The following is a 57,671-nucleotide window of genomic DNA, read 5'->3' as shown; positions in this document are numbered from 1 at the left end:
CGTCGGCGGGCTCATGGTCTGGAACCGGAGCCCAGGACGCGCGGCTGCCGTTCTCGCCGCGGGCGCGGTGCTCGCCTCGACGCCTGCCGATGCGGCCGCCGACGTGACGCTCACGGTGCTCACCGACCTCGTTGACGTCGAGCAGTTGCTCGCCGGCCCCGATGGCCTGCTCGCCGGATGGCGCGCCAACGGCGTCGCCGACCCTGTGCTCGTCGTGCACGGCACCGTGTCGCCGGTGGCTGTGGCGGCTCTCGGCGCCCGGCTCGCCGATGAGGGCGTCGCCGTCGTCGACGCTCCCCTCAGCGGTGGAGTCGCCGGCGCCGAGTCCGGCGCATTGAGTGTGATGGTCGGTGGTGACGTCGAGGCCGTGGAGCGTGCGTGGCCCGTGCTGCGGTTGGTGGGTTCGACCGTCATCCACCTCGGGCCGCTCGGATCGGGTTCCCTCGCCAAGGCGTGCAACCAGGTGGTCGTGGCCGCCACGGTGACCGCGATCTCCGAGGCGTTGGTGCTCGCGGATGCCGCCGGCATCGAACGCGCTGACCTCTTGCGGCTGCTGGATGGTGGACTCGCGTCATCCGAGGTTCTTCGGCAGAAGCGCGACCGTTGGCTCACGGGTGACTTCGAGGGCGGGGGAAGCGCCGTCAACCAGCTGAAGGACCTGCGGTTCGTCGCGGAGGCGTCGTGGTCGCACGGCATGACGTTGCCGCTGGCGACCACGCTGAAGCAGGTCTTCGAACGCGTGGTCGACGACGGCGACGGCGCGCTCGATCACGCGGCCGTCGAGCTCACGCTCGCACGGCACGCTTCCACTCTGGATGCCGCCGCAACCGATTCCACGGCAACCGGCTGAAGGACAGCATGCTCGACGATCTCGACGTGACCGATGCACATCACCACCTATGCGCCCTGAGCCGCGCTTCCTACCCGTGGCTCGAGGGGCCGCGGGTCGAGCGCTACCACGGTGACGACTTTCCACTGCGCAGGGACTACCTCCTCGCGGACTACCGTGCTGACGCCGAGGAGCTCCACCCGCTCGGCGCGCGGCTCACCGGATCGGTGCACGTCGAGAACGGGGCCGCCGATCCCCGGTGGGAGAGTTCGTGGATCGACGGCGTCATCGCCGAGAACCACCTGCCGAGCGTGCAGGTCGTGAAAGTCGACCTGGCGGCGGCGGATGCGCGGCACCAGCTAGCGGCGCACGCCGCCCTGCCCTCGGTGCGTGGGGTCCGCGACATCCTGAACTGGCATGCCGACCCGGTGCTCACGCACCGCGACCGCAACCACCTCATGGAAGATCCGGCCTGGCTGGACGGGTTCTCGGCGTTGGCCGAGCACGGACTCTCCTTCGATCTGCAGGTCTTTCCGCATCAGCTCGCGGAGGCGGCAGCGCTCGCGGCGTCGCATCCTGCCGTGCCAATCACGGTCGATCATGCCGCGATGCCGATCGAGCGCGATGCGGACGCACTGGATCGATGGAAGGTCGAGCTCGGCCGGGTAGCCGCCTGCCCGAACACGACGGTCAAGATCTCGGCACTGGGAACGAACGACCACCACTGGAGCCTCGACAGCATCCGCCGTATCGTGCTCGACACCATCGACGTGTTCGGGCCCTCCCGCAGCATGATCGGGAGCAACTTTCCGGTCGATGGCCTGTACTCGAGCTTCGGGGCGCTCTACGGAGCGTTCGATGCGATCACAGCGCACTTCACGCAGGCAGAACGAGTCGATCTGTTCGGCGGCACGGCTCGCCGGTTCTATCGCATCTGAGTGGTGCGGAACTTCCTCCCGAATCACTCCAGCGAGAACACGAAGTCCCGCACCCGCGCTGCCATGTCATCCGGCACCTCCGCCACGGTGAAGTGCCCGCCCGCGGGAAGGCGGTCGATGACGCGCAGGTCGCGGTAGTGCCGGCGGGCGAGCGATTCGGGATAGGTCGCCTCATGGCGCTGGATGAAGACCGCCGCGGGAACCGAGGTCGGGGGAATCGGGTCGGGAGTGTCTGCGCCCTCGTAGTACGGCCGGAATGACGAGCCGATCGACTGGGTGACCCAGTAGATCATCGCCTCGGTGAGGATGCGCTCGCGCGAGATGCGTCTCTCGACGGCACGCGGGTCGCCCGGCGGGGTATCGCTCCATTCCACGAGCTTCTCCGCGATCCAGGCGAGTAACCCCGCAGGCGAGTCGTTGAGGGCTACTGCGAGCGTGTCGGGCCGCGTCGACTGCACGTGCCCGTACGCGCCCGACGTCTCGTGGAACTCGGCGATGCCGTCGAAGAAGGCGCGCTCGGCGGCATCCGTCAGAGCCGTACGCTCGTCGTGCGTGGGGAAGTGCGCGTGCGTCACGACGATCGCCGCCACCTGCGCGGGATAGCGCGCCGCGATGAGGTCGCTCACGTTCGCCGTGACGTCTTCGCCGTACGTGATGTAGCGCTCATAACCGAGCACCTCGGTCATGAGGCGGTGCATCGTCTCGGCGAGGCGCTTCTCGGTGATCGGGCCGTCGGCGTACGGGGTCGAGAAGGCGAAGCCCGGCAGGCTCGCGACCACGACGTGGAAGTCGGGCAGGCGGTCGGCGAAGTCGAGCTGCAGGGCGAAGGTATGCGGCCAGCCGTGCATGACGAGCAGGGCGGGGGCGTCCTCGCGATCGGAGCGCTGGTGCACGAAGTGCACGGCGGCATCGCCGATCTGCGCGATGAACTGCGGATGCGTGTTGAGCCACGCCTCACGGGCGCGCCAGTCCCACGCGGCCCACGCATCCACGAGCTCGCGGAGGTAGGCGGCCGTCATGCCGGATGCCGGGGTGCGTGGTGAGTCGGGCATCAGGCGCGACCGCGCCAGCCGATGCCGCAGGTCGTCGATCACGTCGTCGGGTACGTGGATCGTGAAGGACTGTGCCGCCACCATGACCCTGACGCTACGCCGCCCCTCCGACACGTGGGTGGCGGCAGCGACTGAACGCCGGGACGCTCTGGCGCTCCTGCCGCATCCCTCCTACAGTCGGGGATGGACACCGCGGATCGAAGGGGAAACCGATGACCACCATCACGACGCCGATCATCGAAGAGCGTGCCGAGCAGCCGTACGTGGGCATCCGGTCCAGCGTGCGGATGGGGGAGATCGCCGGCACCATTCCCCCGCTCATGGGAGAGGTCTTCGCGTTCCTCGCCGAACGCGGCATCGAGCCCACGGACGCCCCGTTCTGGCGCTACCTCGTGATCGACATGGCGCGGGAACTCGTGATCGACGTGGGAGTACCGGTCGCTACGGCGGCGCAGGGTGAGGGGCGGATCATCGCGGACGTGCTGCCCGCCGGGCGTTACGCGACCACCGAATGGCGCGGCAGCTACGACGGGCTGATGGATGCCACGGGCCAGCTGCTCGCCTGGGGCGACAGCCAGGGCGTGAGCTGGGACAAGCAGCCCGACGGCGACACCGGAGAGGCCTGGGCCGGTCGCATCGAGGTCTATTTCACGGACCCCGATGAACTGCCCGACCCGAATGACTGGGTGACGCAGCTCGCGTTCAAGCTCGCCGACTAGGTACCGGAGCTCGCCGAACAGGTTCCGGATGCGGTCGGATTGTTCTCGAATCGTGGCACGGCGGTCGCGTAATCGGCCGCGATCAGCCGCTAGCGTCTGCGCTGTGCCCTCACGGGTCTATCGTTCGAGCGCGATCTGGAGTCGATCATGAAGCTGCGCCACCTGCTCATGCCGCTGTGCGCGACCGCTGTGGCTGTCGCGCTGTCTGGGTGCTCCGGCGCGCCGAGCCCGGCGAGCACGGAGGACCAGCCGGGCGGTGCCGAAGGGGGCCGACCGACTCCCGCCAACATCGCGGACCCGATCGCGTTCCAGCCGCTCGCGGGCGTCACGGGCATCGTCGTGCGACCCGACCACCTCGACCTCAACGATCACGACGGAGCGACGGTTCTGCAGCTGCCGTATGACACGGATGCCGCTCGGTTCGTCGCCGTGCTCACGGCCGTTCTCGGGGCGGAACCCACTGTGACCGAGCACGAGGGGGGCATGGAATCGTGGCCGACCACCCGGTACGACTGGGAGGGCGTGCAGGTACTCGACGACCATGAGGAGAAGGGTCCGATCGACCTCAACCTGAACATCCGGTTCAGTCGGCCGGCCGTCGGCGATGACGTCGTCGTCTCGACGATCCAGGGCTTTCAGGCCGGAGACGACCCAGAGGAGTTCGCCGACGAACTCGGCGAGGACTGGGACGACGATGTCGTGCTCTTCGCCGCAGAAACCGGCCCCGAGGTGGCCCCTCGGGAGTTCGACGACTACCCGAACGCGTGGTCGGTGACCGTGACGGACTCGGACGACGCCCCGGCCGACGCCGACTACGCGAGCGCCATCTTCGCGCCGTGGAACTTCGGCGTCGGGCACGTCTGACTCGGGCAGGTGAGGACTGACCTTCCGTTGGCGGTCGAACTCCGCGACGAGCGGTACGACTAGCTCCCGGATGCCGCGGTCGGGCCGCTCCCGCCCGACGCGGCGGTACCGCCACCGGCGCAGAGGTGCCCGCGCACCCAGTCGGCGGCATCCGTCTGCGCGAGCTCGCCTGAGAGCACCAGCCGGGAGAACTCGATGGCGTCCTCCGTCAGCCGGCCGTCGGCCGTGTCGGGGGCATCGCGTCCCACGTGGATCGACGCCCAGCGCGTGAGCCGGCCGCCGAGCCGGGAGGTCACGGCGACCATGCCCGCGAAGTGGCGCGCCTGACCGGAGGTGTCGTCGTCGACGCGTCGACGAAAGCCGCGACCCTTCAGCAGGTTGCGGCCGCCGGTCGCCGCGTCGGGCACCCAGAGGATGCCGCGCCGTACGCCGGCTGCCCGGCCGAGCTCCTTGAGGAATCTGCGATCGGAGTGCCCGCGCTGCGCAAGGCGCTCGATGGACTCGGCTAGGGCGGTACAGGCATCCATCCGTTCAGCCTATGTGGGACCCACGACCGGGATGCCGTACGCTTCCGCTGCGTTCGCCATGCGGGAATCGTAGGTGAGCACGCCCTCGAGGTCGTCGCCGAGCTCAAGGGCGGAAGCAAGGTGGATGGCATCCCGAGTTCGCAGGGTCGCGGGCGCGAGTCGGCCGGCTGCGTCGAAGGTGTCACGAGCGGGGGAGACAAGGGAGACGCTCTCGAGCACGACACGCGCCTGCGTGGCGAGCCCCGGCGCGCCCCGACGCACCGCCCGCATGAGTTCCGTGCGGGTCAGGTCGCTCGTGATCAGGATGCGAGGAGAGGCGACCAGCCATCGCCGAAGCGCAGCAGACTCCGTCTCGGTGACGAGAAGCTTCACAAGAGCGGACGTGTCGACGTACCAGGCCACTACACGTCCTCTTCGTCCCTCATCTGCGCAAGCACTGCAGAGAGAGGGCTGCCGGTGGCCGCAGGAGGAAGCTCGGTGAGGTCCCGAAGGGGGGCGCGAAGACGGCCCGCAGTCTCCAGTTCGGCCAGCCGAGACCTGCCGATCGGGCTCAACCGAGCGACCGGGCGACCGCGATCCGTGATGGTCAGGTTCGCGCCCGCCTCGGCTCGAGCAACAACGGCGGATGCGTTCTGCTTGAGAGAGCGTATGCCGACGCTCTCGGTAGCTTCGGCGGCATCGTCGGAGGATTCGGCCATGTTCTACATAGTAGAACATCGACTGATTCGTCGGAAAGGGCCAACCCGAACTGCGGACGCTGGCCGGATGCTGCGCGTGACGCGAAAACGGCCACCGCCAGCGCGAGGCTGTCGGTGGCCGGTGCCATCGCCGGTCAAGGGATGCCCGGCGAGGGCGGATGCCGCTGGGTCAGCGGGCGACGCCGCGGCGACGCGTGACGGCGACGTAGATGGCGAGCACGATGATCGCGCCGATGATGGAGCCGATGATGCCGGCGGGCTGGAAGAAGCCGTCCATCGGGTCGTGCTGGAAGATCAGGAATCCGAGGAATCCGCCGACGAACGATCCGATGATCCCCAGCAGGATCGTCATGAGAATGCCCATCTCCTGCTTGCCGGGAATGACGGCGCGGGCGATGAAACCGGCGATCAGGCCGATGATGATGATGCTGATGATGAGACCGATCATGGCCTTCTCCTTTGTTCAGCGGACGCGGTGCGCCCGACCGGGTGGCGCCGTCGGCGCATCCGGATTCGGTTGGGGAGTTCCCACTTCACCACCCCTGCGGGTGTGCCGTCACACCCCTGGGGGTGTAATCCTGAATCCATGCCCTCTCCTCGTGCGACCCGAGCCGTGACGGTCGCGCTGATCGATGACTACGACATCGTGCTCACCGGTCTGGCGCACCTGTTCGACAACTACCGCGACCGCGTCGTCGTGGCCGAGATCGACGCGCGCACCGCGATGGAGGATCCGGTGGACGTCGTGCTGTACGACTCGTTCGCCCAGCCGGAGTCGGACCACGACGAGATCGCCGGGCTGGTGGCCAATCCGCGGGCGCGGCATGTCGTGGTCTACACCTGGAACTTCCATCCCGACCTCATCGAGTCTGCTCGGCAGCTGGGCGTGCACGGGTACCTGTCGAAGACGCTCACCGCGGCAGAGCTCGTCGCCGCCATCGAGGCGGTGAACGCGGGCGAGATGGTGTTCAGCGACCCCGGCCGCCGCGCCCCGAGCGCACCCGGCCTCGACTGGCCGGGACGCCTCGAGGGCATCACCGATCGCGAGTCCGAGATCCTCGCGCTCATCACCCAGGGCAAGAGCAATGCGGATGTCGCCCGCCTCACTTACCTCAGCCCCAACACGGTGAAGTCCTACATCCGCTCGGTCTACCGCAAGATCGGGGTTACCACGCGCACGCAGGCGGTGCTCTACGGCGTCAGCCACGGCTTCGCCCCAGATACCCGCCGCATCGAGCACTGGCTGGGAGGGCCGTGACCCTCGTGCGCATTGGCACGAGCGGCGCCGGCAGGATGCCGCTGACGCGGTAGACGCGCTCGCCGCGGTCTTACTTGTAGAAGATCGAGACGCCGCCATGGTGCGAGCACGCCCCCTGGTGGTGCTCGGCGAAGGAATAGGTGCCGTCATTGCAGAGCGCGGTCGCGCCACCGCCGTCGGGAACAGCGGGAGCGGGTGCCGGCGCAGGAGCCGGAACCGGCGCAGGATCGGGAACCGGCGCAGGTGCGGGGACGGGCGCAGGTGCAGGAGCCGGCGCCGGGGCAGGCGCCGGCGCCGGAGGGACGGTGGGAGCGGGGGCCGGCAGGGCGAACGGAGAGGTGACCGCCTTCTGATCCGGGCACGTCGCGAGCACCCGCGTCATCGCATCTTGCTCGGCTGCCGTGACCCAGAGCCCGTACCTCGCCTTGACGGAGACCTGATGGGCGACGTACTCGCACCGGAACGACTTCGACGGTGGCAGCCAGGTCGCGGCATCCCCGTCGCTCTTCTTGGCGTTCGTCGGTCCGTCGACGGCGAAGAGGTTCATCGGGTCGTTCGCAAGCGAGATGCGCTGCGCCTGGCTGAGCTGCTGCGCGCCGGTCTCCCACGCGTTCATGAGCGCGACGACATGGTCGATCTGCACCGCCGTCGACGTGGTGTTGCCGCGCACGAACGCGATCGTGGTGCCGGTGTACGGGTCGTGCAGCGTGCCGCTCAGAACCCTGCATCCTGCAGGGCGGTCGATGTCGGCCAGGTCGCGGGCCAGCACGTCGTTGCGGGTGTCGCATCCGTTTCGATCCACGTCGAGCCAGGCGATGCCGAAGTCGTCGGTGCGGTCGTACCCCGTCTTCGGCGCGCGGCCCTTGACCGGAAGGGTGGCGAGAAGGCTCAGCGCGGACCGGTTGCTCGTCGCGGCGTCGTTCTCGATGACGACGGATGCCGCATCACTCGCCGCCTGCACCGTCGACGGATCGAGCTCCGGGTCGGCGGTCGGAGTGGGCGTGGGTGTGGCTGTCGATGGTGCGGTGACAGAAGCCGTCGGTGTCGGCGTCGAGGCGGCGTCGGGACTCGCTGACGTCGATGGGCCGACGAGCGCGGAGCCCACGATCACCGCGACGACAGCGGCGCCCGACGCGATGGCGCCCGCCTTTCGAGAGGCCAGCATCGCCCAGCTGCGCCGGCCGGTGATCGCCACGTAGATGCCCGTCAGCAGTGCGGCGAGTCCGACGACGATCAGCACGCCGCCGATCCCACTCGTGAATGCCGACACGACGACGAACGGCGCGAGAAGCGCTGGAACGACCCAGAAGGAGCGAGGGATGCGTCGCTTCGACGATCGCCCCGCCGAAGCGGTGACGCGGGGCTTCAGCGTGGGCATCGACGCGTTCCTTCCTTCATGACTGCTCACAGAGTAAGGATGCCGCGGCGCCTCCGTCGGCAGCGCAACGGCCCCCAGAAAGGAAGGCACGCGAGGGGGTGCTCGTTTGCTCGGTGGCCGTGACGGCATCCGTGCCGAGGCGTAGCGTGGCATCAGGCCGGACACCGTGACGAGACCGGCCGTTTCGCCACGATCCGACCTGTCATCACCCCGACAGGAAAGGACATCATGGCTACCTACGACGTGGCAGACCGTTCGGCGATCGTCACGGGAGCGGGCAGCGGCATCGGCCGCAGCGTCGCCCTCACCCTCGCGGCCAGCGGAGCCGCCGTTCTCGTGAACGATCTGAACGCCGAGTCTGCCGAGCGCGTGGTGCGCGAGATCACGGATGCAGGGGGGCGAGCAGCCGCATCCGTCGGCGATGTGACCGACCAGGGCTGGGTCGAGTCATCGATCGGCGCGGCGAACGACCTGGCGCCGCTGCGTATCGCCGTGAACAACGCCGGCATCGGCGGAGCGTCGGCGCTCACCGGCGACTACCCGCTGGACTCGTGGGCGCGGGTGATCGACATCAACCTGAGCTCGCTGTTCTACGGAATGCGCGCGCAGCTGCCGGCGATCGTGGCCAACGGTGGGGGATCGATCGTGAACGTCGCATCGATCCTCGGAAGTGTCGGCTTCGCGAACTCGGTCGCATACGTAACGGCCAAGCACGGCGTTCTCGGACTGACGAAGAACGCGGCGATCGAGTACGCGGCCCAGGGCGTGCGCGTGAACTCGGTCGGGCCCGGCTTCATCAAGACCCCGCTGATCGACGCGAACCTCGACGCCGATGCCCAGGCCTACCTGGTGGGCCTGCACCCGCTCGGGCGTCTGGGTGAGGCGGACGAGGTGGCCGCGCTGGTCGCGTTCCTCGCGAGCGATGCCGCGAGCTTCATCACGGGCAGCTATCACCTCGTCGACGGAGGGTACACCGCGCGGTAGCGGCACGCGCCACCCGGCATCCCACACGGGCCGACTTGCCACTTCTTGCGGCTTCGGGCGCCTCGGAACCCGCAAGAAGTGGCAAGTCGACCCGCTCGTATTGCACTGGCGCGCGCGGCGCGCAAGCCCGGTGCGGGACTGCCGCCGCGGCCACAGACTGGCGGCATCCGCCTCACCGGCGGCGACGGATGGAGATTCTCATGGCAGATCTGGGTGGCCTCGGCGATAAGGCGAAGGACTTCGCGAACAGCGACCAGGGCGAGAAGGCCAGCGACTCGGCGCTCGACAAGGCCGGCGACGCCGCCGACTCGGCGACCGGCGGCAAGTTCAGCGACAAGATCGACGCCGGCGAGAAGGCGGCCGACGACAAGGTCGGCGAGTAGCAGCGCCCACTGTGCGGGATGCGCCGGGCCTCCGGGCGCGGCGCATCCCCTGTGGGTGCATTCCGTGGATGGGCCCCGACTGCAGACGTGCAGGACCGGGCAGGCTCAGACGCCTTGCAGGAGGCGGTCGGCGGCCACCGTCGCGCCGCGCCTCAGGAAGGCGCGGCCCTCATCGCGTGCGGCATTCTCGGGGGCAGGACATACTCGGGAGATGGTGCAACGTCGGTTCGACAGGGTTACCCACGCTGGGGAGTCCGTGACCGTTCAACAGGGCTCCGTCGAAGCAGGCGGGCGACGACCGGGCAAGCCACTCGCCAGCGGAGCCCGGATGTTCTGGGCATACACCCTGCACACGGTCGGAGCCATCTTTGGAGCGTGTGCGGCCGGCTACACCCTCTGGCAGGTTCCGCAGATGATCGCCAGCCATACCGCGTTCATCGACGCGGGCCAGGACTACAGCGCCCGGGTGAGCCTGGCATGGGACGAGTCGTTTCTGTTGGTCGCCGTCGCGGCAGCGGCGTTCGGCGTGCTGATCGCAGGGTCCGGCCTGCCGGTGCTGCGTGGTTACCGTCGCAGCCCGATCGCCTACCTCCTGGTGGGCGTGGCCATCGCGGGAGTCGTCGTATCGGCGATCGGGTACTCCCTCCTGCAGAGCGAGAACGTCGGCTCCTGATCGCCGGCACCCGCGCGAACGGGTTCCTACTCCCGGCTCAGTTTCCGGATGCTTCGGTCAAGCTTCGGGAATGACCATCGCGAAGCGCTCCTCGCGCGCTTCGTCGGGGTCGGGTCCGCTGCGAACGCCCGTGTCGAGCGCGTCGATGCTCGCCAGCTCGTCGGCGCTCAACTCGAAGTCGAACACGTCGAAGTTCTCGGCGATGCGCTTCGGATTCACCGACTTCGGGATAGCGGAGCGGCCCTGCTGCAGGTGCCAGCGCAGCATCACCTGGGCCGGCGACTTCGCATGCGCCTGCGCGATGGCGGCGATCGTCGGGTCGTCCATCACGCTCTTGCGGTCTTCGCCCCAACCGGGATAGAAGGTGATGCCGCCGATCGGGGACCAGGCCTGCGTGAGGATGCCGCTGGCAGCATCCGCTCGCTGCACGTCGGGCTGGCTGAAGTAGGGGTGCAACTCGATCTGGTTGACGGCGGGAACGACCTCCGTCTCGGCGAGCAGTCGCTCGAGGTGGTGGGGCATGAAGTTGCTGACGCCGATGGCGCGCACCCGGCCGTCACGGAGCAGCCGCTCGAGCGCCGTGTAGGCGGCGATCGTGTTGTCGAAGCGATCGGGCGCGGGCTGGTGCAGGATGAGCAAGTCGAGCGTCTCGACCCCGAGCTTGCCGGTGGCCTTCTCCCACGCGTGCAGGGTCTCGTCGTACCCGTAGTCGCTCACCCAGACCTTCGTCTCGATGAACACCTCGGAGCGATCGAGCCCCGAGCGGCGGATGCCTTCGCCGACCCCCCGCTCGTTGCCGTAGGCGGCCGCCGTGTCGATGTGGCGGTATCCGGTGGCGAGAGCGGCCTGCACCGCCGCGGTGGTCTCTTCGGGTGGGGACTGGAAGACGCCGAGTCCGAGAGCGGGCATCGTGATGCCGTTGTTGAGTGTGAGTTCCATGACCATGTCGTCAACGCTAGGCGCGGGTGTCTCTACGGTCGAGGGGGCTGGATGGAAGGCCGAGGGGGTGTAAGGGCGCCGGCCCGGAACCGTCAGCTGCGCTCGGGGTTCGCCCCTGACTGCACAGAGCGAGGCGGATGCGTCAGGTGGTCTTGCGGCGGCGTGGCGCCGCCGAGCGCGGGGGTGCGGAGCGCATGTGGTCGCGCAGTCGGCCCAGCACATCCGCGAGGGCATCGACATCCGCGGAGGTCAAGGGCGCCAGCAGCAGGTCGTGGAGCACGGCGATGTGCCCGGCCAGAACCTTGGCCAGCAGGTCCCTGCCCTCCTGCGTGATGGTGACGGTCGTGCTGCGCTCGTCGTCGAGGGAAGGGGCGCGCGTGACCAGTCCGCGCTGCTCGAGCAGTTGCGCCTGGTAGGTGAGACCGCTGCGAGAGTAGACCACGCCGTCGGCGAGATCCGTCATGCGGTGGCTGCCCGAGTGAGCGTTGCCCAGACGCCCCAGAAGCTGGAACTGCACGTAGCTGAGGTCGCCGGCGTCGCGCAGTTGCTGCTCGACGGCATGCCGCAAGAGGCTGCTCACCTCGATGAGCGAGAAATAGGCGTCCAGCTCCGTCGGGCTGAGGTCGCGCGGTGAGGAGGCCATGCCGCGAGCCTATCCGTTACTACGAACTCAAAACACTTGCTACGAACTCGAAGCAGTGTTACCGTGCTCCTGATGCTTCACATTCGAAGCATCAGGAGGAGGAAGATCATGAAGGCAGTACGTTTCCACGAGTTCGGCAGCCCCGACGTTCTGCAGTACGAGAACGCGCCGCAGCCCGTCGCGGGGGAGGGTCAGGTTCTTATCCGTGTGGCCGGCTCGGCCTACAACCCGGCCGACGCAGGCATCCGAGCAGGCTCCCTGCCCTTCGGAGTGACCCTGCCGCACGTTCCCGGGTACGACGTGTCGGGCAGGATCGAGGCGGTCGGCGATGATGTCTCGGCCTTCCAGCCCGGCGATGCCGTGATCGGGTTCCTGCCGATGGGTGAAGACGGATCCGCGGCCGAGTACGTCGTAGCCCCTGCGGACGCGCTCGCCATCGCCCCGGCGAGCATCCCGCTGGCCGACGCTGCCGCTCTGCCATCGGTCGCGCTGACGGCATGGCAGGCGCTGTTCGACGTTGCCGCGCTCGAGGCCGGCCAGCGGCTGCTCATCACGGGTGCGGGCGGGGCGGTCGGGGCATACGCCGTTCAGCTCGCCGCGCGGGCGGGAGCCCACGTGATCGCGACTGCGAGCCCGCGCAGCCGGGAGACCGTGCAGGCGGCCGGTGCGTCGCAGGTCATCGACCACACGAATGCCAGCGTTCTCGATGCGGTGACGGAGCCCGTCGACGTGCTGCTGAACCTGGCGCCGCTCAGCCCCGAGGAATTCGCCGAGCTCGTCGCCGTGGTGCGCGACGGCGGCATCGTCGTGGCCACGACCGCGTGGATGACGACGCCCGGCGACGAGGAGCGCGGCGTGCGAACGGCCGATGTGTTCGCGCGACCCGACGTCGACGAGCTGACCCGGCTGGTCTCCCTCGTCGACAGCGGTGAACTCACCGTCGAGGTCGCTGAGCGGGTCTCGCTGAACGGCCTTGCCGCCATCCACGCACGGGCAGCGGCCGGCGAGGTCGTCGGCAAGGTGATCGCCGTTCCGGATGCCGCCTGAGCAATCAACCCGCGAGGAGCCCCTGCGACCGGGGCATACGACTGAGGGATGCGTCGCCCGATGGGGCCGCGCATCCCTCAGCCGTGTGAGATCAGGAGCCGTGCGGCCTCAGCCGAACGTGCGATGCAACCAGCCGGCGACGGGCCGCTGCTGTTCGCCCTGCTGGGCGGCGAGCACGATGAGCACGCCGGTGACTGCCGGCAGCACCCACTGTGCGACCTTCTGCTTGCGTTGTGCGGCCGCGAGCTGCTTCGAGGTGCCGCTTCCGGGCTCGGTCACGCCTTCGGCATCCTCGTCGAAGTGCTTGGCGATGGTGCCGCCGAGAATCGCGGAGTAGAGGGTCGCGGCGCCGGCCACCCCGGTGAGCGCGAGCTTCACCGCGGTGTTGATCTGCGTGCCCTCATCGTTGACGAGGCGAGCCTTGTTTCCGAGGATCAGGCCGACGCCTCCGACGCCGTGGGCCGCGAGGGCCGCCAGTTGCACGGGAGCCCAGCGCCCCCATCCGATGGACGAGATCTTGAGCTTCTGGCTCGCCGGCTCGGCTTGGGCGGCCGCGCCGTTGAGGCCGACGGCACCCATGAGGGATCCGCCGAACCACGCCGCGAGGCCGAGGTCGTGCAGGGAGCGTACGAGCGTGTTGCGTTCCGACATGGGTGTCTCCGATCGAGGTGGTCCGCTCAGGCTACGTACGGCAGCGCCACCCGCATCATGGGCTTGACATCCCTGGGCGAGGGGAGCCGGATGGGCGAGGCGTCACCGACCGCGTCGACGGAGGCGCCGCATCCGCCCGTGGCCGGAGGGTTGTCGCGCGAGTGTGGCGGATGCGAGCGGCCGGCGGCAGCCGGGGGTTACAGCAGCGACTTCGCGTCGGAGAGGCCCTGCTCGACAGTGGAGAACCGCGGCTCCCACGCCAGCTCGTCCCGTGCGCGCTGCGCCGAGACCTGCAGGTCGATTCGCGTCATGAACTCGCCCGCGTACGGTGCCGCGGCGCGCAGCACCCCGACCGGCACGCGCAGTGGTGCCGGCAGGCGCAGCACGCGCGAGGCCGTCTCGACGTACTCGCGCCAGCTCACGCGCTCCTCGGATGCGGTGTTGTAGGCAGTACCGGCCCGGCCCCGGTCGAGGGCGGCGACAGCTGCGGAGGCGGCGTCGGCGTGGTGCACGAAGGGAATGGCGCCGTCCCACGACGTCACGGGCAGCATCCGTCGACGCAGGCTCGTGGCGACCGTGCGCACGTCCTCGCCGTAGAAGATGCCGTAGCGCAGTGCGATGCCCTCGAGACCGGATGCCGTGAAGACCTGCTGCTCGGCCGAGACGAGCGCCGCGAACGTCGGGTCGGCGCCCGTGCCCTCGGGAACGCCGAAGGGCACGCTCTCGTCGACGGGCGCGGGGTGGTGGCTGCGGAAGCCGTAGCCGAGCACGATCGACTGGGTGATCATCCGGGTGGCACCGACGAGGTGGGCGGACTCGATGAGGTGCGCGGTGCCTTTCTCGCGAAGCACGTTGGTCGCCGTCATCGATCCGTAGAACAGGGGCGGTTTGCTGAGCGCGGTGAGCTGATGCATGACCGCGTCGGCTCGCTGGCCGGTGAGGCTCGCGAGCAGCGCATCACGGTCGAGCACGTCGGCGACGACGGCATCCGCTCCCATGCTCCGCAGCCGCTCGGCCCGCTCGGGGCTGCGGGTGATGCCGAGCACCCCGTGGCCCGCGGCGAGCAGCTGCGGCGCGAGCTGTCGGCCCAGGGCGCCGGATGCGCCGGCGAGCAGCACTCTCATGAGGATCCCTTCACGCGCGTGGCACGGGCGGCGGAGATGCGGTCACAATGCCTGACGCGCTCTTCGCGCGTGCCGCGAATGCCGGGCTCGCCGCAATCGCCGCGAGCATCGAACGGTCGCGGGGTCGCGCCGATCACCAGGTCGCCGGATGCCACGCTCCCAACGTAGGCGCTGTCTCATCGCGCGCAACAGTGCTCGCGGGATATCGCGACGAGGGGCGACGCTCATGCGGTCGCGGTTCGTGGTCGGCTCTCGTACGGCGTCGCCGACTCCTCCACAGCCCCGGCGACCTCGCACAGGACATCCCCGTGCTGTTGGACGAGCGGCGGGCGGTCGTAGCGTTTGGGCACGACCCGAGGGAGCATCCGATGGAAGAAGAATCCGCGCAAACCATAGCCTGGCTCGACCAGGAAGACGAGCGTACCGCCCAGATCATCCGCAAGCATGGCGTCTTCATCCAGTACGTCTCGGGAGACATTGCCAAGTCGAGGCCCTCGTTCGCGTACACGACCGGCCTGTTCGGCATCGGCCACCCCGAGTTGCTCGTGTTCCACGTGCCGACTGCCGTCGCCAGTGGATTGCTGAACGACGTCGCGGGGCGCGTGCGGGCCGGCCGTGACCTCGTGCCGGGGGAGGTGCTCGAATTCGATGAGTGGGCGCACCGCGTCACGGTCGAGGAGGTGCCCAACCCGGCAGAGATCGTGTTCGCGGCCAACCGATTCGCTGATCGCCCTGACGAACTGTCCGTGCCGGTGTACCAGCTCACGTACGACGACCTCAACGGGCGGTTTCCGTGGGAGTCGGGCTATCTCAATCCCGAGTGGTACCAACCGCGGCCGGGCACGTTCCGCGCGTGACGGGGCCGGGAAACCGCAGCCGCAGTTCGGGAAGCAGTTCGGACGGCCGACGGATGACTATTTCAAGGGTCGTCCGACGACGGCGCTGATGATGCGCGCGATCGCCCAGCCGACCGCGCTCAGCAACGGTGCGCTCACAATGATGATGGCGACGGGATTCGGCCGGAACTTCACCCCGTTCGGACCGCCGACGTAGGCGCCGATCGGCAGCACGTAACCCCCACCCCCGCCTCCGCTGCCTTCGCCCTGGCCCTCCGGTGCCGAGCCGTGTTCAGGGAATTCGCCGGAGCCTGCGCCCCCGCCGAAGCCGAAGATGATCAATGCCGCCGGTACGACCTCCTGGCCGGCCACCGTGATGCCCGGGCCGAACGCCATCTTGGTTCCCCATGACGGAACGGACTCCGCCAGGTCGTGCAGGGGGTTTGCGGGCTTGAAGCTCTCTGGCATTTCGACTCCAATCGCCAGCCGTCGCAGCTCGATCAGGGAGGTCAGGCGCACCAGTGCGCGAGACGCTGACACCCACGATAGAGCCCAGCGCTCATCGCGAACAGAGGCGAAACGAAACTCAGGCCACGACCGACAGTTCGACCCGGGCTTGCCTGAAGAAGGGCATGCGGCCCTAGGCTGACGGCGTGAGCGAGGCATCGCAGGTCGAAGCGCCCGGTGGGCGACGCGTGCATTGGCTCGAGTTGTTCTTCGACCTCGTCATGGTCGCCTACATCGGTCAGGTCGCCCAAGTGATGCACGGCGATCCGGGGTGGGGCGACGCTCTCATCTTCTTCGTGCTCTGGGCGCCGGCGTGGTGGGCGTGGGTGAACATGACCCTCACCCTCAACCTGTTCGGGGCGCGTGTCTCAGGGGCGCTCTGGGCCGCCGTCACGGTCGGGATGCTCGCCGTCGGCGTCATGGCGGCCGCGGTGCCCGAGGCCCTCACCGAGAGGGCATGGGCGTTCGCGGTGGGGAACGCCACCCTCCGGCTGATCTGGATGGTGCCGTGGGCGGTGAAGAGGCGCACCATCGGGATGCCGTGGTGGCGCCCGATCGCGTACAGCGGACTCCCCGCCGCGCTCTGGCTCGTCTCCGCGGTCGTTCCGCAGCCCGCGCAATACGTGCTGTGGGCGGTCGCGATCGCCGTCGAGGTGGTGCTGCTGGCGTCGCTCGGGAGTCAGGCGAGGTGGTTGCAGCGCTCCCTCGACGTCGATCACCTGCTCGAACGGGTGAGCCTGCTTATCGTCATCGTCTTCGGGGAGTCGATCCTTGCGACGATCGCGGAGCTCGACGCGCACTGGTCGCTTGAATCAGGCGTGACGGCGGTTCTCGCCTTCCTCGCCATCTCGCTGCTCGCCTGGGTGTTCTTCCACTACGCATCCGGTTCTGCGGAATCCGGCCTGCGCCGGCTCCAGTCGGCCGGCCGCATCGGGGCGCTGCGCGACGCGGTGATGTATCTGCCCTTCGTGCTCATCTCGGGCATCGCCCTGTTCGCGAGCGGACTCGGCTCGGCGGTCGCCGAAGCCGGACACCGCCTCGCTCCCGGTGCGGCAGTCTGCATCGCAGCCGGAATCGTGCTGTTCTATCTCGCGAGCATCGGCGAGTCCGTGCGCTACGGGGTTCCCTGGCGTGAGGTCGCGACGTGGGGGATCGCCGGCATCGTGCTTCCCTGGGCGATCGTGCCCCTTGCCCGCGTGGTGCATGCGGAGGTCGTACTCGCCGCCGTCGTCGTGCTTCTCGCGGTGATGATCGCCCTCGCCGAGGCGAATGTCCGTCGCATGGCCGCCGCTCGAGAAGGTGCGACTTCCGCGGCATGAGGGGAGCGCATCCGCAGCGCCCGCCGTCGCCGTCGCCGTCCGCGGAGCCGGCTCAGCCGACGGCGGCGGGCGCGACGTTGAAGTTGTCGCGGAAGAGGTTGCCCGGGTCGACCTGGGCCTTGAGCGCCCGCAGCCGCTCGAGGGATCCGTTGGGAAAGGCCTCGACGAGCCGGGCTTCCGAGGTGTCCGTCTCGAAGCTGAGGTAGAGCCCCGAGAAGTGCGGCTCGAGTTCGGCCCACGCTCGATTGATCCGTTCGCGGTCTTGCCCGATCGCGACGACCGAGAAGTTGGCGTCGCGCCCGGCGAAGGCCGTCGCATCCGCCGGCACGTCGCCGACAGCGCCGCCGAGTGCGCGGATCTGGAAGAAGTAGACCGCGCCGCTCGCCATCAGCCGCGCGGCCGCAGCCGCGAACTCGGGTGTGATCGATCGCAACAGTCCGGATCGGGCGGCCGGGTCGCCCTGGCCGTCGTGCGGGTCGGTGCTCGCGTTGGCCATGACCGCTGCGTAGGGGAGGATACGCGCGTCGGACTGCACGAGTTGCCCGGTGTCGGCGAACGGCTGCAGGCGCGCGAGCACGGTCTCGGGGTCGTCGGAGTCGACGGCCACCATCACCTGCGCGAGCGCCGCTCCGCCCGGTCGAGGCGCGCCCATGAGCATGAACGACGTCGTGTCGCGCGGCGCCCGTTCCAGAGCGGTGCCCCAGTCAACGAGGAACTCCGCCGTGTCATCGACCTGGATGCCGAGGGTCGCGAACCCGATATCGCCCACCTCGTCGACCTCGAACTCGAACGCGACGACGACCCCGAGGTTGCCTCCGGCACCACGGATGCCCCAGAACAGCTCAGCGTTCTCGTCGACGGATGCGCGCACGAGCGAGCCGTCGGCCGTCACGACCTCGGCGGCACGCAGGTGATCGATCGTGAGGCCGTGCTCGCGCACGAGCCAACCGACCCCGCCCGCCGTCGCGAGCCCACCGACGCCGACGCCGCCGTAGTCGCCCGACGAGAGCGCCCAGCCGTGCGGCTGCAGGGCGGCCGCCACGTCCATCCAGCGCGCACCGGGGCCGATGCGCACCAAGCGGCGCTGCTCGTCGAGCACGGTGATCTCGTTGAGGGCTCCCACGTCGATCACGACGCCGCCGTCGTTCGTGGAGCGTCCGCTGATGCCGTGTCCGCCGCTGCGCACCGACAGCGGCACGTGAGTGTGCGCGCGTGCGTAGGCCACGGCATCCGTCACCTCGGCGACCGTCGCCGGCCGCAGCACGAGCCCCGGCTCGCCCCCGCGCATGTAGGTGGAGCGCACCGTCGCGTACGCCCGGTCGCCCGGTTCGATGGCGGATGCGGCGAGCGAGGCCGGCACGGCGTCGTAGTCGATGCCGCTGCGGCGCCGGGCGAGTGCGGCGTTCGACCGGGTCGGCGCGGCGGACGTTCCGCGCCGGGCGCGTTCGGAGGCAACCTCGGCGCGCACGACCGGGATGACCTCGTCGGCGAACACCTGCAGGGCGCGCGGGTCATCGCCCATGAGAATGAAGGTCGACACGCCCTCGTCGAGGGCGAATCCGGTGAGCTGGTCGACCATGCGCTCCGGTTCGGTGAGACCACCGATGTTGAGCAGGCGCCGGATCTCGCTGGGTGCGCGGCCTGCGGCATCCGCGGCATCGTCGATGGTCGCGTTTCCACGGGCGAGGTCGCCGGGCTGCAGGTAGGGGAGCGATGGCAGCCAGCCGTCGGCCTTGCGGCCGATGAGGCGCAGCATGCGGGGCTTGAGCGCGCCGAGCCAGATGGCCACGTCGTGAGCGGGCGCGGGCCCGCGCTTGGCGCCGTGCACGTGATGGAAGCGGCCGTCGACGCGCAGCGGAGCGCGCTCGCCGGTGTTCCAGATGCCGCGGATGATGTCGATGGCCTCGCTCAGCGCGTCGACGCCCTGACCCGCAGTGAGCTTGGTCTGGCCCATCGCCTCGATCGCGTCCCAGAAGCCGCCCGCGCCCAGACCGAGCTCGATGCGCCCGCCGGTGAGCAGGTCGAGGCTCGCCACCGACCGCGCGAGCACTGCGGGCTGGCGCAGCGGCAGGTTGAGCACGTTGCCCGAGAGACGGATGCGCTCGGTCGCCGCGCCGACGTAGGAGAGCAGCGTCCACGTGTCGAGGAACGCGGGCTGGTACGGGTGGTCCTGAAAGGTCGCGAGGTCGTAGCCGAGGCGCTCGCTCAGTTGCGCGAGCGCGACGGGCGCCTCGGGCGACGCGCTGGTCGGCGTGATGAACGTTCCGAATTGGAGGGCGTGACCATAGTCGGGCATGCCTTGAGTCTGCTCTGCGTGGGGCGCCCGCTGCAAACGCGGAGTGAGTGGCTTACGATGGGTAAGTGACCACGACTCCGACCACCTCGCTGCGCGGCTTCACCCGCATCTCCGACGACCAGTGCGGCCGGTTCACCTCGGCGGTCGAGCTCGTCGGCCGCCGCTGGAGCTCCGGCATCCTGCTGGCTATCGCCCGCGGCGCCACCCGGTTCTCCCAGATCGCGGGCAGTGTCACCGGCCTCTCCGATCGGATGCTGGCGCAGCGCCTGCGCGAACTCGAGACCGCCCAGCTCATCGAGCGCGAGGTCATCCCGTCGACGCCCGTTCAGGTGCGCTACCACCTCACCCAACGCGGCACGGAACTGATGAGCTCGCTGCGGCCGCTCGTCGCTTGGGCGCACAGGTGGGAGCCGGAGGCCGGCGAGGAGTTGGTCGGGTAGGGGTGTGGTTGCTGTCGCCTGGACAATTCCGACCGCGGCGACACTGTGGTCGTGAAGCATCCCGGTCGCGTGACCGGGATGGGAAGGCCGGAAGCTCTCGCACTTCTGGCTAGAAAGCTGGCTAGGATGAGCACATGTCGGAACCGATGAACATCCTCGATGCGAGGAACAACCTCTCGAAGATCGTCGCCGCGGCCTCCGCCGGTACCGACACCGTCATCGCCAAGCGGGGGCGTCCGGTCGCTCGAGTCACGAGGGTTCTCAGCAGTGACGAACTGACGGCGGCCGGGCTGGTCGACTGGCTGATCGAGAATCCGCTGGCGGCGTCGGCCCCTCGAACCTCGGAGCAACTCGACGAGCAGATAGGGACCGAGCGCGGAGGGTGGGAGTGATCTACCTCGACTCCTGCATCGTGATCTACGCGGCCGAGGATCGCGGGGTTCGCGGTGATCGAGTGCGACGGCGACTCCGCGAGGCCGGTGGCGAAATCGTCGCCATCAGTCCCCTCGTGATCCTCGAGAGCGTGGTCGGGCCGATCCGTGAGGGCGACCTCGCGTTGCGCGATCGCTACGATCAGCTGTTCGAGCGGTTCCGGCTGCTCGACCTCGATGAAGCGGCCCATCGCCGGGCGGCCGAACTCCGTGCCCGAACCGGCATCCGAACGCCCGACGCGCTCCACCTCGCGGCGGCGCAGTTGAACGGATGCTCCGCCCTCTGGACGAACGATCGCCGACTCGGCGCGGCGTCGCACGGTCTGGCGGTCGACGTCGTCAACAGCTGACGACGGGGCGTGGTATCGCCTCCCCTTGGCGTCACATGGTCGGAAATGTCGGAGTGTCCGACCTGATGTGTAAAGTGTCCAACGTTCACGAGTGGCAGCTGTCGGTACCTGGCCGGCTGCCCGGCAACCCTCCTCTCTCGAGCGGGGTGCCCCAGGGGAAGAACGGGCCCGCGGCATCCGCTTCGGGCAAGTCGAGGGAGGCTCATGCCTCCGTGGAAGGAGCCATCATGGCTGCCGATGATGTTTTCGACCGTCCCGACGATCCGATTTCGCCTGAGCGATCGCCCGCATTCCGCGAGGCCGCCAAGAAGTGGGGCGACATGCCCGAGAGCCGCCGCCGGGACTGGTGCAAGGTGCAACTCGACTTCCCACCGATCTGGTTCGGCGTCGTGCCGATGATCTCCACGGCGCACGCGGTGCAGCGCGGCAGCTATAGCAACATCACCCACTGGGTCGAGGTCGCCCGGAGCTTCGAAGCAATCGGCTTCAGCCCCGACGAGTACTACCTGCTGCGCCTCTGCCTCGACAACATGAATGTCATCGACGCCGAATTGGCGCGCGAGGGCGGCTCGGATCTCATCGTCGAGACCCATGGAAACCGCGGTGGGCCACGTAGGTTTCGACTGATCCCCGAGGGTTGGATGCTGTGGCCGGAACTCGTGCGGTCAGGCATGACGGCGCTTCGGGCGACGCGACTGATCATCGACCGCGGGCGCCAGGTGATCCCTGACGGCATGCTCATCAATCGCGATGGAACCGTGTTGATGAGCACTGGCGACTGAGCGTCCGCGATGAGCAGCCTCTTCAACTACTACGCGCGCGTGCTCGATCGAACGGATGCCTCGCCCGTCATCGTGCATGCACCGCACGGCGGTCGGGCCATTCCGGCCGAGCACCGGGGCGCATTCACAATCGGGGACGCCGAGCTGTCGGCCGAGCTCGATGCCATGACCGACCACTTCACAGATGAGCTCGCGGCATCCGTTGACGGCGTGAGTCATGTCATCAACCGACTGTCGCGGTTCGTCGTCGACGTCGAGCGCTTTCCCGACGAGAGCGAGGAGATGAACGCCGTCGGCATGGGCGTTCTCTACACGCATGGCTCGCGTCGGCAGCGCATCCGCAGCGTGTCGACCGCTGAGCGGGACACGCTGCTCGACTTCTTCGGCGCATATTCAGCCGCGGTAACCGACCTCACCGACCGCGCCCTCGAGCGTCACGGCCGCGTGGTCATCATCGATGTGCACTCGTTCCCGCAGCATCCGTTGCCGTACGAGTTGCATGCCGATGAGCGGCGACCCGAGCTCTGCCTAGGCTTCGATGCGGCGCACGCGCCGGCTGAGACCATCGCGGCGGTGCGGGATGCGTTCGACGGCTGGGATGTCGGGGCGAACGAGCCCTTCCACGGCGCCTACGTGCCGCTGAAGCACTATCAGCGCGACGCCCGGGTGCAGGCCGTGATGCTCGAGATTCGTCGTGACCGATATATGGATGAGGGGTCCGGCCGACGCGGTCGCGCCGCCTTTGACGGGTTGCGGCGGAGCATCCAGGCGTTGGTGAATGAGGTGACGGGGTCTGCGGCTGAGCCCGGGCGGACAAGCAACCGGATCACCACCGATGCGTCGATCACCAGGGACTCATCCGTGGGCACGTGGGACTCGGCGCTCCTCGGCGTCGACGTGATCGGGAAGGGTGTAGATCTCCAGCTCGGTGGAGAGCCGAGCGCGGTGGGAGCAGTAGTCAAGTGCGCGGGACTCCTCTGACCGCTTCAGGCTGAGTGGGCTGCCACAGCGCCTATGCTCGCTCGGAACTCCGGCGCTTCTGACGCTGTCGTGAACTCGACCACTTCGATCGCCTGTTGCTCCAATGCTTGGAGCACCTCGGCAGGCGTGACTCGAAAGAACTCGCGCCGGACATTGACTTTATTCACCCGCTGTTCGGCGAATCGATTGTGCAGGTAGTTTTCGACACCGACCGCGTCGGTCGCGAAGAACAACGCGTGGACATCGAAACGGAACGGCACGGATGCGTCTCCAAGCTCGTTGATTCGATCCATGGGTTCGAGTCGGCGCGTCATGCCGATCTTCACCATGTTCTCGCCGAAGGCGCCGAGATTGGAGATGACGTAGACATGACCCGCGCGAATGTTTGCCGCCCGATAGTCGACATCCTCGATGGCGCGATCGACGTCGGCGAGTTGCGCTTGGATACGTTCGACACCGGCGACGTCACCATTGGCTTCGAGTGCAGCGAGCGTGGCAACGTAGTGAGCACGCTCTTTCGCAAGCCTCTCTTTCTCCTGCCGCAGCTCGGCTTCCGCCCTTTGCTGCTCTCGCAATTCTGCACGACGCTCGCGCTCGAGTTCACGCTCGCGTTGAACCGCAAGGAGGTGAGAATTGGCGAGTTCAAGTTCCTTCAACCGGAGGCGATGGTATTCATCGGTGATCCGCAACTCGATCATGCGGCCGCCGTTCGCGATCTGCTCCGCCGCTTTCGTGAGGCGCGTCTGGGCAGATCGAAGGTTGCCAGCCTTTGTCGTCTTGACCGCGTTCTCGGCTTCTGCGTTATAAGCGCGAAGTAGCACTTTGGTCATGTCGTTCAAGAACTTCTTGCCCTGCGCTTGCGAGTTGTTGAAGAGAAAACTGCCCGCCGTCGTCACCGCATGCTTGTCTCGAACCAAGTTCTTGATTTGAGAGCGAACCGACTCAAGCTCTGTAGCAAGCGAGGCCGACGATTGAGCAGGATGCGCGTAGTCGAACAACCCGACTTCTTGCAGGGTAATTATGTCGGCGACATCCACACGTTCGCGGTTGAGGGCATCCAGCTGAGCCTGGGCCGATGTCAGAAGCCCCTGTACCTGAAATAAGCGACTCTCAATGGCATCGAGGCTTTTTCTTGCCGCCGCTTGCTCATCGGCGATGGCCGTGGAGACATGCGCTCGCTCAGAAGCGAGCTGGCCTTCGATCTCGGCCCTGTAGGAGTCGGCTTCGGCAAAGGCGCGAAGTCCATGCTTATCGATGACAGCTTGTAGCTCAACCACCTTTGCGGTGAGCTCGGCCGCCAGAGAGCGAGCTTCGGCCTTTCCCAACCTCTCGATGGGCTTCGATCTCTCTGGCGTTGGTTCTCTGTGCGGGGGAGTGCGCTCATCGGTCCACTTTTCGCCGTCCCACCACCGCGTGCCTCCAGGCCGCTCTCTATCCGGATACCACCCCGCAGGGGTGGCATTCGCGCTTTTCGGGCGGACTTGATGCGTCCACTGGTTACCATCCCAATATCGCAACGTCGTGGGATCTTCAGGGTTCTCATACCAGCCGGCGACAACGCTCATGGTGTCAACACTCCTCGATCTACCTGCAGATGCTAGCCAAGGCCAGCGAGTCGAGGTAAGACTCCGTACTGGGTAAGCGTCGGCTGCCCGAAGTTGATCAGGGGATCGACCGTGAAGTCAGTTCCGTCCGCTCGCGGGATTCGAAGCTGCCCAATGAAACCGTCTCGGTAGTCGACGTGTTTCAGATGCTCACGAACGATCTCGGCGAATGCGGCTTGTCCGTTTCGAACGACGACAAGTCTGTTGTCGTCGAGAGCGACATCGCTCTGGCGCAGATCCCACAGGATCTCAGCACCATCCGTCTGAGCCGATCGCTCGCCAGCGCATGCTCGATCCCGATCTGGCTCCTCAGCTGCTCGAGGGCAGACCGGATTCGCGCCATCGGCACGCCAGCACGCTTGAACGCGCGTACGATCCATGCCTCGGCGAGTCCTACGAAGGGGACGGTATAACCACGTCCCTGGCGATCAAGCGTTACAAACGGAGGCTTTCGGTTGCCTGCCATCGTCACGTAGCCGGTCGCCCACCGGTTGAAGGTCGACTGGGCGGTGCTGAGCAGCGTGGACGCCTCGTTCTGGGGGTAGATGGGGATGAGAAGCACCTCGTCCACGGTGGCTCTCCTCCCGGTCAGACACAGACTAGCGAAGCTGCCATACGGTGCTCGGCAGCCACTCCCGCGCTCCACATCGATTGTAGAAGTCAGGGGCGACAGACGATGGGCTGAGTGAGCGCCAACAACCGCCCCCACGCACACACCGCATCCCGCGCAGCTGCTCCTCATACGCGCGATACAGTCTCCCCCCCAGCCACCCGCGAGTGGTGCGACGTCCCCCGAGGGCTACCCAAGGTCTAGCGTCAGTCTCTGCTAGCAGCCCGAACGCCCGAGGTCCTCTTCGGGCGCACAGCGAGTGCGATGGCGTGCGCAATCGCCTCCGGGTCCTCGTGCTCCCAAAAACGAAGGGCAGTCCAACTCGCCTCACGCAGAGCCTCGTCAGTTTCGCGGTCACGTTGCATGTTCCGCTGTAGCTTCGGTACCCAGTAGTCCGCGTTGCGCTTGGGCAGCGTCGCGTGCCGTGGGCACCCGTGCCAGAAGCATCCATCGATGAAGATCGCAACCCTCTGCTTCGTGAATACGATGTCGGCTCGACGTCGCCCGCCGATGGGTGCGAAGTCGACGCGATAGCGCAGACCCATGGCGTGGATGCGGCGCCGTACGGCGAGCTCCGGCGATGTGTCCCGCCCGCGGTTCGCGAGCATCGACCGCCGGGACCCCTCGCTACTCGCCCAGGACATACAGGGCACGGTAGTCGCCTCACCGCTGAAAGTCCGCGGGCACCGCTACTTTGGTGGAGACGGGTCAAGGAGCGAGGGGGAACTGGGGATGTCGAAGACGACTGAGGAGTGGACTCCTGATGCTGCGCTCGTGCGCGAGATCGACGAGCAGTTCGAGAGCGCAATCGCCGCGTACTCCGCAAAGCCCACGCTGATCACCGAGCATGCGAATCACGAGGAATCCATTCGGACAGGCGGATACGCGAACCGCACACTTTTAGAGCTCGTTCAGAACGCCGCCGACGCCATGGCGGGTAGCGCGCCGGATGTCGGGCCCGGGCGCGTGGAGATCGTGCTGGACCCCACCACGAGCGTTCTGTACTGCGCGAACTCCGGACGGCCGTTCTCCAAGAGCGGCCTCACCGCCATCACCCACGCTCATCTCAGTGGCAAGCGAGGAGATGAGATCGGTCGTTTCGGACTCGGATTCAAGTCTGTGCTGGCAGTCACCGATTCGCCGCAAGTTCTGAGCCGTTCGGTGTCGTTCGAGTTCAACTCCGTCAAGGCGCAGTCAGCGATCAAGGGGATCGGTTCCGCCGACCGGCGGCTCCCAGCACTCCGAACGGCCACCCTGATCGATGCGAATCGACTTTTCGACGAGGATCCGATCGCGGGCAATCTCGCTGAATGGGCGACCACCATCGTGCGTCTGCCGGGCGTGGAGGATACCGCGAGAATCCGTCGAGAGATGGAGACGTTCACGTCCGAGTTCCTCCTGTTCGTCAGTGCAGTTCGGGAGGTCAGGCTCGCCGTCCTCGGAGATCGAGGATTCGCGACCAGTCACGTGTCAAAGGATCTCGGGGACGGCCGATTCAAGATCGAGCGCCCCGACGGAGCGGGCGACGAATGGCTCATCAATGACCGGATGCATGCGCCCAGCCCGGCAGCTCGACGAGAGGTAGGCGAAGCGGTCTCCCGCAACGAGATCAAAGTCAGCATCGCGATGCCCGTCAGACCCCGCCGAGCCAATCCGGAGGCAGGGGACACCGGTACTCAGATCGGCCAATTCTGGAGCTACTTCCCTCTGCAGGACCGAACATCTGCCACCGCCTTCTTCAACGCACCGTGGAGCGTCAACGACGACCGCACCACTCTGTTGCGCAACGGCTATAACCGTGAGATTCTCGCGACCCTCGCTGACATGTTCGTCGAGCTGCTTCCACGAATCAGCAGCGATCAGGATCCCGCTGCCCATCTCGACTACCTCCCGGCTCGAGGTCGGGAAGCGATCTACTTCGGCGACGAAGTCCTATGCGCACTTGTGCCGCCGCTGGCCGTCGCAGCGGCGCTGATACCCGACGGCAGCGGTGCGCTGCAAAGTCCGGAAGAGCTCAGGCCCCTCGATCTGACATGCGAGTGGAAGATTCCCGAGATTGCCCACGAAGCGTGGATCGCTTCGCCGAACACCAAGAACGATGTGCCGCACTGGCGCTGCTACAGCTCCACCCAGCGGGTCGCGCGACTTCGGCAGTTGTTCGCGGTGAGCGTGAGCGCAGACCGGTTCGACGAGGACAGCCGCGATATGAAGCGCGCGCTCGAGCTCGTACCCAAGCGCGGCATCCAGTCCTGGCTCCGCGAATGGGCAGAGGGGGACGATATCGAATCGGCGGCCAACGCAGTCAAAGTCGTCATGGCGAACCGTGGGGCGGAGGAAGCGGAAAAGGCTCGCGTCATACCGACGATGGACGGACTACGGGCGCTCGCAGACCGATCGCTCGTCTTCCTCTCGAAAGCCGATGACCTGGAGATCGAAGGTGCGGTATTCGTCGCTCCCAAGTTCCTCGAGTATCCGGGCATGGAACGAATCCTTCGCTCCGCCGGATTCCGCGATCTCGACCCCATCGCCATCCTCAACGCCCGCCTCGCGAAACTGACGACCGATCACGGCGCCGAGCAGCAGGCGAAGTTCTGGGATGCTGTGCTAGGCGTCAGCACCCGTGACGCAGTGAGCGCTGTTCGCGCAACGCCGACTGCGCAGGTCTTGGTGCCGACGCAGGATGGCGCTTGGAACTCGCCCCAGCAGGTTCTCGACCTGGACGGTGAATTGCCCGGCGCCGACGGTGGAGTGCTCCTCGATCGACAGAGGTGCGTTCCCGCGCTCGCCCACGAGATCGGAGTCGTCAACTCCCCGCAGCGCGACTATGACTTCGAGGACGAGACTGCTGCTGGCGAGTATCGGGATTGGATTGTCGCGGACCTGAACAGCAGACTCACCCCCGGTGAACGCCCGATCGAGCAGATATCGCTCCACCCGAGCGAAGGCAGCTCTGCCGGCCCATTCTCGGTCCTGATGATCCTTCAGGCCTCAGGCGCAACGGACCAGATCCGCGAGAGCTGGACGCGCGGTCTGCTGGAGTTCGGCGACGCCCCCTGGGACTGCGAGGACACCGCCACCGGAGTCTCATACCGCGTGAAATCGCCGGTTCGATGGGCAGTCGACCGAGCGGGATTGCTTCGGACGTCCCGCGGTTTCCGACCGATCGCCCACGTTGTCGCCCCCTCGCTCGTCGAGTATCGGGATCTGTTGCCGCTCTACGAGGGGCCACGCAGCATCGTTGACACCCTCCGCCTGCCCCAAGACGTGTCGACGATCGCGCCTGAAGTCCTCCGCGACGCGCTCGCGATCGAACTGTTGCCGCCCCAGCTCACGGATTCGGTTCTGGTCCGCTTCATCCTCGAATCCGCTCCTCTTGCTTACCCCGATGGCCATCCCCCACGTGTGCCTGCTCGTGTCGGACGCGTGATCGAATCACGTGCGACGGGGACCGTATACATCGCGGTGGACGAGGAGCAACGCGATTACCTGGCGCAGCACCAACGCCCCTACTTGCGGGCCAGCGACCTTGACGCCGAGCGGCTCGTCGATGAAGTCGGATGCAAGCGATTCGAGGACTCGTTCGCCTTTTCGATGCGAATCGATGGCCAGCAGGACCCGGAGAGGCTGCTCGACGTCTTCACCGGACTCCGAGGGTGGCCCAGCAAGGAAGACCTGGGAAGTGCGACGTTCTCCCGCGCTGAGTCCATCGCGAAATGGGTCACAACCGAGGACGGCGTGGAAACCCAGTCGCTCGACTCATACCGAGACGGCGTGGACTTCGTCGTGGCGACCGGCATCCCGGAGCGAGAATCGTTGCGACTCATCAGCGAAGCATTCGATCTCGGTCTCAATAACGCAGAGATAGAGCGAGTGCTCGAGGTCGGCCTCGCTCAACACCTGGAACTGATCCGGCAGGAGGCGCTGTCGGCAACGACGAACGCAGATCGCCTCGAGGTCTACTTCGGTGCGGACGATCTGCGAGAAAAGCTCCCCAAGGGGCTCTGGCAGGGGTTGGAGGCGCAGGGCCTCGTATCCAAGAGCACATCCGCTGCTGAGCTCTGCCTGTCGGTCTATGGAAAAGACGCCATCCGGGAACTGGCCGATCTTTTCCGGCGAGAAGGATTCCCCGACGTTCCGACGCAGTGGGCAGGAGGCGCGGCGACCATCACCTGGCTGCGAAAGATGGGTTTCGGATCGGAATTCGCCGGACAGCGAACGCAGCGCCAGGCCGCAGAGTTCGTCGTACCGGGTGCAACTGTGCTGCCGGAGCTGCACGACTATCAGTCGCGCATCAGCTCTCAGCTTCGCGCCACGCTGCTCGAGGTCGACGACGCAGATCGTCGCGCCAAAGCCATGGTGGAACTGCCCACAGGCGCCGGTAAGACACGCGTCGCGACGCAAACCCTCCTTCAGCTCTTCATCGACGGCGAGCTGACGGGACCGGTCCTCTGGATCGCTCAATCCCAAGAACTCTGCGAGCAGGCCGTGCAGACCTTCAGTGAGGTTTGGCGCGGTCTCTGCACGGAGCAGCAGATCGACGTACCTCTCACGCTCGGACGGCTCTGGGAGGGCAATGACGTCCAAGAGCCTGACACCGCTCACAGCGTCATCGTCGCAACCGACGCAAAGCTCGAAGTGCTGCTCGGGAGCGCCGAGTACGACTGGCTCAGTCGGCCGGCAGCGGTCGTCATCGACGAAGGCCACGTAGCCGGAACATCGACTCGTTATACACGGATACTCTCGTGGCTCGGAGTGGACGGGCGAAGGTTCGAACGGCCGCTAATAGGTCTGTCCGCGACACCGTTCAAGGGAACCTCCGTGCAGGCGACGGACCAGCTCGCAGCGCGCTTCGGCCGACGGAAACTCGCTGCGTTCGAGGACAATCCGTACCAGGAGCTCGTCATGCGGGGCGTTCTCGCTCGGGTGAAGCATACGGTGCTTCAAGGCGCAGTCGTCCGGCTCTCGGACGACGAGGCGCGAGAGGCGAAGCGCACCAATCGCGTCAGCGGTCAGATTCTGGACCGGGTCGCAGCCGATCACGCCCGCATGGGCATCCTGGTCGACAGCATCATGGAACTGGAGATCGAGCGAGCGCGGTCGGTCCTCGTATTCACACCGAACGTCCTCTCTGCGCAGGTCCTCGCCGCAACGCTCCGGTATCGAGGACTCGAGGCCGCCTCCGTGAGCGGTCAGACCGGTCGGCAGGAACGACGCGACGTGATCAAGCGCTTCAAAGACGGCGAGATTCAGGTGCTCGCCAACTGTGACCTACTGACACAGGGCTTCGACGCGCCAGGCGTCACCGCGCTCTACATCGCTCGTCCCACGTTCAGTCCTAACGCCTACATCCAGATGGCCGGCCGCGGTCTGCGCGGGCCGAGGAACGGCGGGAAGGACGAGTGTCTCATCGTGGATATGGAGGACAACTTCGGTAGCACAGACATCAACAACCTCCTCGGCTTCCGCGAGTACGAAGAGCTGTGGCAGGAGCAGCAGTCGTGATCCTCAACCCTGACCTCCAGGACGTCGAACGCACCGCGCAGAGCGACGCCGAACGCAAGCTGGCGCGACTCCTCCACGCTTTGCCAAGTGCGGACGCAGTCGCGTTCCATTCGGTCAAGCTGCGGACGGCCCCTGGGAAGCAGATGGCCGAGGCCGACTTCGTCATCCTCTGGAAGGGCGTCGCGATCATCGCCGAGGTGAAGGGCGGTGGGGTGAAGAAGTTCGATGGCGCTTGGTACACCATCGACAGGCACGGCGACAACCACAAGTTGAAGTCCTCGCCCATCGATCAAGCCCGAGATGCGATGTTTGCGCTGAGGGAGATCCTCAAAGAAGACGGGCTCGGCTGGTATCCCTCGGAGGCGATCGCCGTTACGCCGGACATCGGACGTCCGCCGACGGACGTCGCATGGAAAGCCACACATTGGCTGGCCAAGGAGTCAATGACCGTCGACGCCTTGACTTCCGCGCTGGACGCAGTGGCCCGTACGGCGCCGATTGCCCCGAGAGGTGCGCCTACGGCCCGTGTCGACGATCTCCGAGAGCGGCTCTTCGGCGAGTTCTCGAGGTTGCCGATCATCGACGCACAGCGAGGCGCCGTGATCGACGAGCAGAACACCGCCACAGCAGAGCAGGCGAGAGTTCTCGCCGGTCTATCGAAGAATCCGCGCGTTCTCGTGTTCGGCGGCGCGGGCACCGGGAAGTCCGTAGTGCTGGCAGAGGCGGCGAAACAGGAGGCGGAGACGGGGAGATCCGTTCTGGTGACCTTCAGGTCTCCCGGTCTTCGGAAGTTCTTCGAGCCGCGCCTGACCGGGCGTGCGATCGAGGTGCGCGAGTTCGATGTGATCGACCCTTCTTCGCAGTTCGACGTGCTGCTCGTGGACGAGGCGCAGGATCTGATGTACCCCGATGCAATGGATGTGCTCGATCAGGTCGTCATAGGCGGTCGAGGGCAGGGACGCTGGAGGATGTTCCTCGACCAGAACAATCAGGCTCACGTCGACGGCCGCTTCGATGATGACGTCTTCGAGATCGTCCGTAGCGAAGGAATCGAGTACGACCTGAGCAAGAACGTCCGCAACACTCGCGCGATCGTCCATATGGTTCAGGAGTACCTAGGCGCCGATGTCGGCGACCCGGGGATCGTGAACGGTGAGCGCATCCAGTGGGAGACCGTACCGGAGGGTGAGTCGCGGGCTCAGGCGATCCGAATCGCGAAGTCCTTCAAGAAGGACGGCGTCAAGGCGGCCGACATCTGGGTTGTTCCGGCGTCCGCGGCCGAGTCGTCGGATGAAGTCGTCGACGGAATCCGGGTTCTCAGTCCCAGGGTCGCGAAGGGACTCGAGGCGGAGCATGTCATCGTCTGCGAGCTTCCGACGGAATACTCGGACTCCGCACTCGCGGCGCTGTATGTCGCGGTGACGCGCGCTCGCGTGACGCTCCATATTGTCTACGCCGACGCCGATCGTCGACGGATGCAGACGCTGGTGCGCAGGGCGGGGGTGACGACATGACGCTCACGCAGGCTCAAGCGCGCGCGTTGGAGCATCTACGCGCGGCCTACGTAGGACCCGAGCAGGGCGAAGATGAGGTGCTCATCGAGAATCGCCCCTCCCTGCAATACGCGGTCGGAATGCTCTTCCCCGCCGACGATGAGGTCGCGGCGCAGGGCAGTGTTGCTGCGGGCGAGAACGACCCGCAGCAACTCGTCATGGCCGACGTCGAAGAAGGCGATGTCGAAGAGGACGATGCGACGAATCCACTCGCCGAGGACTGGCGACCGTCCTCCGCCGCGATCTCCTTCGTCACCGACTCCGAATCCGTTCTCTGCGACTTCTCCGCCGGAACATATGCGCTGATCGAGGATGACGGGCCACAGCGATGGCAGCGCACTGGCCATGAATTCCGGAATATCGAGCTCGCCCGTGGAAGAGCTCAGCTGCGGCAGTTGGACGCCGGCGATGTTCCATTCGAGATCGGCACCCGCTGGCGGCCCTACGGGCCCTCGAACTGGCTCGTCACGCTTCATGTCCGACTTCGGACGAAGACGACAGGCGAGGACAGGACTGATATTCCGCTCATGCTGTTTCAAGTGGATCTGTCGGCACGGCCGGCCGACAGCGCCAGCATTCTCGAGTACGACGTGTCCCGCGCGATCGACGTCGACCCGGAGGCCGCCGAACTGCGCTTGAGGTACCGGAGCCGCAAGGTGTTCGCAGTCGGGCACGGTATGGCCGCGGATTGGGAGACCGACGAGGCGGGCAACTGCCTACGGATCAGGCTCGACCCGGTGCCGCACTTCGTCGTACCGGCCATCGAGCAGACCGGCGGGGACCAGCTCGACGGCCGCGCTCGACCTGCGCTCGATCTCGCACTCCTCGCGACGATCGACTCTGAGCCGGCACCGGTGCTCGAAGCGCTGGGATCGTTCGTCGACTCCTTCTCCGAGTGGGTCGCGAATCAGCGTGCGCAGGCGTCAGATCTCGGTGCGGACGCCGAGTCGATCGCCGATCACGCTGGGATCGCGGCCGCTCGGATGCGACAGGGCGTCGAGCTGCTCGCGGACCCGAAGTCGGCTGTGCTCCGATCAGCGTTCGCGCTCGCGATGTCGGCGATGCGCCTCCAGATGCGCCAAGCCGCTGTCGGTCGCGGCGAGAAGGACCCGGCGCCCGCGTGGCGTCCGTTCCAGCTCGGATTCCTCCTGGTGTCGCTTGCATCGACCGCCGACGAGACACACCCTGACCGGCCACTGGTCGACCTGATCTGGTTCCCGACCGGAGGCGGAAAGACCGAGGCGTATCTGGCGCTCGCCGCGATCGTGATCTTCCTTCGCCGGCTCGAACACGGCTCGACCGGTGGTGGAACGGCGGTGATCACGCGCTACACCCTGCGCCTGCTCACCTCGCAGCAGTTCCAGCGGGCAGCGTCCCTCATCTGTGCGATGGAGCTGCTCCGCGTGGCGGATCAGAGGGTGAAGGGGATGGCGCGATTCTCGATTGGTCTCTGGGTGGGGAACGAAGCGACGCCGGGCACACGTGCCGACGCGAAGTACGCTCTCGACCGGCTCTACAAAGCTCAGCATCCCCAGGATGCGAACGAGTTCCAGATCACGGAGTGCCCTTGGTGCCTGGCTGAGCTTGTCCCGGTCAAGAAGGACGACTCGCGCAGGAGGTACGGCGCCCGTAAGTTGGGCAATGATGTGGTCTTCCGATGCGTGAACCCTGCTTGTGAGTTCTCGCGTCGCGATCTCCCGATGAACGTCGTCGATGAGCTGCTCTATGAGGAACCACCGACCTTCCTGCTGGCCACGGTCGATAAGTTCGCGCGCCTTCAGTTCAAGAGTTCCGCCGGACGACTCCTCGGCATCGGCACGCCCTATCGGAAGCCATCGCTCATCATCCAGGACGAGCTGCACCTTCTGTCCGGTCCGCTCGGCACGACCGTCGCGGTCTTCGACGCCGTGATCCAGCTGCTGCTGAACAGCGCCGACTCCATGCCGAAGATCGTCGCCTCGACCGCAACGATCCGCGCGTCCGGCCCCCAGGTGAAGGGTCTGTACGGCCGGAAGGTGGCGCTCTATCCGCCCGCCGGGATTGACGACGACACCACCTTCTTCGCCAGCCCGGTAGCCAGCGGCGAGGGAAGACTGTACGCGGGGATGATGCCGCAGAGCGTGTCGCAGGCCACCGCTCTCGTCGCCGCGGCCTCTCCGCTGCTCGAGCTGCCAGGCGTCCTGGTTGGCACCGACTGCATAGGCGACCAGATCGACCCTTACTGGACCTTCGTGATGTACCACAACAGCCTTCGGGAGCTGGGACGAACGGGGGCGCTGCTCCTCGACGACATCAACGGCCGACTCGGAACTCGGGCAGACCGCCTCGGGCTTGGGCTGAGGACTGTACGCGCGGACCGTGTGCTGGAGCTGACGAGTCGTCGTGGGCCGGAAGAGCTGCCGAAGGACCTGCGACAGCTCCGAATCAGTGCGGACGACTCCGACGACGCCGTGGACGCGGTGCTGTCGTCGAACATGCTGTCGGTCGGAATCGACGTTCAGCGCCTCGCCCTGATGCTGATGGTCGGACAGCCGAAGACGACGGCGGAGTACATCCAGGCCACGAGCCGAGTCGGTCGCGGATCGGTGAACGGCATCGTGATGACCCTGTTCCGGTCGAACCGTGCACGCGATCGGTCGCATTTCGAGACATTCCGCGGTTACCATGACGCACTGTATAGGAGCGTCGAGCCGACGAGTGTCACGCCTTGGTCCATGTCATCCCGAGATCGCTCGCTGGCCGGCGCGCTGATTGCGCTGCTTCGGCACGCTATACCCGTGATCGCCGGGGACGGCGACGCTGGCGCGTTCGATCTCTCCGAGGACCGCTTTCGAGCCACGGTGGAGGTGCTGATCGAGCGCTTCCTCGACCTGGTCCGGGAGTCAGATGAGGACGAGAAGACCGCAGTCGGCGACCAGGTCTGGCAGCTTCTCCGGGAGTGGGATCGGAAGGCGCGTGAGGCCTGCGACGCCGGGGAACGGCTCCGATACGAGCACCGTCAGGCCGGAGATCGGGCGCTGGTGAAGCGCTTCGGGCAGACGGGCGATGAATGGCTGGTCGCCGACTCGATGCGCTCCGTCGAGCCGAATGTCGCGGTCGAAGTGCAAGAACCCGAGCGGGAGGTGCGCCGTGCAGAAGATCCGTCATGATCTCCGTCTGTCGGAGACGGTGTCCCCGTTCGGCGTCGGTGCGATCGTCGACATCCGGGGAGAGTCGCTCATCGCTCCTGACACCTCGTGGTGGGACCGGAAGGTTGCACCGGAAATCCACTGCGACCGACTGGTCGACCAGCTCGTACAGCTCGGGCGCCCGCGCCCGGTGCTCCGTCAGGCGCCTTCGCACGCCGGGAGGGCCGGGCAAGAGACCGCGAGCCTGCCTTACTGGCGATTCCCGGCATGGCGGTTCTGCGAGCGATGCCTCAAGCTGTCCAAGCTGACGAAGATTGTCAAGGGGCGCTTCCGCAACCGGTGCGACTGCGGCGGAGCACTCGTTCCGATGCGATACGTCGCGGTCTGCAAGACGGGCAGTCACGTCCAGGACGTGCCGTGGTTCATGTGGGCTCACCGCGGACACGACAAGGGGGTGACGGAGGAGGTCCGCGTCTGCCGCGCGTACAAGGAGCTCCGTTTCGTGCGTTCGAACACGAGCGGCGAAGGCCTCGCCTCCCTCCGAGTCGTGTGTGACGGATGCAAGCGTTCGCGCCCCCTGTCTGATCTCGTGGGCGACGGCGCGCTGCATCGAGACGGTATCCGATGCGAAGGCCGCCAACCCTGGGAACCGGAGGACTCGGTGTCCCAGCCGTGCGAAGCGGGCCTTGTCGCTGTCCAGCGTGGAGCAACCGGCAACTACATCGCCGACCGCGTCTCCGCGCTCGACATCCCCGAAGAGAAGACGCTGTCCGAGGATCTGAGCGCAAGGATCCGGGCTCACGACTACTTCCAGCGCCTGCTTGATGACAACGGTGGGCCGAAGTCCGAGATGATCGCCGGTTGGATCGCGGAGGAGGTCGGCGTCGCCGCCGACACGGTCCTGTCTGTCGCCGGAGGAGAAGAGCACTCGGCCGACATCGGGATGCATGTGCTCAAGGACGGCGAGTGGGCTGCATTCGTGAAGAAGATCGCCGGTGGCAAAGATCGGGAACTCAGCGACTTCGTCGTCGACGGTTGGTCCGACGGGTCCATCACTTCCGGGCCGTCCGAGCTTCGCGGTTTGATCGCAGGGATCGGGCAGGTCCACCGTGTCCGTGAGGTGCGCGCTCTCAAAGGCTTCCGTCGACACAGCCCGAGCGCGTCGATCATCAGCGCTGACCTGGGTCAGGACCCGAAACGGCGCCCGGTGTATCCGTCGCTGGAGCTGTTCGGCGAGGGCGTCTTCCTGCAGTTCGATGAGGAGGCGCTTCAGGCGTGGGAGTCCCTTCCAGACGTGCAGGCCCGTGCGCACATCCTCATGGACCGTCGCGATCAGTTGGAGTGGGCTCGCTCGCGTCTCGACGTCCCAGAACCTCGCTTCATAGCGCTGCACACGATCGCTCATCTGCTGATCCGTCGCCTCGCATTCGCCAGCGGCTACTCATCGGCGGCCCTGCAGGAACGGGTCTACGCAAGCACTGACCGCCCTGACAACACGGCGGGCATTCTCATCTACACCGCGGCGGGCGACGCGCAGGGTACTCTAGGTGGTCTTGTCCGTCTCGGCGCACCGGATCTGTTGATCCCCTTGCTCATCGCAGCGCTGGATGATGCCGACGTGTGTTCGAACGACCCGGTGTGCATCGAGAGCGATCGGCAAGGGTCCTCTCAGCTGAATCTCTCGGCTTGTCACGGCTGCGCCCTCGTGAGCGAGACCTCCTGTGAGACAGGCAACCGACTCCTGGATCGGCAACTCGTACTCGGCGGAACCGAGGTGACGGGGCTGCTTGGTGGTGTGCTCCCCGAAGTACGGGCCTCCTTGGGGGCAGATTCATGAGTACGCCGGCGCGCCGGCCAGTCGCTCAACCGAAGGGTGTTTACGATGACGAGGTGACCCGCGAGATCAGAGTTCTGGACCTGTTTGCCGGGGCGGGCGGACTCACCGCGGGGCTTCACGCCGCCTCTGACCGCTTCCAAACGGTCGGTGCCGTGGAGATGGATCGCGCGGCCGCGGCCTCGTACGCGGCCACCTATGGTGAAGACATCGTCTATGTCGGTGACATCAAGACCTGGCTCGCCGAGGAGGAGGTGCCGTGCGCAGACGTGATCATCGGTGGCCCTCCCTGCCAGGGATTCTCGAGCCTTGGGAAGCAGGACGTCGAGGACGAGCGCAACTCGCTGTGGCAGGAGTACGCGCAGACGATCCGGCGTGCGCGGCCGAAGTACTTTGTTGTGGAGAACGTCGCCGAGTTCAAGAAGTCGCCCCAGTATCGACAGTTCAAGGAGGCAACCTCCGAGGACGGAATGCTTGCCGAGTATGACTTCCAGGCTGAGGTGCTGAACGCTGCCGACTTCGGTGCCCCGCAGGCTCGACGACGAACGGTGATCATCGGTTACCGTCGAGACCTAGGCTTTCCTGGCTTCCCCAAGCCGTCGCACTCGGCCACTCCTGAGGTCGACGGACTGATGCCTTACGTGACCGTGAGGGATGCGCTGGGTCGTCTGTCACGTGTGCCGGATCGTGACGAACTGTTCGATCGCCGGCGGACCCAGTTCGGGGGCAGGCGTTACGCGGGAGTGTTCTCGGTACGCGATCTGCACTGGAGCCGGAGATACACCGATCTCTCGCTGAAGCGGTTCGCGGTGATCCCGGCCGGTGGCAATCGACGCCATCTGGAGCCCTATCCGGATCTAATGGCGCCGTGCTGGACGAAGCACAAGACCGGCTCTGGCGATGTCATGGGCCGCCTCCACTGGGATCGTCCCTCAGTGACGATTCGCACTGAGTTCTTCAAGCCCGAAAAGGGGCGGTACATCCATCCGGAGGAGGACCGGGCGATCACGCACTATGAGGCCGCGGTTCTCCAAGGCTTCGGCCCTGAGCATCGATTCGTGGGTTCGCGCACGGAGATCGCGCGGCAGATCGGGAATGCGGTGCCGATTCCTCTGGGAGCAGCGATCGGGCGTCTCTTGGCGGATGTTCTTTAACGGGAGTCCATCCGGGATGCAGGCTGAGAAGCGATCGTCGGCATACGCGCAGAGCACCGGAGGTCGGGTCGGTGGCTCGGTGCGACCGGATCCTGCACTCGACGTTGGATGATGCGCTGCCCGTTGAGCATCGAGGTGCCGCAGGAACCAACCTTCAAGGGCGACTCGGATATCCTGAAGTGGGCGCCCGTCACCGGTCTTGTTGAACATCATGATGACAGCTCGGCGAGTTTCACTACCGCTCGACCGCCAACCGCGTGTGGGGTGCGACCTCAGATTGCACGGGCGCGCCGCCTCACTCGTACCGCAGCGACGCGATCGGGTCCTGCCGCGCTGCTCGCAGCGCGGGCAGCGTTCCCGCGAGGAACGCGATCGCCATCACGAGCACCACGATGGTGAGGATCGAGAGCGGGTCGAAGGCGATCAGGTGCAGGCCGGGCAGGTTCGAGAGGGCGTTTCCAAGGGCGTTGCCCGCGAGGGTGCCGACGCCGATGCCGATGGCGGCTCCGATGGCGCTGCCGAGCAGGCCGATGAAGGTGGCTTCGAAACTGAACAGGCCGAAGACCTTGCCGCTGCCCATGCCCATCGCCTTCATCAGGCCGATCTCGCGGGTGCGTTCCTGCACCGACATGAACAGGGTGTTCACGATGCCGAAGCTCGCCGCGAGCAGGGCGATGATCGCGAAGGCGTTGAGCACGATGACGATCGCGTTGATCACGGTCGTGAAGGTGCCGAGCTGGTCGGCGACGGTCTGGCCGGTGTAGCCGGCATCCGTCAGTCGCTTCTTGAGGGCGGTGACATCCGTCGTCGAATCGGAATCGTTGAAACGGATGCTGGCCTGCCGAAACTGGTCCTGCTGCCAGTCAGGAAGTCCGACGCTCTGCACGGCGTGCAGGTCGGTCGCGAGTGCGTCGTTGGCCACGAGGGTGAGGCCGGCGCCGCCGAGCGAGGGGTTCGCGACGCCGACGATCGTGGCGTCCACCTGCTGCGCCTGGTGCGCGCCGTCGGTGAGGCCGAGCGTGACAGGCTGGCCGATCGCGGATGCCGCGGAGTCGAATCCGAGCGCATCGACGTAGTTCTTCGGAATCGCCACATGCAGCTCGGATGCGGTGTCGCTCGGCTGCGATCCGGCCGCCAGCTGCAGCTTCGAGCCCGTGAAGAAGCCGCCGATCGCCGCCTGGTACTGCGTGCCGTCGCCGGAGCGCACCCAGTCGAGCGTGATCGCGTTGATCGGCGTGACCGACGTGACGCCGTCGATGGCCTCGAGGGCGGCGACGTCGGCGGCATCCATCAGCTCCACGTTGGTCACGGTCGGGCCCTGCCGCGTGGTGCTCGCGTTCGGGTCGTACTCGCGGGGGCCGTCGCCGGTCGGGGCGTCGGGCGCGTTCTTGCTCACCGTCATGCCGTTGCTCGCGCCGACGGATGCGACCGTGTCGGCGATGTAGCGGTTGACGCCGGTGCCGAGGCCGGTGGTGATGGTGAGCGTGAAGGCGCCGATGAAGATGGCCACGATCGTGAGGATCGTGCGCGTCTTGCTGCGGAAGGTGTTGGCGACGGCGGAGCCGACCACGTCGATGGTTCTCATGCCGCCACCGCCTCGTTGGTGGCATCCGTCTTCTCGGCGTCGCTCTCCTTGGCGTCGATGTCGACGATGCGTCCGTCGCGCACGTGGATGCTGCGGTCGCAACGCGCGGCGAGGTCTTCGTCGTGCGTGACGATGATGAGCGTGATGCCCTGCTCGCGGTTGAGGGTGAAGAGGATGTCCTCCACCACGGTTCCGGTGGCGCTGTCGAGGTTGCCGGTCGGTTCGTCGGCGAAGATGATGCGCGGGTCGTTCACGAGCGCCCGGGCGATGACGGCGCGCTGCTTCTGTCCGCCGGAGAGGTCGGATGCGCGGTTGCGCGCCTTGTCGTCGAGCTCGAGCGCTTTCAGGGCCTCCAGCGCTCGCTTGCGTCGCGCCGTGCGCCGCACCCCGGCGATCTTCAGCGGCAGCATCACGTTCTCGAGCACCGACGCCGATCCGGTGAGGAAGAACTGCTGGAAGACGAACCCGAAGGTCTTGTTGCGCGCGACGTTGAGCGCTCTGCCGTGCAGGCCCGCGGCATCCGTTCCGGCGAGCTCGATGGTCCCGCTCGTCGGGGCGTCGAGCAGCGCCATGAGGTGCATGAGGGTGGATTTGCCCGAGCCGCTCTTGCCCACGATGGCGAGCGACTCGCCCTCGTAGACGTCGAAGCTCACGCCGCTGAGCGCCCCGAAGCGGGCGGCGCCGCGGCCGTAGCTCTTGTGCACGTCGTGCAGGGAGAGGATGGGGGTGGACATCGCCGGACCTTCCGTTGTTCTGTGTCTCCACTGTCTCGCTCCGGATGCCGGCGCACATCGTCTGCGGGGCGTAATTCGGGGTACTGCGGGGGGTGTAGGCGCGACGCGACCTCGGTATGCCTGCAACTGGCGCGCACGGGATGCGAGTCAGCGGATGCGGCGGACGACGCGCCGCGAGCATCCGCATCCGTCGTGGCATGCCACGCCGGGCGTCCGCCGACTCGCAGCAGAAGGAGCAGGACGACGCCGGCCCCGCATCCCAACCCCGGGCATCCTTGCCCACTGCGAGCCAGAGTGAATAAAGTGAAGCATGCTCGGTTCGCTCGTGAGCAGGGGGAAGCTTGGTGCGACGGCAGCGCTCGCCGCTGTCGCAATGGTGCTGGGTTCGGTGGTCGACGCGGGCTCAGCACAGGCCGACGTCATCCCCGGAACCGAGGCAGACCTGGTGGTCACGGTGGCCGGACCGGTATCCGCCGTCGGCGGCGACGCGTTCAGCTATACCGTCACCATCCAGAACAACGGAACACCGGATGCCGACGGCGCCACGTTCGCCGACGTGCTGAGTCCGGCGGCGACCGAGGTTGCTGCCGCATGCGTCGGCTCGAACGGGGCGACCTGCCCGGCGGCCCTGGCTGTCTCGAACGACGGCGTCACGGGCGCGGCCGGCCTCCTCCCGCACCTCGGCATCCTCACCGTCACGGTCACCGGCCGGTTCCCCATCGGGGCCGGTTCTCTCACGAACACGGCCACGGTCGAGCCACCCGCTGGCGTGACGGATCCTGAGCCGAGCAGCAACACGAGCTTCGTGAGCACTGCCCTCGCGACCGACCTCGACGTCGCGGTCGTGAAGACGAGCAGCGCTCCGACGCTCACACCGAACGCCTCCGTGACCTACACGATCACCTACTCCAACACCGGCCCGAGCCCCGCCGACGGCACCCGCATCGTCGATCGGCTCGACCTGAGTAACAACGGGTTCAACCCTCCGCCCTTCACCGGCTTCAGCGCGGCCTTCGCCGGGTGCACGCCGGGGGGAGGTGCCGTGTGCCCGGCGTTCGGCAGCACCACGGCATCCGATCTCTTCGATACCTCCGTTGCGACCTTTCCCGCGGGCGGCTCACTTGTGATCACCTACCAGGTCACGTTCGGCGCAGCGACAGACACCTACTGCGCGGGTGCCAGCGTGAGCAATCTGGCGTACCTCGCTGCTCCCACCGGCACCGCCGACTCGAATGCAGGGAACGACGCATCGAGGCTCGCGCTCCCCGTCGATACGAGCGCCTGCCCGGTCGTGAACGTCTCCGCCACCAAGACCGCATCGGCGTCGTCGCTCACGCCGGGCGCAACGGTGCGGTACACGGTCACCTACGCGAATGCAGGGCCCGCCGCCGCCACGGGTGCGCCCATCAGCGACCGACTCGACCTCGGCAACAGCGGGTTCAACCCGCCGCCGTTCACCGGTTTCACCGCGAGGTTCGTCAGCTGCACGCCGACAGCCGGGGCGATCTGCCCCACGCTGACGGATGCCGCCGGCGAGTTGCTCTTCCAGACGACCATCCCAGCGCTGCCGGCCGCATCCACCGTCGTCATCGTCTACGACGTCACCTTCGGCAGCCCGACAGCCGAGTACTGCCGGGGCGGCAGCGTCGCGAACACGGCGGGCATCGACCCGCCGGCCGGAGCACTCGACAGCACCCCCGGCGACAACTTCGCCCGTCTGCTTACTCCGGTCGACACGTCCATCTGCGGCGCGGCCGACCTCTCGGTGACGAAGACGGCAGACACGCCCACCGTCACGCCCGGCGTACCGACCACCTACTCGATCACCTTCGCCAACAGTGGCCCAGCGGATGCCAGTGGGGCGGCAATCGTGGATGTCCTGAGCCTCAACAACAACGGGTTCGGTGCCGAGCCGTTCACGGGATTCACGGCCACGTTCGTCGGGTGTGCTCCGACCGGCGGCGCTGCCTGCCCGACGTTCACCGACTCGACCTCGATCGTGCTGTTCGACACCACGATCCCCTCACTTCCGTCGGGTTCGTCCATCACCGTGACGTACCGGCTCGAGTGGGGGGCGCTGACGCCGACCTTCTGCACCGGTGGGATCGTGCTCAACATCGCCAGCATCACCGTTCCCACCCAGGTGAGCGATGCGAACCCGTCGAACAACGACGTACTGTTGCGGCTGCCGACGACTCCCTGCGCAGACGTCGTCGCGAACAATACGGTCAGCCCTGCGAGCGTGCGCTTCGGCGACAGAATCACCTACGCGTTCACGATCACCAACGGCGGGCCGGGAACGGCGACGGATGTGCGGGTCACCGATCCGTTACCGGCGAGCTTCACCGAATTCTCGGCCGGGTGCACAAGCAGCGACAACGCGGATTTCGATCTCGACGTCGATGACGAGACGAACACCCTGTCGCTTGCCGTGCCTCAGCTGGGGAACAACCAGTCGGTGACGTGCACCATCTTCGGACCAGCGGGCGTCGTGCCGGCGACCTACGCGAACACCGTGACGGTCAGCCCTCCTGTCGGCACGGCGTACTACGACCCGAACCTCGCCAACAATGCCAGCCAGGTCAACGTGCAAGTGTTCAACACGGCCTCCGATGTCGTGGTGTCCACGGCGATCACCGGAGTGCCCGCCGGGCTGCCGGTGAACGTCTCCTTCACTGGAACGGTCGAGTGCGCCTCTCAACCCTCGCAGTCGTGGGAGGCCACGACCACGGCTACCGGGCTGACGGCATCCGCTGAACCGCTCACCTTCTTCGACGGGGCGGCCTGCACGGTGGCGATCGATGACCTGCCTGAACTGCCGCCGGGCTTTCGCTACACCGGTGACGCCGTGGTGTCACCCGCGACGATCGATGTGCTCGGCCCCGCCGCGACGGTGCCCGTGAACATCTCGATTCCGATAGCGATCGACCCCCCGCTGGCCCGCGACGACCTCGCCACGACGCCGGTGGGCACGCCGGTGGTGATTCCCGAGTTGGCCAACGACGTCGGGGTAGGCCTTGCGCCGACGAACGTCGGCAGCACACCGTACGGAACCGTCGTCGTCAATCCCGACTTCTCGTTCACCTTCATTCCGGTGAGCGGTTTCATCGGCATCGTCTCGTTTCCCTATACGGTGGCGGATGCGCTCGGCCGACCGGCCGAAGCGCTCGTGACTGTGACGGTGCTGTTCGCGCCGCCGGCTCCCGCCCCGAACGGTGGCGCGACGGTAGGGCCTGGTGTGCGCCTGCCGAGCACGGGTGTCGACGCCGCAGGGTTCGGCGTGCTGGCGCTGCTGTTCCTCGGGGTCGGGGTTTTCCTCACCCTGGGGCGCCGCCGACGCGTCTGACGGTGGGTCTCCATCGGCCGTTCCGTCGTCAGAGATGTATCCGAATCTGGGCGTCGCGGAAGTTATCCACAATCGCTACTTTGATCGACATGGCGTCGGTGGGCAGTGCCACACTTGAGGTATGGCCAACCCCCTCGACACCCTCCTCAACGCGACGACCGCGTTGGCCGAGGCCTGGGCAGATGAGGCCGGCGGGCTCGCCGACACGGGAAGCGATCCAGCGGCCGTGGTCGGCATGATTACGGATGCGGGCCTGCTGCGAGTCATCAACGGCGGGGCCGCCGTGCGCAAGGCCGAGGCGTTCTTCGAGGCGATCTGCGCCGCCGAGCTCGCAGCGCGATCGGCGCGCGAGCGCGGTAAAGACGGCCTCGCGGCCCAGCAGGGCTTCTCCACTCCGGTGGCCTTGCTCTCGTCCATGACCGGGGCGACCCCCGGTGAGGCGGCCAAGCTCGTCGCCGTCGGCGAGGCGACCGCGTCTCGAGCGAGCTTCTCGGGCGAACGGATGCCGGCGCGTCACCCTCACGTCGCCGAAGCGCTGCGCTCCGGTCGGCTCGGGGTGAACGCGTCCGCGCTCATCACCGAGATGCTCGACCGAGTGGTCGGCCGTTGCGGCGTCGAGCGGGCCGACGAGGCGGAGGCCGTGCTCGTCGATCAGGCGGCGACCCTCACCCTCGATCTCCTTGCCCGGCTGATCAAGCAGACGGAGGCTCTGCTCGACCCCGACGGCGTCGAACCCCGCGAAGAGCAGTTGCGTGCGGAACGGTCGCTCATCATCCGTGAGGAGCGTTCGGGCGCCATCTCGCTCAAGGGCCGGTTCGATCCGGCGACCGGCGCTCCCATCAAGGCAGCCGTCGAGGCGCTCGTGGCCGCCGAGCTCCGAAAGGCTCGCGACGCGTTCGGGTCGTCCGAGGCGCGAAAGACCTGCACGTGCGGTGGTGTCGTCGGCGATCCCTCTTCGGCCGCTTTCGAGGGTGTGCCGCTCGAGGGCGATTTCGGAGCCGCGGCCCTCGCCGACGGGCAACCGTGCTCGTGCACCGACCCGGCGTTCGCCGAGAAGCGCACGGGCGCGCAGATGCGGGCCGACGCGCTCTCCGACCTGGCGCGACACGCCATCGGCTGCGAGGGGTCAGCCGTCGCCGAATCCACGACCGTCGTCGTGCGCGCTTCTGCTGAAGACGTGATGAACGGCACGGGCTCGGCCTCCATCGACGGAATCGACCAGCCCATCTGCATCCAGACGGCACGCCAGCTCATGGCGTCCGCAGGGCTTGTTCCGCTCATCTTCTCGGCGACATCCGTGCCGCTCGACCTCGGCCGCACGGCTCGCCTCTTCAGTCCGGCGCAACGCCTCGCGCTCGCCGACCGCGACGGGGGCTGCGCCTTTCCCGGGTGCACGAGGCCGCCGAGCTTCTGCGAAGCCCACCACATCGACTGGTGGGAGAGGCACTGCGGAGCCACCGATATCTCGAACGGAGTGCTGCTGTGCTCCTTCCATCACCACGTCGTGCATCGCGACGAGTGGCGCATCCGGGTGACGGATGGTCGGGTCTGGTTCATTCCACCGGCCCACATCGACCCGGCGCGTCGACCGCGCGCAGGCAATAGCACGGCTCGAGCGCTGGCCCTCATGAGGCGAGCGGCCCCGGTGGGCGAGTCCGGGCGGCTCGCGGCCTGAGGGTCGCCCGAGCGGCTGCACGGTCTGCTGGGTTCGCGGCCGCTATCGCGCAGCGACCCCGCTCGACCCCCGCACGACGAGCCGCGTACCGAGCTCGACCTGCAGGGCGTCGATGGGCTCATGGTTGATCAGGCGCAGGAGTTGGGCGACCGCGAGGCGTCCCAGCTCGGCGAGGGGCTGGGCGACCGTCGTGAGCTCGGGGGTGGCGGCGCGGGCCAAGTCGCTGTCGTCGAAGCCGACGATGGAGACGTCCTCCGGTACGCGGAGGCCGAGGTCACGGGCGGCGCGCATCGCGCCGATCGCGACCTTGTCGTTGAAGCAGACGAGAGCGGTCGGAGGGTTCGGCAGCGCGAGCAGCGACTGAGCGCCCGCCGCGCCGGCCTCTCTCGTCGCGGGTTCGGCGAGCACGAGGGCCGGGTCTTGCAGTACGCCGACGGATGCGAGAGCGGCGATGTGCCCGGCCATGCGCTCTCGGCTCGCGACCCATTCGTCGGGGCCGGCGAGTACGCCGATGCGCCGGTGGCCGAGGTCGACGAGGTGGTGGGTCAGCATCCGTGCGCCCTGGTGGTGTGCCGCCGAGACCACCACCGTGCCGTCGGGTGCGGGGGTGCGCGGGTCGACGATGACGAACGGAAACCCATGGCGGCGCAGCGCCGTGAGTTCCGCGGTTTCCTCCGGCGGGAGGATGAGGATGGCGCCGGCCGTCTCGGCGCGCGTCTGCAGCTGCCCGAGCGGATGCCGCTGCTGCGAGCTCTCGCCGGCATCCAGCAGCATGGGGCGGCCGGCGGCCGCCAGCTCCTCGGCGATCGCCGACACGATGAGCCCGAAGTAGTCGCTCAGCACGTACGGGCAGCGCACGAAGATCGGCCCGCCCGTCTGGCGGCCGTGCCCGCGTGCGATCGGGGCGGCGGTACCGAGTCGGTCGAGGGCCTCGAGCACGAGCGTGCGCGTTGAGGGTGCGACGCGGTCATTGCCGTTGAGAACGCGCGAGACGGTCGCGATCGACAGTCCCGTCTCGGCGGCGACCGCGCGAACGGAGGTGCGGGCCCGGGGCGGAAGCGTGGACACGGTTCTCCCCTCTTCGCCCGAAGCTGCCAGCACGGCTCTTGACGGCGCCGCCCCCGAACGGGGATGATGGCTGACGCGGCGTTACACAACTGTTTCATATGTTACACACGACAAGAACCAGGAACACGCGAGAACGACGCATTCGCCGCAACCTGCGACACCATCGAGCTCTCACCGTGGAGGCCGTCATGACAGTCCGCACCCGTTCACTCGCGGCGGTCGCCGCGACGGCCGCACTCGCCCTGGGTGTCGTGGGGTCGGTGAGTCCGGCGGTCGCAGCGGATGCCGCGCCCCAAGCGCGCGTCTGGCTCACGACCATCGACCAATCCCAGCTGCTCTCCGAGCAGGCGCCGGTCGCTTTCGGCGACGCGACGGCGGGAGGCGCCGCATCCGCCGATCCGACCATCGTGATCGATCCGGAGACGACGTACCAGACCATGGACGGCTTCGGCGCCTCGATCACCGACTCGAGTGCATCCGTGCTGTACAAACTGACACCCGCCCAGCGCGATACCACCATGCGCAAGCTGTTCGACCCCGTCGCCGGCATAGGGGTGAGCTTTCTGCGGCAGCCGATCGGGTCGAGCGACTTCACCGCGGCATCCGCTCACTACACCTACGACGATGTTGCGCCGGGCAAGAGCGACTGGCTGCAGCGTCACTTCAGCATCGCTCACGACGAGGCTCAGGTTCTTCCGCTGCTGCGCCAGGCGAAGAAGCTGAACCCGCAGTTGAGCATCGTCGCGACCCCGTGGAGCCCGCCCGCATGGATGAAGACGGGCGACTCGCTCGTAGGGGGCAAGCTCAAGCCGGGCTTCCTCTACGCCACGGCGTACGCCGCCTACCTCACCCGTTTCGTGCTCGCCTACAAGGCCGCGGGTGTTCCGATCGACTACCTCACCGTGCAGAACGAGCCGCAGAACCGCACGCCGAAGGGGTATCCGGGCACCGACATGACGGTCGCCGACGAGGCGCGGGTCATCTCGATTCTCGGGCCGCTGCTCAAGCTCGCGAGCCCGAAGACGAAGATCTTGGGCTACGACCACAACTGGGCCACGCATCCGGACGACATCGCCAACACCCCTCCCGGGCAAGACCCCGAGACCGACTACCCGTCGAAGCTGCTGCAGACCAGCGCGGCGAAGTGGATCGCCGGAACCGCCTTCCACTGCTACTACGGCGACCCGAGCGCGCAGACGGCGCTGCACGACGAGTTCCCCGACAAGGGCATCTGGTTCACCGAGTGCTCCGGATCGCACGGCGCCACCGACACGCCGGCCCAGTTCTTCACCGACACGCTCAAGTGGCACGCCCGCACGATCACGCTCGGCGTCACGCGCAACTGGGCGAAGAGCACCGTCAACTGGAACATCGCGCTCGATGAGAACAGCGGCCCGCACCTGGGCGGCTGCGACACCTGCACGGGACTCGTCACGACGCATCCGGATGGCTCCGTCACGACCAATGCGGAGTACTACACGATCGGGCACCTCTCGAAGTTCGTGAAGCCCGGCGCCGTGCGCGTCGCGTCGACATCGTTCGGAACCACGGGCTGGAACGGCCAGGTCATGGATGCCGCCTTCCGCAACCCCGACGGATCGACCGCCCTCGTCGTGCACAACGAGAACGACGACCCGCGCTCGTTCAACGTCTCGGTGGGCACCAAGTCGTTCGCCTACACGCTGCCCGGCGGGTCGCTCGCCACCTTCACCTGGCCGGCATCCGCCGCCCTGGTCGACGACCTCGCCCCGATCTCACTCCTGGGCGCGACCGCCACGGCTACGAGCGCGACGACGGATGCGGGCCTCGCCATCGACGCCGACGCCTCGACCCGCTGGTCGAGCGGCCAGGCGCAGACGGCGGGCCAGAACCTCACGGTCGATCTCGGCGCGCCGAAGACGTTCCGGAGGGTGGCGATCGACGCCGGCGGCAACCTCGGCGACTACGCCCGGTCGTGGGAACTGGCGACGTCGACCGACGGCGTCACCTGGACGGTCGCCGCATCCGGAGCCGGCTCGGGCCAGCTCACGAACGTCGACCTGCCCGCCACGACGGCGCGCTACCTGCGCATCTCGTCGACGGGCAGTGCCGGCAACTGGTGGAGCATCGCCGACGTGCGCCTGTACGGGTGAGGTGAGCGGCGGGGCTGGACCGGCGCGAGGTGCGCCCGCGCGAGGTGCGCAGGCGACTCACCCGACGACGCTGCCGACCCAGACGCCGTCGCGCGCGCGGGTGATACCGACGAAGAGTTCCCGCCGATCGCGCTCCTCGCGTTCTAGCTGGGAGTCGTTGCGGTCGGGATCAGCGACCTCGGGTTTGAGCAGCGCCTCCGCCACCCACGGCAGAAGCACGTGCTTGAACTCGAGGCCCTTGGCGCGCTTGATCGTGCCGACCTTCACCGAATCGCCGGCGATGCCGTCGTAGTCGGTCAAATCGATCACCGGCAGTCCCGCTGAGCGCAGAAGGCGGGCTGCTTCCGTGGCGTCGCGGCGAGTGGCGCACAGCACCCCGACGTCGCCCAGACCGGTCGCGATCGACGACGTCACCAGGCGGATGCGATTCACGAGGGCGCCGTCGTGCCCCGCCCGCGATGAGAAGCGGGCGAAGATCGGGCGGTCGCCGTGCCGAGCGGATGCGATCGCCGCGGCGGACGCGGTGGCGCCTTCGATGTCGACATAGGTCGACCCGTCGACGATGCGCGCCGCCATCGCGAGGATCTCCGCGGTGTTGCGGTAATTGACATCCATCACGACGCCTCGTCCCGTGACGGAGAGGCCGGCTTCAGCCAGCGTGTACCCGCCGGGGTAGATCGTCTGCTGGCCATCGCCGATGAGGGTGAACGCATCGGGCCCCTCATCGACCGCGGCGGCGAGCATCCGGATCATGGCGCAGGAGAGATCCTGTGCCTCATCGACGATGACGGCGCTGTACCGGCCGAGCGGCCGTTCGCGCAGGGTCACCTCGGCGAGCAGGATGAGATCGGCGAAGTCGTTCACCTTCCGACGACGCAACTCCGCCTCGTACGACCGGTAGAGCGCCCAGGCCGCCTGGCGCTGCTCGTAGGTCAGGCCGCGCCGCCGGCCGATACGCGCGCACTCCGCATACTGCTCGAACGAGGTGAGTCCGCGGCCCTTGATGACATAGTCGATCTCTTCGCGCCAGTACTCCGGCGAGGGGTCGATCTTGGCGAGGGGCGTCGACGTCTGTCGCCAGGCGTGCGCGAAGCACTGATAGGCGCCTCGGGGGCTCACGCGCACGTCGATTCCGCGCTCATCCAACACTCGACGCGCGAACTGGTGAACGCCGCTGAAGTCCACACGATCACTGACCTCGGGCGCCATCCGGGCGAGCAGGTTACTCAGCACCGTCGGGAGCGTACGGACGTATGTGGTGACGAGCACGCGGCCCTCCGGCTGAGCGCGGGCGATGTACGCCGCACGGTGCAACCCCACGACGGTCTTGCCGGTGCCGGCTGCACCCCGGATGCGGCTGGGGCCGTTGAACGTGCGTCGCACGAGCTTGGCCTGATCGGGCGCGAGGAACGCCATCCATTCCTCGATCGGGGGAGCCATGAGGCCCTCGAGAAAGGCGGCTTCGACTTCCTCGGGGGTGCGAAGGTGCTCCAGCGAGGGAGCGGGTTCGAGTTCGACGACGGGCTCGGGAAGGGAGATGTCGACGGGGGCGGCAGCGCCGACCATCGGAAAGTAGTCGAGCGCAGCATGGAGAACCCGCTCGACGTTGGCGGCGCTCATCCGTTGCCCGCGGCGGGCGATCACGGAAACGATGTCGCCCTCGCCGACCACCTCGACGGTGCCGACGGACGCCTTGAGTCCCTTCATTCCCGCGAAGACGACAACGGCGTGCACTTCGCCGGGTGCCAGACCGACGTCGGCGAGCGCCGCCTCCGTCTTCCAGGCGAGGTCGGCCAGGCCGTTGAACTCGTCGGTCACATCCTCTTGGTCGCGAAAGACACGGCCGGCGGCGATGAGAGGATCACGCCAGGCTTTGGTGTCGACGATGAAGAGGCCGCCGGGGCCGACGAGCACCATGTCGACCTGCGCCCGACGACTACCCGGCCACTGCCGGTCGGGAAGAAAGTGGTAGCCGGATGCCGCGAGCGGCGCGAGCACCCGAGCGATGCGCTTCTCGCTGTCGGCGGCCGCGCGATAGTTGATCGCCTTGCGCGCCGCTTCCTCGGCGGCCTGGCGATGTGCCTCGGCGAGAGCGTTCTGCCGCTGAGCTTCCGCCCACGCCGATCCGCCTGCTGGCATCGCCTACCCCCGAAAGCTCCTCGCCTCCATATTCGCTCATGCGGCGGAGTTGAGGCAGTCCGTTTTCGGGGGGACAGTCATCCCGACCTCCGGCGATTGCCATTGCCATCGCTATCGCGCGCGAGTCCGCGGACTTTCGAGCCGACACGCCTCCCGCTCGGTTCGCGCGCACGGCGAGTCAGCCCGCGCATCCGCTCATTCGCACCGGGCGAGGGTGCGCGGCGGCTGCGCACCCCCGTGCATAGGGGCTACTCGGGTCATGGCGGCGGTGGATAACCTGCCTTGACCGAGGGGGACGACTTGCAGCGCAGCGTGGGTACCGCGCTTGCCGCACTCGCGGCTATCGTGCTCACGACCGGACTCGCCAGCCCCGCTCTCGCAGACGACACGACGCCTCCTCCGGCGGACCCGACGCAGCAGCCCGCTGAGTCGTCGCCGCCTCCCGTGCTCGAGCCCCTGCTTCCCGACACGAGCGCGGAGCCGGTGTACACCCCGCTCGACCCGCCCGTCTACGGCGACTTCTCCGACCCGCCCACCGACAGTGCCCCGTGGCTCACGTCGGCGCCTGTCGCCGCTCCCGTGTTCTCCGTGCCCGACTACCGCACGTTGACTGACGCGGAACGGTCCGAGGGATCTCGTCGCTCCGCAGAAGGCCTTGCCTGGTTAGTCGCTGCACAGGCAGCGTATGAAGCGTCCGGCATGTCGCTGTCCGACGCGAACGCCGCAGCATTGGCCGACCTCAACGCCATCACCATGCGGGCCGACTTCGACCTCAATCCTCACCTGCCCGTCTTTCGGATGCGAGCGCCGGGCGAGGCTGCGCCGCCGATGCCCCGCACGACCGTGTCGCGAGCCCCGGCCGCGCCCGCCGGTTCCGCGGCGACCATTCAGGCATCCGTCGCCGCGACGGTCGTGCTCGAGCTGCACAACCTGGCCGCACGCGCGACCGTCGCGACGCTCTCGCAGGCGGGAGGCGACCCGGTCGCCTGCGCCGTCGGACCGAACCGAACGGCGACGATCAGGGTTCATCTCGCCGCCGGAGCAGACACCACACTGTCGATCTCCGGAGCGCGCGAGGTCGAGTCCGGTATCACCGCCCGATTCGTTCCTCTCGCGGTCGACGGCTGGGAGCACCGCCTCACCGGGCTCTGACGAACTCCGGCGATCGAGAGGGCGGGGCGGGCGGCGCGCTACCCGCGCGGCACCACCATGACCGGCACTCGCGCGTGATTCAGTACCTTCGATGAGACGCCGCCGAGCAGCACGCGGCGGGCGGGGCCGTAGCCGCGCGATCCGACGACGAGCAGGTCGACGTCGCTCGACTGCAGGTCTGACAGGGCGTCGACGACGGGGCCCTCGAGCAGCCGGGAGGTGCCGCCGACGGATGCCGCGGCCGACGTCACCGCGCTGGTGAACTGGGCGCGCTGCGCCGCTGCGAAGCCGACCTGCTCGCCGAGGGATGGGCGCACCAGCGTGTCTGGCAGCACGCTCACCAGCTCGAGCGCGGCATCCAACTCGCCGGCGACGGCGCGGGCGCTGGCAAGAGCAGCGGCGCCATCGGGGGTGTCGATGTACGCGATGGCGATGCGCGTGGGCGGCGAGGACGCCAATTGCTCGTAGTCCCACGGCACGAGCACGACCGGGCCGGGAGCTCCCTGCAGCAGGCGTTCAGCCGTGCTGCCTGGCGCTGTGCGACGGGTGCCCTGGGCGCTGCGCGAGCCGATGAGAGTGATCGCACCGGGCCCGGATGCCTCGAGCACGTTGTGCAGGCCGTGCGCGGCCGAATCAGCCGCCACCGCGCGGAACTGCGCGCTCTCGGCCCCGTCGCCGAGCGCGGTGCGGGCCTCGGCGAGGAGGTATTCGGCTTCCTCGCGGTTGTAGGCGACCCATTCGGTGTCGACCCGGCCGATGCCGATCGGCGCATGCCCCGGGTACACCGTGACCACGACGAGCGTTCGTCCGCTCGCCCGGCTCCACGGCCCGGCGAGGGCCAGCACATCGGCGCCGGCGGCGCCCTTGTAAGCGGCGATCAGCGGGGCGGCCACGACTCACACCTTCTCGGCCGGCGGCAGGCTCGGCTTCTCGCCACGGCGAAGGCGGGAATGGCGAATCGAGTAGCTGAAGTAGATGATCAGGCCGATGATGAGCCAGACCACGAACCGCACCCAGGTCTCCCAGGGCAGCTGAATGATGAGGTAGCCGCACAGCACGATGCCGATCGCCGGCACCACGGGCGAGAGCGGAACCCGGAACGGCCGCTTCATGTCGGGACGGGTGCGACGCAGGATGATGACGCCGAGGTTGACGAGCACGAAGGCGAACAGCGTACCGATGTTGACGAGCTTGACGATCTCGTCGAGGGGCACGAGCGCCGCCAGAATGGCGATGAGCACGCCGAAACCGAGGGTGAGCCGCGCCGGCGTTCCGTAGCGGGGGTGCACCTTGGCCAGGCGGCGGGGGAGCAGCCCGTCGCGGCACATGGCGAAGAAGATGCGCGTCTGCCCGTACATGATCACGAGCACCACGCTCGTGATGGCGATGAGCGCACCGGCGGCCAGCAGCCCGCCCGCCCACGGGATGCCGGCGCCCTCGTTGAGTGCCGCGGCGAGCGGCGCGTCGCTGCCCGTCAGTGTCTTGACCGGCGCGACGCCGACTGCCGCGATCGCGACGAGCACGTACAGGATCGTGGAGATGACGAGCGATCCGATCACGGCGATCGGCAGGTCACGCCCCGGGTTCTTCGATTCCTCCGACGCGGTCGTGACCGCGTCGAATCCGATGTAGGCGAAGAAGATGACGCCGGCGGCCGAGGCGATGCCTCCGAAGCCCTCCGGCGCGAACGGATCGAAGTGCCCGGAGTTGAATGCGGTGAACGCGACCACGATGAAGAAGATGAGGATGGCGATCTTGACCACGACCATCACGGCGTTGACGCGCGCACTCTCCCGGGTGCCCAAGGTGAGCAGGATGCTGATGGCCAGCACGATCACGACGGCGGGAATGTTGACGACACCGCCCTCGGAGGGCGAGGTCGAGATGGCCTTCGGCAGCTCGTAGTCGAATGCGGCTTTGAGGAACTCGTTCACGTTGCCGCCCCATCCGACGGCGACCGCCGCGACCGAGACGCCGTACTCCAGGATGAGGTCCCAGCCGATGATGAACGCGACGAACTCGCCGAGGGTGGCGTACGAGAAGGTGTACGCGCTGCCCGAGACGGGCACGCTCGAGGCGAGTTCCGCGTACGAGAGTGCGGAGAACGCGCACGTCAGTGCGGCGAGGATGAAGGCGAGGAACAGGCTGGGCCCGGCGAGCTTGGCGCCTTCGCCGATGACGACGAAGATGCCCGTGCCGATGATCGCGCCGACGCCCAGCGCGGTGAGCGCAACCGGCCCGATACTGCGTCGGAGTGTCTCGTCGCCGCTCTCGGTCTCATCGATCAGGTCGTTCACCGACCGCGTGACGAACAGGTCCTTCATGCGCATGGAATTCACCTCTCGTTGAGGGCCGTCGCGCGGACGGAGTCCGTTGATCGGTGCGTCAACGCTGGCACTGCTCGCCTACCCCCCGAAAGGGGTTGCGCGACCATTTCACAAAGTGGTTACATCTGCTGCGCCGCGCGACTCGCACGTGCCCGCGCTTCGACAGGCTCAGCGAACCCGGCGGCCCTTCCTCTTTCAGTCCAGGAGGTAGTCCAGCATCCGGCTGACGGCGTCGTCGCGGTCCGCATCCGTCGACAGCTGCTCGAGGCCGAAGCCCAGCAGCAGTGTGTCGGGCGTCGCGACACCGGCGGTGATGCCGCCGAGGCCGACCGTGCGCTCGAAGTCGGATGCGTTGCCCGGGCTTCCCGCGGGCGCCCCGGGAATGCTCCAGGCGCCGAGTCCGCTCTCGAAGCCCTCGGCATCCGTCGTGCCCGCCGTCGTCACGAGCGCGGTGTCGTCGACGATGAGACCTGTGCCGCCCGTACCCGGGTCGGTCACGTAGCTGACCGCGAGCTCGACCTGCTGGCCCGCGAAGGCGCTGAGGTCGTACGAGACCGGCACCCATCCGCCCGAGGATGCGGTGAGCGAGTTCCACGCGCCGGTCGTGCCGGTCGCGGTGCACGGGTCGCCAGGGGTCAGGTAGTGCTCGAGCCACGGATGCTCCTCGAGCAGGAAGCCCGCCTCGCACTCGGTCGGCACATCGCTCGTCGTCGCGACGTCGCCCTCTGCACCGGTGTCGGCATCCACGAGGGTCGTCCAGTCGTTCTGCCCAACGGTGTGCGCTTCGACGATCACGTGGTCGTAGCCCTCTTCGGTGTCCCACGAGAACTGGGCCTGGAAGCTGGGCGCCTCGGCAGCCGTCACATCACTGAGGTCGTACGTGCGCACGAGCCGTTGGTAGCCGTCGTCGATGTGCGGTGCGGCTGCGGCGTAAGAGCCCTCGATCGCGATGAACGGGCCGGACGGGTCGACGTAGTCGGCGACCGGTCCGCTCGTGAACTGCGGGAACTCATCCGCCGGCAACCGCGAACTCGTCGGAACGAACGCGCCCACCTCGTCGATCGGGTTGTCGAGCGTCGCGGGGCCGCCGAACGTCGCCTGCATGCCCTGCACATCGGATGCGGTGCCCACCACGCCGCTCGCGACGAGCGAGGTGCGGCTGTAGGCGCCCAAGTAGTACTGGGTGAAGTCGTCGGCCACGATGAGGCAGTCCGAGAACGGATCGACCGTCACCGCGCACTCCTGATCCGGAGCGCCGTCGAGGCCGTAGTAGATGCCGCCGACCGTGCCGGCGAGCAGGCCGTAGTACCCCGCGGTCTCGCCGGTGTAGGCCAGCTTTCCGCCCTCGTTCAGGTAGTCACGCACCGCCATGGTGAGGTACTGGGTGCGTTCGGCCACCGACAGGTCGGGCAGTTCCTGACTGCCGTACTGCGTCAGCTCGTCTTCCGGATCCTGCGTCAGCCGGTTGTCGCCGAGGTACCAGAACACGGCGTCGTAGTGGCTCAGCACTCCGAGGTCATGCGGAACTCCCTGGGCATCCACGTCCCAGACATCCGGCGTGACGCCGTTGGCCTCGAGCGCGGCGACGTGCGCATCGAGGTACTTGGGCGCATCCGTGCCGGCCGGGTAGGTCGGGTTCACGCCGGTGTAGTCCTCGTTCGCGATCACGAGCACCTTGTGACCGGTGTCCTGCGCGAGCGTGTAGGTGAAGTGCTCGCTCTGCACCCGACGGATGCTGTGCTCGCGCAACATGTCTTTCAAGCTCGGGAAGGCAGAGAACCACACCTCGACCTGGTCGCCCGGTTTGGCGCCGCGCACCGTGCCGCGGTACTCCGCGTAGTACACGTCGTTCTCGTCGCCGTAGCGCTCGCCGCCCTTCCACTCGTTGACGAGCGCATAGCGCACGCCGCCTCCGTTGATGCGGTAGTTCATCACCTTGAGCAGCAGGTCGCGCTTGGCCGTGACAGCGACGGGTTGGGGTGAACCGTACGAGACCGTGAACGGGTCGATCTGGAAGTCGGCCGCCTGACGGTCGACGACCGACACGGGGTCATCGGGGTCGAGCGAAGACTGCGCCACCGCCAGGGCGAACGGGACGTTCTTCTCGAACTCGCCTTGGATCAGCGTCTCGTCGTCGGGGAAGTCGAAGCCGAGGGCGTTGCAGTCCTCGTCGGCGTCCCACTCGTCGTTGGGATCGAGTGCGGCCGCCGTCTCGCACGTCGACATCTCGGGCGTGAAGCCGAGGGTGCCGTACGCCTCCTCCATGTGCGAATCGGTGTCGCCGTTGGTCGTGTACAGCTCGGCCGAGATGTCGGGGTCATAACCCGGAATGGCGGGGTCGGCATCATCGCCCACCATCGCCTCGTAGATCACGTCGTCAGGGGATGGCGTGGCCACCTGCCAGCCGATGCCGTGCAGCAGCAGCTCGGCCGCCGAGTGGTAGTTGATGAAGAACTGCGGCGTCAGCTTGGCGAAGAGGTCGTTGATCGCCTTCGTCTCGGGTTCGGATGCCGGCTCGGGTCCGCGATAGGTGTCACTCGCCGGGTTGGGTGATGAGCCCTCGTTGTCGTAGCCCCATCGCGTGGGGTAGTTGCGGTTGAGGTCCACGCCGTCGCCCGAGTCGACCTGGCCGTTCTCGTTGTTGTCGCGCAGGTTCTTGCGCCACAGCCGCTGGCCGTCTTGGAAGGTGTAGTCGTAGCCATCCGGGTTGGCGACGGGGATGAACCACATCTCGGTGGTGTTCACGAGCTTTGTGATGCGTGGGTCGGTGCCGTAGGAACTGAGCACCTCGTCGAGCAGGCGGCGCACCATCTCGGGCGTGATCCACTCGCGCGCGTGCTGGGCCGCCATGAACACGGTGGTCGGACGCTTGCCGTCCGTGATGCCGCCGGGGTTGCGGGTCACGCGCACGGCGTCGAGGTTCTGGCCCTGCACGGTGTGCCCGATGGTGCGCAGCTGGGCGATGTTCGGATGCGCCGCTGCCTGCGACGCCAGCTCCTGCTGCAATCCGCCCTCTCCGCTGTAGGGCCGGTACACGCCGGTCGTCGCCTGGAAGGTTCGCGCCTTCTCTTCGGGGAGAGGCTGCGCCTGCAGCGGCGCGCCCTCCTTCGCGAGCGCGGCGGCCTGATCGCCGCTCAGGATGACCTGCACCGAGAACTGCCCCGCAGCATCCGCGACGGGACTCGAGACGAGCTCCTGCCGGTCGACGCCGAGGTCGACGATGGCGGCCAACCCGCTGGCGTCGACGGTTCCCGTGTAGACCCGCAGGCCACCGCCCTCGTCATCAGGAGGGGCGCTCGCCATGCTGGGCGAGGCGCTGACGGCGGTGAGGACGAGTGCTGCGGCAGCGGCGATCGCGAGTTTGCGGAACACGGGAGACTCCCTTGGCTCAACCGAATGCCCTCATCCTTGACCCCCGAACGAGGGGCGGTCAAGGTTTCCAGTGAGGTTTCTATGAGAAATCCTCATGCGCGAACGGA

General features: G+C 67.4%; 48 protein-coding genes and 1 riboswitch (1 of these 49 running past the window's edge). Of the genes, 25 read left to right on the top strand and 23 right to left on the bottom strand.

What is annotated here, in order from left to right; genetic code table 11:
• Positions 1-850 carry the 3' portion of an NAD(P)-dependent oxidoreductase gene (locus WDJ51_RS08705; RefSeq protein ID WP_337852056.1) on the top strand. Its footprint begins 74 nt before the window's first position, so only the last 850 of its 924 coding nucleotides appear in the window; its start codon lies beyond the left edge, outside the window; it ends in the stop codon at positions 848-850.
• A 26-nt stretch (positions 851-876) separates the two neighbouring features.
• Positions 877-1,767 (top strand): amidohydrolase family protein, encoded by an 891-nt coding sequence (locus tag WDJ51_RS08700; RefSeq protein WP_337852055.1) that lies wholly within the window; start codon positions 877-879, stop codon positions 1,765-1,767.
• Between the two features lie 23 nt (positions 1,768-1,790).
• Here the strand turns inward: WDJ51_RS08700 and WDJ51_RS08695 are convergent, their stop codons facing one another.
• Entirely contained in the window at positions 1,791-2,903 is a 1,113-nt protein-coding gene (locus WDJ51_RS08695; protein WP_337852054.1) for an epoxide hydrolase family protein, read from the bottom strand.
• Between the two features lie 128 nt (positions 2,904-3,031).
• Here WDJ51_RS08695 and WDJ51_RS08690 point away from each other — a divergent pair, with 128 nt between their 5' ends.
• Both WDJ51_RS08690 and WDJ51_RS08685 read left to right on the top strand, forming a co-directional pair.
• Positions 3,032-3,538, top strand: a complete 507-nt coding sequence (locus WDJ51_RS08690; protein ID WP_337852053.1) for a GyrI-like domain-containing protein — start codon at positions 3,032-3,034, stop codon at positions 3,536-3,538.
• A 147-nt stretch (positions 3,539-3,685) separates the two neighbouring features.
• Positions 3,686-4,402, top strand: a complete 717-nt coding sequence (locus WDJ51_RS08685) for a hypothetical protein (RefSeq protein WP_337852052.1) — start codon at positions 3,686-3,688, stop codon at positions 4,400-4,402.
• Between the two features lie 59 nt (positions 4,403-4,461).
• On the opposite strand, the gene WDJ51_RS08680 is transcribed toward WDJ51_RS08685, so the two are convergent.
• From WDJ51_RS08680 to WDJ51_RS08665, 4 genes are all read right to left on the bottom strand, one after another.
• Complete coding sequence (locus WDJ51_RS08680) at positions 4,462-4,929, bottom strand: hypothetical protein (protein ID WP_337852051.1); 468 nt, start codon at positions 4,927-4,929, stop codon at positions 4,462-4,464.
• Positions 4,930-4,938: 9 nt separating this feature from the next.
• Positions 4,939-5,331, bottom strand: coding sequence for a type II toxin-antitoxin system VapC family toxin (locus WDJ51_RS08675; RefSeq protein ID WP_337852050.1), 393 nt, complete (start codon positions 5,329-5,331; stop codon positions 4,939-4,941).
• Positions 5,331-5,627 (bottom strand): type II toxin-antitoxin system Phd/YefM family antitoxin, encoded by a 297-nt coding sequence (locus WDJ51_RS08670; protein WP_337852049.1) that lies wholly within the window; start codon positions 5,625-5,627, stop codon positions 5,331-5,333. Before WDJ51_RS08670 ends, WDJ51_RS08675 begins: the two co-directional genes overlap by 1 nt.
• A 169-nt stretch (positions 5,628-5,796) precedes the next feature.
• Positions 5,797-6,075 carry a GlsB/YeaQ/YmgE family stress response membrane protein gene (locus WDJ51_RS08665; protein ID WP_337852048.1) on the bottom strand — a complete coding sequence of 93 codons (279 nt, stop codon included), beginning with the start codon at positions 6,073-6,075 and terminating at the stop codon, positions 5,797-5,799.
• A 138-nt stretch (positions 6,076-6,213) separates the two neighbouring features.
• Here WDJ51_RS08665 and WDJ51_RS08660 point away from each other — a divergent pair, with 138 nt between their 5' ends.
• Positions 6,214-6,885 (top strand): response regulator transcription factor, encoded by a 672-nt coding sequence (locus WDJ51_RS08660; RefSeq protein ID WP_337852047.1) that lies wholly within the window; start codon positions 6,214-6,216, stop codon positions 6,883-6,885.
• A gap of 70 nt (positions 6,886-6,955) precedes the next feature.
• Here the strand turns inward: WDJ51_RS08660 and WDJ51_RS08655 are convergent, their stop codons facing one another.
• Positions 6,956-8,263, bottom strand: coding sequence for a GmrSD restriction endonuclease domain-containing protein (locus WDJ51_RS08655; protein ID WP_337852046.1), 1,308 nt, complete (start codon positions 8,261-8,263; stop codon positions 6,956-6,958).
• Between the two features lie 228 nt (positions 8,264-8,491).
• Between WDJ51_RS08655 and WDJ51_RS08650 the strand changes: the two genes are divergently transcribed.
• From WDJ51_RS08650 to WDJ51_RS08640, 3 genes are all read left to right on the top strand, one after another.
• Positions 8,492-9,247 (top strand): SDR family NAD(P)-dependent oxidoreductase, encoded by a 756-nt coding sequence (locus WDJ51_RS08650; RefSeq protein ID WP_337852045.1) that lies wholly within the window; start codon positions 8,492-8,494, stop codon positions 9,245-9,247.
• Positions 9,248-9,447: 200 nt separating this feature from the next.
• The gene (locus tag WDJ51_RS08645) at positions 9,448-9,630 is read left to right on the top strand and encodes an antitoxin (RefSeq protein ID WP_337852044.1); all 183 of its coding nucleotides are present in this window, start codon (positions 9,448-9,450) and stop codon (positions 9,628-9,630) included.
• A gap of 256 nt (positions 9,631-9,886) precedes the next feature.
• Positions 9,887-10,303 (top strand): hypothetical protein, encoded by a 417-nt coding sequence (locus tag WDJ51_RS08640; RefSeq protein ID WP_337852043.1) that lies wholly within the window; start codon positions 9,887-9,889, stop codon positions 10,301-10,303.
• Positions 10,304-10,360: 57 nt separating this feature from the next.
• On the opposite strand, the gene WDJ51_RS08635 is transcribed toward WDJ51_RS08640, so the two are convergent.
• Positions 10,361-11,242, bottom strand: coding sequence for an aldo/keto reductase (locus WDJ51_RS08635; RefSeq protein ID WP_337852087.1), 882 nt, complete (start codon positions 11,240-11,242; stop codon positions 10,361-10,363).
• Between the two features lie 142 nt (positions 11,243-11,384).
• Entirely contained in the window at positions 11,385-11,885 is a 501-nt protein-coding gene (locus WDJ51_RS08630; protein ID WP_337852042.1) for a MarR family winged helix-turn-helix transcriptional regulator, read from the bottom strand.
• A 108-nt stretch (positions 11,886-11,993) separates the two neighbouring features.
• Between WDJ51_RS08630 and WDJ51_RS08625 the strand changes: the two genes are divergently transcribed.
• The gene (locus WDJ51_RS08625; protein WP_337852041.1) at positions 11,994-12,932 is read left to right on the top strand and encodes an NADP-dependent oxidoreductase; all 939 of its coding nucleotides are present in this window, start codon (positions 11,994-11,996) and stop codon (positions 12,930-12,932) included.
• Positions 12,933-13,040: 108 nt separating this feature from the next.
• Here WDJ51_RS08625 and WDJ51_RS08620 read toward each other — a convergent pair whose 3' ends face one another.
• From WDJ51_RS08620 to WDJ51_RS08610, 3 genes are all read right to left on the bottom strand, one after another.
• Entirely contained in the window at positions 13,041-13,583 is a 543-nt protein-coding gene (locus WDJ51_RS08620; protein WP_337852040.1) for a hypothetical protein, read from the bottom strand.
• Positions 13,584-13,780: 197 nt separating this feature from the next.
• Positions 13,781-14,707 (bottom strand): NAD-dependent epimerase/dehydratase family protein, encoded by a 927-nt coding sequence (locus tag WDJ51_RS08615; RefSeq protein WP_337852039.1) that lies wholly within the window; start codon positions 14,705-14,707, stop codon positions 13,781-13,783.
• Complete coding sequence (locus WDJ51_RS08610; RefSeq protein WP_337852038.1) at positions 14,704-14,862, bottom strand: hypothetical protein; 159 nt, start codon at positions 14,860-14,862, stop codon at positions 14,704-14,706. The genes WDJ51_RS08615 and WDJ51_RS08610 overlap by 4 nt, the downstream gene beginning before the upstream one ends.
• Positions 14,863-15,015: 153 nt before the next feature.
• Between WDJ51_RS08610 and WDJ51_RS08605 the strand changes: the two genes are divergently transcribed.
• On the top strand, positions 15,016-15,564 hold the full coding sequence (locus WDJ51_RS08605; RefSeq protein WP_337852037.1) for a DUF4262 domain-containing protein: 549 nt from the start codon (positions 15,016-15,018) through the stop codon (positions 15,562-15,564).
• Positions 15,565-15,621: 57 nt separating this feature from the next.
• Here WDJ51_RS08605 and WDJ51_RS08600 read toward each other — a convergent pair whose 3' ends face one another.
• The gene (locus WDJ51_RS08600; RefSeq protein WP_337852036.1) at positions 15,622-16,011 is read right to left on the bottom strand and encodes a hypothetical protein; all 390 of its coding nucleotides are present in this window, start codon (positions 16,009-16,011) and stop codon (positions 15,622-15,624) included.
• Positions 16,012-16,196: 185 nt separating this feature from the next.
• Here WDJ51_RS08600 and WDJ51_RS08595 point away from each other — a divergent pair, with 185 nt between their 5' ends.
• Positions 16,197-17,369, top strand: a complete 1,173-nt coding sequence (locus tag WDJ51_RS08595) for a low temperature requirement protein A (RefSeq protein WP_337852035.1) — start codon at positions 16,197-16,199, stop codon at positions 17,367-17,369.
• A gap of 52 nt (positions 17,370-17,421) precedes the next feature.
• Here WDJ51_RS08595 and WDJ51_RS08590 read toward each other — a convergent pair whose 3' ends face one another.
• Positions 17,422-19,665, bottom strand: coding sequence for an LLM class flavin-dependent oxidoreductase (locus WDJ51_RS08590; protein WP_337852034.1), 2,244 nt, complete (start codon positions 19,663-19,665; stop codon positions 17,422-17,424).
• Positions 19,666-19,730: 65 nt separating this feature from the next.
• Between WDJ51_RS08590 and WDJ51_RS08585 the strand changes: the two genes are divergently transcribed.
• From WDJ51_RS08585 to WDJ51_RS08565, 5 genes are all read left to right on the top strand, one after another.
• Positions 19,731-20,105, top strand: a complete 375-nt coding sequence (locus WDJ51_RS08585; protein WP_337852033.1) for a winged helix-turn-helix transcriptional regulator — start codon at positions 19,731-19,733, stop codon at positions 20,103-20,105.
• A 134-nt stretch (positions 20,106-20,239) separates the two neighbouring features.
• On the top strand, positions 20,240-20,497 hold the full coding sequence (locus WDJ51_RS08580) for a type II toxin-antitoxin system Phd/YefM family antitoxin (RefSeq protein ID WP_337852032.1): 258 nt from the start codon (positions 20,240-20,242) through the stop codon (positions 20,495-20,497).
• The gene (locus WDJ51_RS08575) at positions 20,494-20,886 is read left to right on the top strand and encodes a type II toxin-antitoxin system VapC family toxin (RefSeq protein WP_337852031.1); all 393 of its coding nucleotides are present in this window, start codon (positions 20,494-20,496) and stop codon (positions 20,884-20,886) included. Before WDJ51_RS08580 ends, WDJ51_RS08575 begins: the two co-directional genes overlap by 4 nt.
• 83 nt (positions 20,887-20,969) lie before the next feature.
• A riboswitch (SAM riboswitch) is annotated at positions 20,970-21,085 on the top strand.
• 28 nt (positions 21,086-21,113) lie between these two features.
• The gene (locus WDJ51_RS08570; RefSeq protein WP_337852030.1) at positions 21,114-21,668 is read left to right on the top strand and encodes a hypothetical protein; all 555 of its coding nucleotides are present in this window, start codon (positions 21,114-21,116) and stop codon (positions 21,666-21,668) included.
• Between the two features lie 9 nt (positions 21,669-21,677).
• Positions 21,678-22,649, top strand: a complete 972-nt coding sequence (locus WDJ51_RS08565) for an N-formylglutamate amidohydrolase (RefSeq protein ID WP_337852029.1) — start codon at positions 21,678-21,680, stop codon at positions 22,647-22,649.
• 5 nt (positions 22,650-22,654) lie between these two features.
• Here the strand turns inward: WDJ51_RS08565 and WDJ51_RS08560 are convergent, their stop codons facing one another.
• From WDJ51_RS08560 to WDJ51_RS08550, 3 genes are all read right to left on the bottom strand, one after another.
• Positions 22,655-24,214, bottom strand: a complete 1,560-nt coding sequence (locus tag WDJ51_RS08560) for a DUF4041 domain-containing protein (RefSeq protein ID WP_337852028.1) — start codon at positions 24,212-24,214, stop codon at positions 22,655-22,657.
• Positions 24,215-24,395: 181 nt separating this feature from the next.
• Positions 24,396-24,824 carry a hypothetical protein gene (locus tag WDJ51_RS08555; RefSeq protein ID WP_337852027.1) on the bottom strand — a complete coding sequence of 143 codons (429 nt, stop codon included), beginning with the start codon at positions 24,822-24,824 and terminating at the stop codon, positions 24,396-24,398.
• 245 nt (positions 24,825-25,069) lie between these two features.
• Entirely contained in the window at positions 25,070-25,507 is a 438-nt protein-coding gene (locus WDJ51_RS08550; protein ID WP_337852026.1) for a very short patch repair endonuclease, read from the bottom strand.
• An 88-nt stretch (positions 25,508-25,595) separates the two neighbouring features.
• On the opposite strand from WDJ51_RS08550, the gene WDJ51_RS08545 reads away from it, so the two are divergent.
• From WDJ51_RS08545 to WDJ51_RS08525, 5 genes are read left to right on the top strand one after another with little or no spacing between them, the layout of a single operon-like run.
• Complete coding sequence (locus WDJ51_RS08545; RefSeq protein ID WP_337852025.1) at positions 25,596-30,365, top strand: sacsin N-terminal ATP-binding-like domain-containing protein; 4,770 nt, start codon at positions 25,596-25,598, stop codon at positions 30,363-30,365.
• On the top strand, positions 30,362-31,879 hold the full coding sequence (locus WDJ51_RS08540) for a nuclease-related domain-containing DEAD/DEAH box helicase (protein ID WP_337852024.1): 1,518 nt from the start codon (positions 30,362-30,364) through the stop codon (positions 31,877-31,879). Before WDJ51_RS08545 ends, WDJ51_RS08540 begins: the two co-directional genes overlap by 4 nt.
• Positions 31,876-35,067 (top strand): helicase-related protein, encoded by a 3,192-nt coding sequence (locus tag WDJ51_RS08535; RefSeq protein ID WP_337852023.1) that lies wholly within the window; start codon positions 31,876-31,878, stop codon positions 35,065-35,067. Before WDJ51_RS08540 ends, WDJ51_RS08535 begins: the two co-directional genes overlap by 4 nt.
• Positions 35,048-36,883, top strand: a complete 1,836-nt coding sequence (locus WDJ51_RS08530) for a DUF1998 domain-containing protein (RefSeq protein ID WP_337852022.1) — start codon at positions 35,048-35,050, stop codon at positions 36,881-36,883. Before WDJ51_RS08535 ends, WDJ51_RS08530 begins: the two co-directional genes overlap by 20 nt.
• A gap of 53 nt (positions 36,884-36,936) precedes the next feature.
• Positions 36,937-38,034, top strand: a complete 1,098-nt coding sequence (locus tag WDJ51_RS08525) for a DNA cytosine methyltransferase (RefSeq protein WP_337852021.1) — start codon at positions 36,937-36,939, stop codon at positions 38,032-38,034.
• A gap of 295 nt (positions 38,035-38,329) precedes the next feature.
• On the opposite strand, the gene WDJ51_RS08520 is transcribed toward WDJ51_RS08525, so the two are convergent.
• Together WDJ51_RS08520 and WDJ51_RS08515 are read right to left on the bottom strand one after the other, a co-directional pair.
• Entirely contained in the window at positions 38,330-39,619 is a 1,290-nt protein-coding gene (locus WDJ51_RS08520) for an ABC transporter permease (protein ID WP_337852020.1), read from the bottom strand.
• Entirely contained in the window at positions 39,616-40,353 is a 738-nt protein-coding gene (locus tag WDJ51_RS08515; protein ID WP_337852019.1) for an ABC transporter ATP-binding protein, read from the bottom strand. Before WDJ51_RS08515 ends, WDJ51_RS08520 begins: the two co-directional genes overlap by 4 nt.
• A gap of 310 nt (positions 40,354-40,663) precedes the next feature.
• On the opposite strand from WDJ51_RS08515, the gene WDJ51_RS08510 reads away from it, so the two are divergent.
• Together WDJ51_RS08510 and WDJ51_RS08505 are read left to right on the top strand one after the other, a co-directional pair.
• On the top strand, positions 40,664-43,699 hold the full coding sequence (locus tag WDJ51_RS08510; protein WP_337852018.1) for an Ig-like domain-containing protein: 3,036 nt from the start codon (positions 40,664-40,666) through the stop codon (positions 43,697-43,699).
• Positions 43,700-43,820: 121 nt separating this feature from the next.
• The gene (locus tag WDJ51_RS08505; RefSeq protein WP_337852017.1) at positions 43,821-45,374 is read left to right on the top strand and encodes an HNH endonuclease signature motif containing protein; all 1,554 of its coding nucleotides are present in this window, start codon (positions 43,821-43,823) and stop codon (positions 45,372-45,374) included.
• A gap of 42 nt (positions 45,375-45,416) precedes the next feature.
• On the opposite strand, the gene WDJ51_RS08500 is transcribed toward WDJ51_RS08505, so the two are convergent.
• Positions 45,417-46,442, bottom strand: a complete 1,026-nt coding sequence (locus WDJ51_RS08500) for a LacI family DNA-binding transcriptional regulator (protein ID WP_337852016.1) — start codon at positions 46,440-46,442, stop codon at positions 45,417-45,419.
• 188 nt (positions 46,443-46,630) lie between these two features.
• Here WDJ51_RS08500 and WDJ51_RS08495 point away from each other — a divergent pair, with 188 nt between their 5' ends.
• Positions 46,631-48,574: a discoidin domain-containing protein gene (locus tag WDJ51_RS08495; RefSeq protein WP_337852015.1), complete on the top strand. Its 1,944-nt coding sequence runs from the start codon at positions 46,631-46,633 to the stop codon at positions 48,572-48,574.
• Between the two features lie 57 nt (positions 48,575-48,631).
• Here the strand turns inward: WDJ51_RS08495 and WDJ51_RS08490 are convergent, their stop codons facing one another.
• Positions 48,632-50,713 carry a nuclease-related domain-containing DEAD/DEAH box helicase gene (locus WDJ51_RS08490; RefSeq protein ID WP_337852014.1) on the bottom strand — a complete coding sequence of 694 codons (2,082 nt, stop codon included), beginning with the start codon at positions 50,711-50,713 and terminating at the stop codon, positions 48,632-48,634.
• A 312-nt stretch (positions 50,714-51,025) separates the two neighbouring features.
• Here WDJ51_RS08490 and WDJ51_RS08485 point away from each other — a divergent pair, with 312 nt between their 5' ends.
• Complete coding sequence (locus tag WDJ51_RS08485) at positions 51,026-51,865, top strand: hypothetical protein (RefSeq protein WP_337852013.1); 840 nt, start codon at positions 51,026-51,028, stop codon at positions 51,863-51,865.
• Between the two features lie 38 nt (positions 51,866-51,903).
• Here WDJ51_RS08485 and WDJ51_RS08480 read toward each other — a convergent pair whose 3' ends face one another.
• From WDJ51_RS08480 to WDJ51_RS08470, 3 genes are all read right to left on the bottom strand, one after another.
• Positions 51,904-52,758: a universal stress protein gene (locus tag WDJ51_RS08480; RefSeq protein WP_337852012.1), complete on the bottom strand. Its 855-nt coding sequence runs from the start codon at positions 52,756-52,758 to the stop codon at positions 51,904-51,906.
• A gap of 3 nt (positions 52,759-52,761) precedes the next feature.
• Positions 52,762-54,195, bottom strand: a complete 1,434-nt coding sequence (locus WDJ51_RS08475) for an amino acid permease (protein ID WP_337852011.1) — start codon at positions 54,193-54,195, stop codon at positions 52,762-52,764.
• A 192-nt stretch (positions 54,196-54,387) separates the two neighbouring features.
• Positions 54,388-57,564, bottom strand: coding sequence for a M14 family metallopeptidase (locus WDJ51_RS08470; protein ID WP_337852010.1), 3,177 nt, complete (start codon positions 57,562-57,564; stop codon positions 54,388-54,390).
• Positions 57,565-57,671: the final 107 nt, after the last annotated feature.

The sequence above is a fragment of the Rathayibacter sp. YIM 133350 genome (assembly GCF_037404875.1).
In the GTDB taxonomy this organism is placed as follows: Bacteria; Actinomycetota; Actinomycetes; order Actinomycetales; family Microbacteriaceae; genus Orlajensenia.
Note: the sequence above shows the minus strand (reverse complement) of the source record. Positions and strands in the feature narration are given on the sequence as shown.

Bases quoted from the DNA above. Each gene is read 5' to 3' on its own strand.
- WDJ51_RS08695 (WP_337852054.1), bottom strand. From the start codon at position 2,903: ATGGTGGCGGCACAGTCCTTCACGATCCACGTACCCGACGACGTGATC.
- WDJ51_RS08690 (WP_337852053.1), top strand. From the start codon at position 3,032: ATGACCACCATCACGACGCCGATCATCGAAGAGCGTGCCGAGCAGCCG.
- WDJ51_RS08685 (WP_337852052.1), top strand. From the start codon at position 3,686: ATGAAGCTGCGCCACCTGCTCATGCCGCTGTGCGCGACCGCTGTGGCT.
- WDJ51_RS08680 (WP_337852051.1), bottom strand. From the start codon at position 4,929: ATGGATGCCTGTACCGCCCTAGCCGAGTCCATCGAGCGCCTTGCGCAG.
- WDJ51_RS08670 (WP_337852049.1), bottom strand. From the start codon at position 5,627: ATGGCCGAATCCTCCGACGATGCCGCCGAAGCTACCGAGAGCGTCGGC.
- WDJ51_RS08665 (WP_337852048.1), bottom strand. From the start codon at position 6,075: ATGATCGGTCTCATCATCAGCATCATCATCATCGGCCTGATCGCCGGT.
- WDJ51_RS08660 (WP_337852047.1), top strand. From the start codon at position 6,214: ATGCCCTCTCCTCGTGCGACCCGAGCCGTGACGGTCGCGCTGATCGAT.
- WDJ51_RS08655 (WP_337852046.1), bottom strand. From the start codon at position 8,263: ATGCCCACGCTGAAGCCCCGCGTCACCGCTTCGGCGGGGCGATCGTCG.
- WDJ51_RS08650 (WP_337852045.1), top strand. From the start codon at position 8,492: ATGGCTACCTACGACGTGGCAGACCGTTCGGCGATCGTCACGGGAGCG.
- WDJ51_RS08645 (WP_337852044.1), top strand. From the start codon at position 9,448: ATGGCAGATCTGGGTGGCCTCGGCGATAAGGCGAAGGACTTCGCGAAC.
- WDJ51_RS08635 (WP_337852087.1), bottom strand. From the start codon at position 11,242: ATGGAACTCACACTCAACAACGGCATCACGATGCCCGCTCTCGGACTC.
- WDJ51_RS08630 (WP_337852042.1), bottom strand. From the start codon at position 11,885: ATGGCCTCCTCACCGCGCGACCTCAGCCCGACGGAGCTGGACGCCTAT.
- WDJ51_RS08625 (WP_337852041.1), top strand. From the start codon at position 11,994: ATGAAGGCAGTACGTTTCCACGAGTTCGGCAGCCCCGACGTTCTGCAG.
- WDJ51_RS08620 (WP_337852040.1), bottom strand. From the start codon at position 13,583: ATGTCGGAACGCAACACGCTCGTACGCTCCCTGCACGACCTCGGCCTC.
- WDJ51_RS08615 (WP_337852039.1), bottom strand. From the start codon at position 14,707: ATGAGAGTGCTGCTCGCCGGCGCATCCGGCGCCCTGGGCCGACAGCTC.
- WDJ51_RS08600 (WP_337852036.1), bottom strand. From the start codon at position 16,011: ATGCCAGAGAGCTTCAAGCCCGCAAACCCCCTGCACGACCTGGCGGAG.
- WDJ51_RS08590 (WP_337852034.1), bottom strand. From the start codon at position 19,665: ATGCCCGACTATGGTCACGCCCTCCAATTCGGAACGTTCATCACGCCG.
- WDJ51_RS08580 (WP_337852032.1), top strand. From the start codon at position 20,240: ATGTCGGAACCGATGAACATCCTCGATGCGAGGAACAACCTCTCGAAG.
- WDJ51_RS08570 (WP_337852030.1), top strand. From the start codon at position 21,114: ATGGCTGCCGATGATGTTTTCGACCGTCCCGACGATCCGATTTCGCCT.
- WDJ51_RS08565 (WP_337852029.1), top strand. From the start codon at position 21,678: ATGAGCAGCCTCTTCAACTACTACGCGCGCGTGCTCGATCGAACGGAT.
- WDJ51_RS08560 (WP_337852028.1), bottom strand. From the start codon at position 24,214: ATGAGCGTTGTCGCCGGCTGGTATGAGAACCCTGAAGATCCCACGACG.
- WDJ51_RS08550 (WP_337852026.1), bottom strand. From the start codon at position 25,507: ATGTCCTGGGCGAGTAGCGAGGGGTCCCGGCGGTCGATGCTCGCGAAC.
- WDJ51_RS08545 (WP_337852025.1), top strand. From the start codon at position 25,596: ATGTCGAAGACGACTGAGGAGTGGACTCCTGATGCTGCGCTCGTGCGC.
- WDJ51_RS08535 (WP_337852023.1), top strand. From the start codon at position 31,876: ATGACGCTCACGCAGGCTCAAGCGCGCGCGTTGGAGCATCTACGCGCG.
- WDJ51_RS08520 (WP_337852020.1), bottom strand. From the start codon at position 39,619: ATGAGAACCATCGACGTGGTCGGCTCCGCCGTCGCCAACACCTTCCGC.
- WDJ51_RS08515 (WP_337852019.1), bottom strand. From the start codon at position 40,353: ATGTCCACCCCCATCCTCTCCCTGCACGACGTGCACAAGAGCTACGGC.
- WDJ51_RS08510 (WP_337852018.1), top strand. From the start codon at position 40,664: ATGCTCGGTTCGCTCGTGAGCAGGGGGAAGCTTGGTGCGACGGCAGCG.
- WDJ51_RS08505 (WP_337852017.1), top strand. From the start codon at position 43,821: ATGGCCAACCCCCTCGACACCCTCCTCAACGCGACGACCGCGTTGGCC.
- WDJ51_RS08495 (WP_337852015.1), top strand. From the start codon at position 46,631: ATGACAGTCCGCACCCGTTCACTCGCGGCGGTCGCCGCGACGGCCGCA.
- WDJ51_RS08490 (WP_337852014.1), bottom strand. From the start codon at position 50,713: ATGCCAGCAGGCGGATCGGCGTGGGCGGAAGCTCAGCGGCAGAACGCT.
- WDJ51_RS08475 (WP_337852011.1), bottom strand. From the start codon at position 54,195: ATGCGCATGAAGGACCTGTTCGTCACGCGGTCGGTGAACGACCTGATC.